General features: G+C 41.6%; 56 protein-coding genes and 3 riboswitches (1 of these 59 running past the window's edge). Of the genes, 51 read left to right on the plus strand and 5 right to left on the minus strand.

The genetic code is table 11. The annotated features are described in order from the left end of the window. Positions 1-320: 320 nt before the first annotated feature. The 20 genes from FFM67_RS05955 to FFM67_RS06050 all read left to right on the plus strand — a co-directional run bounded on the left by FFM67_RS05955 (position 321) and on the right by FFM67_RS06050 (position 20,712). Positions 321-2,186 (plus strand): BglG family transcription antiterminator, encoded by a 1,866-nt coding sequence (locus tag FFM67_RS05955; protein ID WP_137613665.1) that lies wholly within the window; start codon positions 321-323, stop codon positions 2,184-2,186. Further along, positions 2,176-3,216, plus strand: a complete 1,041-nt coding sequence (gene ypdE, locus FFM67_RS05960; RefSeq protein ID WP_137613666.1) for an aminopeptidase — start codon at positions 2,176-2,178, stop codon at positions 3,214-3,216. The genes FFM67_RS05955 and ypdE overlap by 11 nt, the downstream gene beginning before the upstream one ends. A gap of 15 nt (positions 3,217-3,231) precedes the next feature. After that, entirely contained in the window at positions 3,232-3,537 is a 306-nt protein-coding gene (locus FFM67_RS05965; RefSeq protein ID WP_137613667.1) for a PTS sugar transporter subunit IIA, read from the plus strand. A gap of 33 nt (positions 3,538-3,570) precedes the next feature. Beyond that, positions 3,571-3,912 carry a PTS sugar transporter subunit IIB gene (locus FFM67_RS05970; protein ID WP_137613668.1) on the plus strand — a complete coding sequence of 114 codons (342 nt, stop codon included), beginning with the start codon at positions 3,571-3,573 and terminating at the stop codon, positions 3,910-3,912. 21 nt (positions 3,913-3,933) lie between these two features. Further along, positions 3,934-5,259, plus strand: coding sequence for a PTS sugar transporter subunit IIC (locus FFM67_RS05975; protein WP_137613669.1), 1,326 nt, complete (start codon positions 3,934-3,936; stop codon positions 5,257-5,259). 13 nt (positions 5,260-5,272) lie between these two features. Then, a complete protein-coding gene (locus tag FFM67_RS05980; protein ID WP_137613670.1) occupies positions 5,273-6,340 on the plus strand; it encodes a M24 family metallopeptidase in 1,068 nt (355 codons plus the stop codon). After that, positions 6,333-7,544, plus strand: coding sequence for a MalY/PatB family protein (locus FFM67_RS05985; protein ID WP_137613671.1), 1,212 nt, complete (start codon positions 6,333-6,335; stop codon positions 7,542-7,544). Before FFM67_RS05980 ends, FFM67_RS05985 begins: the two co-directional genes overlap by 8 nt. 216 nt (positions 7,545-7,760) lie before the next feature. Continuing rightward, the gene (locus tag FFM67_RS05990; protein ID WP_137613672.1) at positions 7,761-8,855 is read left to right on the plus strand and encodes a YncE family protein; all 1,095 of its coding nucleotides are present in this window, start codon (positions 7,761-7,763) and stop codon (positions 8,853-8,855) included. An 89-nt stretch (positions 8,856-8,944) separates the two neighbouring features. Next, a complete protein-coding gene (locus FFM67_RS05995; RefSeq protein ID WP_137613673.1) occupies positions 8,945-9,928 on the plus strand; it encodes a LacI family DNA-binding transcriptional regulator in 984 nt (327 codons plus the stop codon). A gap of 182 nt (positions 9,929-10,110) precedes the next feature. Next, positions 10,111-10,851: a sugar phosphate isomerase/epimerase family protein gene (locus FFM67_RS06000; RefSeq protein WP_137613674.1), complete on the plus strand. Its 741-nt coding sequence runs from the start codon at positions 10,111-10,113 to the stop codon at positions 10,849-10,851. A 33-nt stretch (positions 10,852-10,884) separates the two neighbouring features. After that, positions 10,885-11,130: a hypothetical protein gene (locus tag FFM67_RS06005; protein ID WP_137613675.1), complete on the plus strand. Its 246-nt coding sequence runs from the start codon at positions 10,885-10,887 to the stop codon at positions 11,128-11,130. A 13-nt stretch (positions 11,131-11,143) separates the two neighbouring features. Next, complete coding sequence (locus FFM67_RS06010; RefSeq protein WP_137613676.1) at positions 11,144-12,415, plus strand: gluconate:proton symporter; 1,272 nt, start codon at positions 11,144-11,146, stop codon at positions 12,413-12,415. Between the two features lie 19 nt (positions 12,416-12,434). Continuing rightward, complete coding sequence (locus tag FFM67_RS06015) at positions 12,435-13,394, plus strand: sugar kinase (RefSeq protein WP_137613677.1); 960 nt, start codon at positions 12,435-12,437, stop codon at positions 13,392-13,394. Then, a complete protein-coding gene (locus tag FFM67_RS06020) occupies positions 13,394-14,029 on the plus strand; it encodes an orotidine 5'-phosphate decarboxylase / HUMPS family protein (protein ID WP_137613678.1) in 636 nt (211 codons plus the stop codon). Before FFM67_RS06015 ends, FFM67_RS06020 begins: the two co-directional genes overlap by 1 nt. Further along, the gene (hxlB, locus tag FFM67_RS06025; protein WP_137613679.1) at positions 14,016-14,558 is read left to right on the plus strand and encodes a 6-phospho-3-hexuloisomerase; all 543 of its coding nucleotides are present in this window, start codon (positions 14,016-14,018) and stop codon (positions 14,556-14,558) included. The genes FFM67_RS06020 and hxlB overlap by 14 nt, the downstream gene beginning before the upstream one ends. Positions 14,559-14,567: 9 nt before the next feature. Beyond that, positions 14,568-15,206, plus strand: a complete 639-nt coding sequence (locus FFM67_RS06030; protein ID WP_137613680.1) for a bifunctional 2-keto-4-hydroxyglutarate aldolase/2-keto-3-deoxy-6-phosphogluconate aldolase — start codon at positions 14,568-14,570, stop codon at positions 15,204-15,206. A gap of 202 nt (positions 15,207-15,408) precedes the next feature. Further along, complete coding sequence (locus FFM67_RS06035) at positions 15,409-17,022, plus strand: PTS transporter subunit EIIC (RefSeq protein ID WP_137613681.1); 1,614 nt, start codon at positions 15,409-15,411, stop codon at positions 17,020-17,022. Positions 17,023-17,024: 2 nt separating this feature from the next. Next, the gene (locus FFM67_RS06040) at positions 17,025-18,356 is read left to right on the plus strand and encodes a 6-phospho-alpha-glucosidase (RefSeq protein ID WP_137613682.1); all 1,332 of its coding nucleotides are present in this window, start codon (positions 17,025-17,027) and stop codon (positions 18,354-18,356) included. Between the two features lie 77 nt (positions 18,357-18,433). Then, on the plus strand, positions 18,434-19,333 hold the full coding sequence (gene gnd, locus FFM67_RS06045; RefSeq protein ID WP_137613683.1) for a phosphogluconate dehydrogenase (NAD(+)-dependent, decarboxylating): 900 nt from the start codon (positions 18,434-18,436) through the stop codon (positions 19,331-19,333). Further along, positions 19,330-20,712, plus strand: a complete 1,383-nt coding sequence (locus FFM67_RS06050) for a gluconokinase (protein WP_137613684.1) — start codon at positions 19,330-19,332, stop codon at positions 20,710-20,712. The genes gnd and FFM67_RS06050 overlap by 4 nt, the downstream gene beginning before the upstream one ends. Here FFM67_RS06050 and FFM67_RS06055 read toward each other — a convergent pair. After that, positions 20,700-21,434: a MurR/RpiR family transcriptional regulator gene (locus FFM67_RS06055; RefSeq protein WP_137613685.1), complete on the minus strand. Its 735-nt coding sequence runs from the start codon at positions 21,432-21,434 to the stop codon at positions 20,700-20,702. The two genes, FFM67_RS06050 and FFM67_RS06055, sit on opposite strands and share 13 nt — an antisense overlap. A 124-nt stretch (positions 21,435-21,558) precedes the next feature. Between FFM67_RS06055 and FFM67_RS06060 the strand changes: the two genes are divergently transcribed. From FFM67_RS06060 to FFM67_RS06070, 3 genes are all read left to right on the plus strand, one after another. Next, positions 21,559-22,023 carry a PTS sugar transporter subunit IIA gene (locus tag FFM67_RS06060; RefSeq protein WP_137613686.1) on the plus strand — a complete coding sequence of 155 codons (465 nt, stop codon included), beginning with the start codon at positions 21,559-21,561 and terminating at the stop codon, positions 22,021-22,023. A gap of 238 nt (positions 22,024-22,261) precedes the next feature. Then, positions 22,262-23,101 (plus strand): sialate O-acetylesterase, encoded by an 840-nt coding sequence (locus FFM67_RS06065; RefSeq protein WP_137613687.1) that lies wholly within the window; start codon positions 22,262-22,264, stop codon positions 23,099-23,101. Continuing rightward, positions 23,098-23,619 (plus strand): PadR family transcriptional regulator, encoded by a 522-nt coding sequence (locus FFM67_RS06070; protein WP_137613688.1) that lies wholly within the window; start codon positions 23,098-23,100, stop codon positions 23,617-23,619. The genes FFM67_RS06065 and FFM67_RS06070 overlap by 4 nt, the downstream gene beginning before the upstream one ends. Before the next feature lie 59 nt (positions 23,620-23,678). Here the strand turns inward: FFM67_RS06070 and FFM67_RS06075 are convergent, their stop codons facing one another. Further along, positions 23,679-24,356: a DUF1003 domain-containing protein gene (locus FFM67_RS06075; RefSeq protein ID WP_137613782.1), complete on the minus strand. Its 678-nt coding sequence runs from the start codon at positions 24,354-24,356 to the stop codon at positions 23,679-23,681. Positions 24,357-24,475: 119 nt separating this feature from the next. Beyond that, complete coding sequence (locus FFM67_RS06080; RefSeq protein WP_137613689.1) at positions 24,476-25,177, minus strand: SDR family NAD(P)-dependent oxidoreductase; 702 nt, start codon at positions 25,175-25,177, stop codon at positions 24,476-24,478. Positions 25,178-25,330: 153 nt separating this feature from the next. Between FFM67_RS06080 and FFM67_RS06085 the strand changes: the two genes are divergently transcribed. The 16 genes from FFM67_RS06085 to dnaJ all read left to right on the plus strand — a co-directional run bounded on the left by FFM67_RS06085 (position 25,331) and on the right by dnaJ (position 42,020). After that, positions 25,331-25,741, plus strand: coding sequence for a MarR family winged helix-turn-helix transcriptional regulator (locus FFM67_RS06085; protein ID WP_137613690.1), 411 nt, complete (start codon positions 25,331-25,333; stop codon positions 25,739-25,741). Between the two features lie 211 nt (positions 25,742-25,952). After that, positions 25,953-26,336, plus strand: a complete 384-nt coding sequence (locus tag FFM67_RS06090; protein WP_137613691.1) for a hypothetical protein — start codon at positions 25,953-25,955, stop codon at positions 26,334-26,336. A gap of 254 nt (positions 26,337-26,590) precedes the next feature. After that, positions 26,591-26,692: riboswitch (glycine riboswitch) on the plus strand. A gap of 3 nt (positions 26,693-26,695) precedes the next feature. After that, positions 26,696-26,765, plus strand: a riboswitch (glycine riboswitch). Positions 26,766-26,879: 114 nt separating this feature from the next. After that, on the plus strand, positions 26,880-27,284 hold the full coding sequence (locus FFM67_RS06095) for a GrdX family protein (RefSeq protein WP_170177996.1): 405 nt from the start codon (positions 26,880-26,882) through the stop codon (positions 27,282-27,284). Positions 27,285-27,303: 19 nt separating this feature from the next. Then, complete coding sequence (locus FFM67_RS06100) at positions 27,304-28,590, plus strand: glycine/sarcosine/betaine reductase component B subunit (RefSeq protein WP_137613692.1); 1,287 nt, start codon at positions 27,304-27,306, stop codon at positions 28,588-28,590. A 25-nt stretch (positions 28,591-28,615) separates the two neighbouring features. Then, positions 28,616-29,089, plus strand: a complete 474-nt coding sequence (grdA, locus tag FFM67_RS06105) for a glycine/sarcosine/betaine reductase complex selenoprotein A (RefSeq protein WP_137613693.1) — start codon at positions 28,616-28,618, stop codon at positions 29,087-29,089. 93 nt (positions 29,090-29,182) lie between these two features. Beyond that, the gene (gene grdB / locus FFM67_RS06110; RefSeq protein ID WP_137613694.1) at positions 29,183-30,484 is read left to right on the plus strand and encodes a glycine reductase complex selenoprotein B; all 1,302 of its coding nucleotides are present in this window, start codon (positions 29,183-29,185) and stop codon (positions 30,482-30,484) included. Positions 30,485-30,542: 58 nt separating this feature from the next. Continuing rightward, entirely contained in the window at positions 30,543-31,511 is a 969-nt protein-coding gene (locus tag FFM67_RS06115) for an NAD(P)/FAD-dependent oxidoreductase (protein ID WP_137613695.1), read from the plus strand. Further along, entirely contained in the window at positions 31,508-31,831 is a 324-nt protein-coding gene (gene trxA, locus FFM67_RS06120; protein ID WP_137613696.1) for a thioredoxin TrxA, read from the plus strand. The genes FFM67_RS06115 and trxA overlap by 4 nt, the downstream gene beginning before the upstream one ends. 12 nt (positions 31,832-31,843) lie before the next feature. Beyond that, complete coding sequence (gene grdC / locus FFM67_RS06125) at positions 31,844-33,379, plus strand: glycine/sarcosine/betaine reductase complex component C subunit beta (protein ID WP_137613697.1); 1,536 nt, start codon at positions 31,844-31,846, stop codon at positions 33,377-33,379. A gap of 11 nt (positions 33,380-33,390) precedes the next feature. After that, the gene (gene grdD / locus FFM67_RS06130; protein ID WP_137613698.1) at positions 33,391-34,548 is read left to right on the plus strand and encodes a glycine/sarcosine/betaine reductase complex component C subunit alpha; all 1,158 of its coding nucleotides are present in this window, start codon (positions 33,391-33,393) and stop codon (positions 34,546-34,548) included. Between the two features lie 331 nt (positions 34,549-34,879). Further along, the gene (locus tag FFM67_RS06135; protein WP_170177997.1) at positions 34,880-35,764 is read left to right on the plus strand and encodes an LPXTG cell wall anchor domain-containing protein; all 885 of its coding nucleotides are present in this window, start codon (positions 34,880-34,882) and stop codon (positions 35,762-35,764) included. 177 nt (positions 35,765-35,941) lie between these two features. Next, entirely contained in the window at positions 35,942-37,090 is a 1,149-nt protein-coding gene (gene hemW, locus FFM67_RS06140; protein WP_137613700.1) for a radical SAM family heme chaperone HemW, read from the plus strand. 121 nt (positions 37,091-37,211) lie between these two features. After that, positions 37,212-38,252 (plus strand): heat-inducible transcriptional repressor HrcA, encoded by a 1,041-nt coding sequence (hrcA, locus tag FFM67_RS06145; RefSeq protein ID WP_137613701.1) that lies wholly within the window; start codon positions 37,212-37,214, stop codon positions 38,250-38,252. 32 nt (positions 38,253-38,284) lie between these two features. Then, positions 38,285-38,836 carry a nucleotide exchange factor GrpE gene (grpE, locus tag FFM67_RS06150; protein ID WP_137613702.1) on the plus strand — a complete coding sequence of 184 codons (552 nt, stop codon included), beginning with the start codon at positions 38,285-38,287 and terminating at the stop codon, positions 38,834-38,836. A gap of 44 nt (positions 38,837-38,880) precedes the next feature. Next, positions 38,881-40,710 carry a molecular chaperone DnaK gene (gene dnaK, locus FFM67_RS06155; protein WP_137613703.1) on the plus strand — a complete coding sequence of 610 codons (1,830 nt, stop codon included), beginning with the start codon at positions 38,881-38,883 and terminating at the stop codon, positions 40,708-40,710. A gap of 149 nt (positions 40,711-40,859) precedes the next feature. Continuing rightward, positions 40,860-42,020, plus strand: coding sequence for a molecular chaperone DnaJ (gene dnaJ, locus FFM67_RS06160; RefSeq protein WP_137613704.1), 1,161 nt, complete (start codon positions 40,860-40,862; stop codon positions 42,018-42,020). Between the two features lie 442 nt (positions 42,021-42,462). Here the strand turns inward: dnaJ and mprF are convergent, their stop codons facing one another. After that, positions 42,463-45,042 carry a bifunctional lysylphosphatidylglycerol flippase/synthetase MprF gene (gene mprF, locus FFM67_RS06170; protein ID WP_137613705.1) on the minus strand — a complete coding sequence of 860 codons (2,580 nt, stop codon included), beginning with the start codon at positions 45,040-45,042 and terminating at the stop codon, positions 42,463-42,465. After that, positions 45,042-45,773, minus strand: coding sequence for an alpha/beta fold hydrolase (locus FFM67_RS06175; RefSeq protein ID WP_137613706.1), 732 nt, complete (start codon positions 45,771-45,773; stop codon positions 45,042-45,044). Before FFM67_RS06175 ends, mprF begins: the two co-directional genes overlap by 1 nt. 183 nt (positions 45,774-45,956) lie before the next feature. On the opposite strand from FFM67_RS06175, the gene FFM67_RS06180 reads away from it, so the two are divergent. From FFM67_RS06180 to FFM67_RS06235, 12 genes are all read left to right on the plus strand, one after another. Further along, positions 45,957-46,592 (plus strand): lysozyme family protein, encoded by a 636-nt coding sequence (locus FFM67_RS06180; protein WP_137613707.1) that lies wholly within the window; start codon positions 45,957-45,959, stop codon positions 46,590-46,592. A 148-nt stretch (positions 46,593-46,740) separates the two neighbouring features. Beyond that, the gene (gene dnaG, locus FFM67_RS06185; RefSeq protein WP_137613708.1) at positions 46,741-48,561 is read left to right on the plus strand and encodes a DNA primase; all 1,821 of its coding nucleotides are present in this window, start codon (positions 46,741-46,743) and stop codon (positions 48,559-48,561) included. Between the two features lie 22 nt (positions 48,562-48,583). Further along, positions 48,584-49,693 (plus strand): RNA polymerase sigma factor RpoD, encoded by a 1,110-nt coding sequence (rpoD, locus tag FFM67_RS06190; RefSeq protein ID WP_071861166.1) that lies wholly within the window; start codon positions 48,584-48,586, stop codon positions 49,691-49,693. 258 nt (positions 49,694-49,951) lie between these two features. Continuing rightward, entirely contained in the window at positions 49,952-51,814 is a 1,863-nt protein-coding gene (locus tag FFM67_RS06195) for a cell division site-positioning protein MapZ family protein (RefSeq protein WP_137613709.1), read from the plus strand. A gap of 203 nt (positions 51,815-52,017) precedes the next feature. Next, positions 52,018-52,875, plus strand: a complete 858-nt coding sequence (locus FFM67_RS06200) for a CvfB family protein (protein WP_137613710.1) — start codon at positions 52,018-52,020, stop codon at positions 52,873-52,875. Between the two features lie 112 nt (positions 52,876-52,987). Further along, on the plus strand, positions 52,988-53,443 hold the full coding sequence (gene fur, locus FFM67_RS06205) for a ferric iron uptake transcriptional regulator (protein WP_137613711.1): 456 nt from the start codon (positions 52,988-52,990) through the stop codon (positions 53,441-53,443). 113 nt (positions 53,444-53,556) lie between these two features. Next, complete coding sequence (xerD, locus tag FFM67_RS06210) at positions 53,557-54,447, plus strand: site-specific tyrosine recombinase XerD (protein ID WP_137613712.1); 891 nt, start codon at positions 53,557-53,559, stop codon at positions 54,445-54,447. 55 nt (positions 54,448-54,502) lie between these two features. Next, a complete protein-coding gene (locus FFM67_RS06215; RefSeq protein WP_137613784.1) occupies positions 54,503-54,883 on the plus strand; it encodes a GNAT family N-acetyltransferase in 381 nt (126 codons plus the stop codon). After that, positions 54,870-55,616, plus strand: a complete 747-nt coding sequence (locus tag FFM67_RS06220) for a segregation/condensation protein A (RefSeq protein WP_137613713.1) — start codon at positions 54,870-54,872, stop codon at positions 55,614-55,616. The genes FFM67_RS06215 and FFM67_RS06220 overlap by 14 nt, the downstream gene beginning before the upstream one ends. Beyond that, positions 55,613-56,194 (plus strand): SMC-Scp complex subunit ScpB, encoded by a 582-nt coding sequence (scpB, locus tag FFM67_RS06225; RefSeq protein ID WP_137613714.1) that lies wholly within the window; start codon positions 55,613-55,615, stop codon positions 56,192-56,194. The genes FFM67_RS06220 and scpB overlap by 4 nt, the downstream gene beginning before the upstream one ends. Then, positions 56,194-56,913 carry a pseudouridine synthase gene (locus FFM67_RS06230; protein WP_137613715.1) on the plus strand — a complete coding sequence of 240 codons (720 nt, stop codon included), beginning with the start codon at positions 56,194-56,196 and terminating at the stop codon, positions 56,911-56,913. Before scpB ends, FFM67_RS06230 begins: the two co-directional genes overlap by 1 nt. Positions 56,914-56,976: 63 nt before the next feature. Then, a riboswitch (FMN riboswitch) is annotated at positions 56,977-57,094 on the plus strand. Between the two features lie 118 nt (positions 57,095-57,212). Then, a protein-coding gene (locus FFM67_RS06235; RefSeq protein WP_137613716.1) for an ECF transporter S component crosses the window boundary here: on the plus strand, positions 57,213-57,671 show its 5' portion. 135 nt of this gene lie beyond the right edge of the window; 459 of the gene's 594 nt are visible here — the first part of the coding sequence; its start codon is at positions 57,213-57,215; its stop codon lies beyond the right edge, outside the window.

Below are 57,671 nucleotides of genomic sequence, written 5' to 3' on the forward strand. Positions count from 1 at the left end.
AGGATACATTAGAGTCAATGATTTAACTGTAATTAACGGAATGGATTTTCCATTTACACATAATTCTTGACGCTACCTCCAATTCGGCAAAGAATAAAATTTGTGTCTTTAACCGATAAACTATTTTTTTAGTTAATATATCAAATTTATCATTTTACTTGAGAGATTTTTGCTTACTTGTTACACTTTTTAAAATGCGCAGATCGGTAAAAAGATACGTTTTGCACAGTCGAATGGAAAAAGTTCAACTTTTCTATCGGAAAAGTCTTTCCTATACTAAACGTGTAAATGATTGCGCTTGCAAAAAAGGAGAGGTGAGGATGAGAGAGGTACAGGTATTAACCGCATTAAAAGAATATGGCTATTTAAAAGTAGATCAGTTAGCTAAAATAGTCGGTGTTTCCTCCCGAACAATCCGCAATGATCTGCAAGAGTTATCTGCTTTACAACAGGGCTTTACGATTGAAAAATCGGTCAAGTTGGGGTGTCGATTAATTATTTCGGATGAGCGACTTTTCTCAGAATACTTAGCTAGCTTTTCTGAGTCGACCATTGAAATGCAAAAGGATCGCATCGAATCTTTGTTGAGTTTGCTTTTAATTGATGAAAACTATCAGACAGTCAACCAACTAAGCGGGGAGCTGCTAGTCAGTGGAAGTCAGATAAAAAAAGATCTTTCAAAGCTTGAACTCTACCTAAAGGGGAGCGCGTTAGTATTGGAACGCAAAGCCCACTATGGAATTCGGATCATCAGTGAAGTAAAAAATCGGCTCTTATTGTTATTGGATTGTTACCAAAGAGGAAACAATAAATTATTAGAAAAACTGGAAGCGGTCTTCGATTTTGAGAAACAAAAACAAGTGAAGGACAATCTCTATCAGTTGATTAATGATCATGAGTGGGAAATCGATTATGGAGAGCTTCGACGTTTAGAAGAAGAAATATTCTTATTGCTCTTAATCAGAGGAAAGAAGCCCCAAGTAAAACCGCTAAGCTCATTTTTATCCAAAGTGCTTCAAGGGACAGATTTGGCTGTTCCTGTTCAAAAAGAGATCTATGAGTTTTTTGAAGCCAGCCTATTAGCGAAGACTAGAAAACTGGAAATTTTAAGCAACAAACAGTTACTTAAGGAAGAAATCAGCGAGTTTTTCGTAGAAATGGATCAGCAGCAAAGAACTCATTTTTCAACCGATCAAGAATTTATTGATTTGGTTTATCTCCATGTTGCTGCTTTGATCGAGCGTTCTCGTAAAGAGGTAAACTTTCAAAATCCTTATTTGGAAGATATCAGCAAGGATTATCCAGTGATTTTTAATTTTGCGGTACTGTTTTCAAAATGGTTAGAGGAAAAATTTCAATTAACTATCGCTCCAGATGAGATTGGGTATTTGGCAACACATATGACGGTTCCGTATCATAAATGGCAACAAAGTCTGATTGAAAATATTTATCGCATCGCCGTGGTTTGTTCTTCAGGCGGAGGGATGGCTTATCTGGTTGAAATGAAATTACGCAGGATTTTTCCACGAGCAAAGATTCAGACTTTCTCCATGTTTGAAATCGAAAAAATTCAAACCTACTATCCAGACTTGATTTTTTCAATTATTGAATTAACGATTGAAGTAGATTGTCCAGTGATCTTGATGAGCGAGATTCAAAGCGAGCTTGATTATTTAGAAGTCAGTGAAAATCTTAGTCTATTGAAAAGCGATGAAACGTTTTCGATTGAGCGGGCTTTTTTCGAATTGTTTTCCGAATCACTTTTTAGGATTGAAACGGGGCGGACTTATTCGGAGAGCTTGATTGATTTGGCTGAGCAAGTAGAAGAACAAGTGGGCTTTCCAGGATACACAGATTCTTTAATGGAAAGAGAAAATTATTTGTCAACGATCTATCAAAATGGGATCGCAATTCCTCATCCCTTGATGATGTCAGGCAGTGAAAATCGTGTGGCGGTCTGCCTATTACCTCAAGGGGCAATAGGATCAAAACGAGAGGTGAAAATTATTTTTATGGTTTCGTTAAAGTCCGAGCAACTGGATGTTCACCAAATTATTTCTAAAGAATTGAGCAAGTTGATGAATCATCCTATAGCGCTTAACGCACTAGCTGAAAGCAAGGATTACAATGAATTTTACTATACATTAAAACGGGTATTAGGAAGAAGGAAGCAGAGTGAACATTGAGTTTTTGAAAAATTTATCGAATGCAGACGGGATTGCTAGCAATGAAAAGGAAGTTCGACAAGCCATTCTTACTGAACTAGCAGATCTTCCTTACGAAAGGCAGACGGATGGTTTAGGTAGTTTGATTTTTAGTAAAAAGGGAAAAAGTCCCAAGAGCATCATGGTCTGTGGGCACATGGATGAAGTGGGTTTCATGGTTCGCAGTATCAGTTCTCTCGGCTTAATTCATTTAATGGTAGTTGGTGGTGTGAAACCAATTGCACAACATTTGCAAAAAATTAGGATTACAACATTTGATGGTAAAAAAATCAGTGGTGTCATCAATGGTGAATTTCACGATGGAAAAACGGAGAATCTTTATTGCGACGTCGGTGCGACAACCGCTGAAGAAGTTGCTGGATTAGGGATCGAAGTTGGCAACATGGCCTGTTATGCAACAGAGTTTGAAGCATTTGCTGTTAAAGATATTTATGCTGGAAAAGCGTTTGATGATCGCTTGGCTTGTTTTGTAATGGGGGAACTGATGAAGCGCTTTGCGAAAGTGGAATTGCCACTGACTGTTCATTTTGCGAATACAAGCAGTGAGGAAGTTGGAATACGGGGTGCGAAAACAGCGGTTCAAGCAATCAACCCGGATATAGTTTTTGTCATTGACGTGGCGACTTTCAGTACCGAATTTGTTCGTGACCATACCAACCAACGGCAAATCGGCAAAGGCCCTATTTTAACTCATTTTGATCGAACTTTAGCACCAAATTTGGAAATGGTCCGTTATGTCAAAGAAACAGCGAAGCGTCAAACCATTCCGCTGCAATTAGATATGTTCAATTCAGGAGGAACTGATGGGGGCGAAGCACATAAAGTGAACGAAGGAAAACCAACCGTTGTAACTATTTTGCCAGTTCGTTACGGTCATTGCGCTTACTCGATTGTCAATGTGCAAGATGTCCAACAAATGGTGGACCTATATGAAGAATTAATCAAAGGTTTCACGGAAGAAACGTATCACCGTATGGTGGATTTTATTTAAAGGAGACAGGAAGACATGACAAAAGAAGAACAAGAAATTGTCCAGCTAATTTCAATCGCTGGTGAAAGTAAGGCGAAGGCTTTCGAAGCTTTAAAATGTGTTAAAACCAAGGATTTTGATTTGGCCAAGGGGTTGATCGAAGAATCCCGCAATCTTGATTTGGAAGCGCATAATATTCAGACGGAATTGATTACCCGTGAATTAAATGAAGAGGTGGAGTCCTCAAATGTTGGATTACTAATGGTTCATGCTCAAGATCACTATATGACTAGCCAATTGGCGCGCGATTTGATCGAAACACTGATTTCAGTGTTGCAATAATAAAAAATATAAACAACAAAGGGGAAAAAGAATATGAAAATTTTACTGTGCTGTGCTGGAGGCTTCTCTACAAATATGTTGATGCAAAATATGCGGAAGGTGGTTCAACAAAGTACCAAGCTGAATGATGCGGACTTTGATTTTACAGCGATTCCGGCGGATTCAATTGAAAGCCAAATTGATGGCTGGGACATCGTTTTAGTCGGCCCACAAATTACTCATAAAATTGATTTTATCAAATCAATTTTAGATCCAAGAGAGATTCCTTATGCAGTAATTGACAAAGATGTTTATGGACAAATGGATGGTGCCACAGTGATGAAACTCGCTTTGGTTACTTATAAGAAACATCAGCTGGCAAAACAAACTGTGTAATCAGAGAGAAGGAGGAATATTATGTTCGCAAAATTTGAGGCTTTTATGAACCGTTTCTTCGTCCCGCTGGCTCACAAAGTGGATAACCAACGACATTTGAGTGCCATCAAGGCTGGGATGGTCGCCATGACACCATTCACTATTTTAGGAAGTTTCTTTGCTATTTTGCCTGCATTGCCGAATATGCTGGGAGAGTCCAATGCATTTAGTCAATTTATTTTAAGTAATTCCGAACTTTTTAATTTACCTGTTACTTTGTCGACAGGTTTGATTGGATTGTATGCTTGCGCCGCGATTTCATTTAATTTAGGAAATCATTACAAATTGTATATCCCAGGTGCGGTAACGTTATCTCTTTTTGGATTTTTATTTATGACAGCGACATTTGATAAAAATGGGTTGTTGGACATTACCAATCTAGGGGCTAAAGGTCTATTTACAGCTATGTTTGTGGCCTTGATTACGGTAGAATTATACAATTTCTGTAAACAGCACAATATGACAATTCGGATGCCAGAAGGGGTTCCAGATTTTGTCTCTAAATCTTTTGAATTGATTCCAGTGACGTTATTAGTGGGGGGTACCTTTATCGTTGGGCGATTTGTTTTGATGCAAACCGCTGGAGAATTACCGCCAACGATTTTAACCCGTTTCTTGTCACCGCTAGTTGGTTCAATGGACAATCCTTGGTCAGTCTTGGCGCTGAATTTCTGTATTTGTCTGATCTTCTTCTTTGGGATTCATTCCTCTGTTTTCAGTCCAATCACACGACCGATCATGGTAGCCTTTATCGCAGAAAATATTTCCGCTTTCCAAGCGGGGCAACCAATTCCACATTTTTATACGGCGGGAGCATCAAGTGCTTTCTTTGGATTTACTGGTTGCGGAATCTCGATTGGCTGTGTGGTTGCCTGTCTAATCTCGAAATCAAAACGGTACCGTCAAATCGGAAAAGTTTCGTTGTTTCCAGCCTTGTTTGGAATTAATGAGCCGATTTTATTTGGAGCGCCGATCATTTTAAATCCATTGATGTTCATTCCTCACGTATTTGGTGGAGCGATTATTGGAACGTTACCCATGTTCTTCATGCATTGGGGCTGGTTAAATAAACCAATCTTTGATCCACCCTATGTAGGTGTCTTCCTAGAAGGCTTCCTAACAAATGGTGATTGGCGGACAATCTTAGTTAATGGGTTGCAATTGGTTCTGGCAGTCGCAATCTATGTGCCATTTTTCAAAATTATGGAACGCAATGAATTGAAAGATGAAGTGGAGAAAAAAGAACAGAAGAATATCTTCAATCAAGGCGACACAGATATCTTGGATGGTTTAGATCTAGACTTCTAGAGGAGTGTTACAGATGAGAATTGAACTAATTCAGCAGCTTTTGACGGAGTCGGGTAAAGACGCAATCATTATCAAAAATCGTGAAAACAAAAAATATTTTGGTTCGTTAGGGGGGAGTGGCATCTATTTAGTTGTCACACCTTCCTCGCGGGTACAATTTTTTGATGGTCGCTATCGACAAGAGATAAAGGATTTAACCGAGGGTTTTGATAATGTTGAGGTACCACAAGGCAGTTATTTACCTAAAATTTTCGAGTGGTTGCATCAACAGAAGCTTACTCAACTTGTGATTGAACCAAATGGGTTGTCGATTCAGGAATATCGCGATTTTTCTAAGGAGTTTGAGGTTGAGATTTGGTCAAGCCAGCTTCAAGAAATTCGGGCAATAAAATCCGAACACGAGATTTGCTTGATTAAACAAGCGTGTGTCTTAACGGATGAGATTTTTGCGGAATTATTGCCGGAAATCAAAATCGGAATGCAAGAGAATGAATTGGGGGCACTCATTCATTATCTTTCGTTGAAAAAAGGCGCTACAGCGATGGCCTTCGATCCAATCGTAGCTAGCGGTCCTCGCAGCGCGTTGCCTCATGGACGACCAACCCAGCGGACGTTTGAATCTGGGGATTTTATCACGATTGATTTTGGGATAGTTTTGGCTGATTACCAATCGGACATGACCCGAACCGTTTGCCTAGGGGAAGCAAAGTCAGAATTAATGACGATTTATCAAGTGGTAAGAAAAGCGCAGCAAGCGGCGTCAGATTTCATTCGTGAAGGAGTAACGGGTCAAGCGGTTGACGCGGTTGCACGAAGGATTATTACTGAAGCAGGTTATGGTGATTATTTTAGTCATGGCTTAGGTCATGGAATTGGGATGGGTGGCGATGGACCTATTCTAAATCCTAAGAGTCAAATGGTCTTGAAAGAAAATATGGTTATGAGTGTCGAACCAGGGATTTATTTGCCAGGAATCGGCGGTGTTCGAATCGAGGATGATGTTGTCATCCAAAACGGCGTCGGTGTCGCTCTAAACCACACCACCAAAGAATTATTGAACGTGGGTGAATCTTATGTATGAGTTGGATAAAGTCATTGATCGAAAACAAGGAAATGCTCGCAAGTGGAGCAATCAGGTTTTGAAAGAAAAATTTGGGTTGAATGCAGATGCAATTCCGATGGATTTAGCAGACATTGATTTTGAAGTTGCACCAGCGATCCAAACCGCCTTAATGAAGCGGGCTAGTATTGGTGATTATAGTTATTCTTATGTATCCGATGATTTTTACGATGCGGTAATTGATTGGAATCAACGGCGGTATGATATGTATGTTGAGAAAGAGTGGATTAAGCTGACCTTTGGGACGGTCTCAACGTTGCATTATATCGTCCAAGCCTATACTGAACCGGGAGAGGGTGTTTTAATCAATACACCTGCTTATGATCCATTTGCCGAAGCGGTCGAGCATAATGAACGAAAATTATTTTGCAGTTCATTGATTAATCAGGAGAATCGTTACTACCTTGATTTTGAGGATATGGAACGTCGCATGCAGGAAAATGAGATTAAACTGCTTATTTTCTGCAGTCCACAAAATCCTTCTGGACGTATCTGGACCAAGGATGAATTGTTTCGTTTAGCGGAATTGTGTATACGCTATGATGTTCTTTTGGTGTGTGACGAAATCCACCGTGACATCGTTTATAAAGGTCAGACATTTACTTCAATCTGGAATGCGCATCCCGAGATTGCTCAACATAGTATTTTGTGTCTTTCACCCAATAAAGGATTTAATCTAGGGGGATTGAAAACTTCCTATGTGGTGATTCCGAATTCAGAAATTAGAGAAACGCTTTTGGATCAACTTCAAAAAAATTCCATTACTTCTCCTCATGTTTTCGCTGTCCCTGCAATCGTAGCGGCATACAATGAGAGTGAAGCGTGGCTGGATGAAATGATTGACTACGTGGAAGAAAATATGCAAATCATTTACGAGTTCTTTGCAGAAATTCCAGAGGCTAAAGTGATGCCGGCGGAATCTTCCTTTTTAGCTTGGATTGATGTACATGACTGGTTTAAAGATGAAGTGGAAATGCAAGAATTTTTCCGGCGGGCGAATTTAACAATGGTTGTTGGCAGCTATTTTGTTCAAGATGGTGAAGGCTTCGTCCGTTTCAGTATCGGTATGCCGCGAAGCTTATTGCTGGAGGCGCTGAGACGGATCAAGAAAGAGTATCTCAGAAGTATGGAGTGTACTCACCTAAAAATAACTTCTACTAACTAGCTATGACTCTTAGTTGCGGTTTAGAAGACAGAACTGTGTGATATAGGGCTTTTCTGTGCATGCTTGAATACTGAAGTAAACGGTTCAAATTGACTTTAACGAGTTCTCTATCACAGAGGGCCGTTTTTTATTTTACCGCATCGCTTTAATTGTTGTTCTGATCGATATCTGCTATGTTTTAGTAGAGAGCTGTTGGTACTTGTGGAGGTGTTCAAGTTGTATCGAAAATGGGTGGTTGGTGGTCTAGTTGTTTTAGGTCTTTTATGTTCTTCTCCTATGTCTGTGGCGGCATCGGATTATGGATTGACGGATGCGCAGCAGAAAAAAATCGTGGCGTCTTATGACCGATTTTATCATGCAGCGTTTGCTGATAAAGCGGATGTTGAGGATTTTGGGATGTATAAGATACCGGGATTGAACGAAACAGAGACACTTAGTCTGGCAACTGGAAAAATAGTGAAGAGCCAAACGATGACGCCGCAAGGTATTGCCTTAACGGATAAGTATGTGTTGATCTCAGCCTATAGTCATGATCACCAGAATCATTCGGTCATTTATATGTTGGATCGGCAGACGCATCGTTATTTAAAAACAGTGGTTTTGCCTGAGCATCCGCATCTTGGTGGGATTGCTTATGATCCAAAGCATCAGCGTGTCTGGGTAACAACAGATGGACTTTATGCCGGCTTAGCCTCGATTGATTTAAAAGTGATGGAAGACTATCAGTTGGAAGATCAACGAGTAGTGGCTTATCATCAGCAAATTTCTTTGAACAATATCGCTCGTGCTTCTGCTTTAACGTATACTTCTGGTGTATTAGTAGTAGGCTATTTCACTTTGAACGAATATGGGCGCATGAGTACGTACCGTTTAAATGTTCAAGGGGAGCTGACGACTACCTCACAGGAGAAGGTCTCCAACTTTGATGCAGGTCAACAAAATAAGGAAACGCAGCTGCCAGTAGCGCCTCCGCAATTTGCTCGCTCCATTGGTGCTTGGAAAACGTTGGCGATGGTTCAAGGGATTGCCTTTTATAAAGATTATTTATTGATGTCCCAATCTTGGGGCCCAGAACGTTCAGGAAAGGTTTATTTTTTTAACTTAGATAAAGTTGATCGCTATTTCTCGATCAAAGATGCGGAATTCAAGGTTGATACACCGCCTTATATCGAACAAATAACCGTCAGCGAGGATCAGCTCTTTACCCTTTTTGAAGGGGCCGCATTGCCTTATCGAAGAAGAAATCCTGTTCTAGTGGATCATACGATCCAATTAAGGATGGATGATTTATTGGAAAAGACGGAGGAATAAGTTGTGAAAAAAAGCAGCCATTTACTCGGCTGCTTTTCAATTGTCGGAAAGTTCGATACAATAATAAAAAAACAGTTGGAGAAGACAAAATGAAAAAAATTACCATCAAAGAAGTCGCTGAAGAAGCGGGTGTTTCTAAAACAACTATTTCGCGTTTTCTGAATAACAATTACGGAAATATGTCGAAGGAAACGAAGGCTCGGATTGCTGATGTGATTGAGCGCTTGGACTATCGGCCAAGTAAGCAGGCACAAGCATTAAAATCTAAGCACAGCTATCTGATCGGTGTGGTGGTAGCCGATATTTCAAATATGTACTCTTCGTTACTTTTAAAAGGGATCGGATCGGTACTGGAAAAAAGCGGCTACCAAATGATTATTATGGATGCGGCGAATTCAGTTAGCCTAGAAAAAGAATTGTTGCAAAAATTGATTGATCAACGTGTGGAAGGGATCATTTTACAGCCGTCATCGCGGCAATCGAGTAATTATGAGTTTATCGCCGAACACAATATTCCGTTGCTTTTAGTGGATCGGCAAACAGAACCTGAACGTTGGTCATCCGTAATCACTAATAATATCTCTGCCACCAAAGAAGTGCTCGAAAAGGCCTTGGAAAAAGGGTATGAACAGGTTTTTGTCGTTAGTGAGCCGGTCAAGGATGTCAGCACTCGGGAAGATCGCTATCGAACGGTGCAGGAGACGGTCCTTCATTCGCAAAAGGAGTGTCACTTAATCGAAGTCAACGATGAAGACGAATTGACTGAAAAAATCGAAGAGGTCTTGAAACTGCCAAACAAAAAATTATTGTTTGCATCTAACGGCCGAGTGTTAATGGAGTGTTTAACAATTCTGATTCATAAAAATATTTCTATTCCAGAAGAAATTGGAATCACCGGTTTTGATGATTGGAATTTGACGGAGTTAGTGGGCCCGGGTATTACCAGTGTGGAGCAGCCATCGAGAAAAATTGGAAAAAGAGCGGCAACGCATTTGCTGGAATTGATAACAGGTAAACAACAGGTGAGTGAAATTATTGTGCCATCTGCCATTCGTTGGCGTAAATCGGTATAATACTCGTTATTTTTAAAATAAATTTTATAGAGTAGTCTCGTTTGGAAACCGATTTCTAAACGAGGCTACTCTTTTTTGTAATCGAAGGAACGTTTTTTAATTATGAAACCGTTGACATTTTTTGTTAACCGGTTTACTCTATGTGTATAGAAACCGGTTAACTAATTGGGAGGATGGGCTTTATGAAAGATAATCGTTTAGTGCTTAATTTTTTAGTTTTTGCTGAAAAAATAGAAAATGGTGCGTTACAAAGTGAGCTGTTACCCGAAATCGCCGCATTAGGTTTTCAAGCTGTTGAAATACGTCGTGAATATTTTAAAGATTTAACTAAAGAGATACCCGTTATAAAATCAGAAGCAGAACGTTTGAAGCTTGAATTGTTTTATAGTGTTCCAGATGAAGTTTACGTAGCTGGAAAGATTAATCCAAAATTAGAAGACTATTTATCAGAAGCGCAACAAATGGGGGTAAAACATATTAAATGGAACATCGGTGCATTTGAAGGGAATTTGCATGAGGACGAATTGAAAGCGCTTATCGAAAGTGGTGTAGCCATTACAGTTGAAAATGATCAAACTCAAACGTCAGGAACGATCACTGCTATTGAAACATATATGAAAGCGGTTGAAGCAGCAGGCTTAGCTATCGGCTATGTCTATGACTTAGGAAACTGGCGTTTCGTTGGTGAAGACGAAATGAAAGCTGCCGAGAAATTGACAGATTATGTTCAATATATTCATATGAAGGACGTCGGTTATGAAAATGGTCAACCCAAAGCAGCAGGTTTGGATCATGGGGAAATTAATTGGCGGAAGGTGTTGACGATCCTACCAAAGAATCGTCCAATCGCGATTGAATACCCAACTGTTTCCGATGCAGAAATTTTAGCAGCAAAAAAACTTTTAGAAGAAGTAATTGATTAATCATTTGCGGACAATAGACTAGGAGGAATCGTGATGACAGAGCAACATACGAGAATTGACGCTGAAAAATTTGCGTATCATTTTATGGAAACGATTTATCGTCCTGAGATTGATACAGAAAATATGGAGGGCGCGGCAAAAGAAGCATTGGCTGCTTACTTGACAGCTTATTATATGATTCAAAAATTCAATCATTTAGAAAGTGATTTTTTTGTAGAGGATCATAAAAAGCCAATGTCAAACTATCAACGGATTCTAAGTGAATTAAATAAATATTAGGAGGCGCTATATTATGGGGGGCGCAATAACAGGTATTTTATTAGCAGTAACCTTTATTATCTTCGTTATCTACGCCATGAAGGGTGGAAATTTAACAGTTGGATTCTTCGTAATGGCTGTCTTATGGACCGCAATTGGTTTGGTCCCTTTTAACACAGCGGTGAAAGAAATTTTTACTGAACCAGTTTTAAATTATGGAAAAACAGCCGCCTATATTATTTTCGGATCTTGGTTTGGTCGAGTATTAGTCGATACTGGGATCGCTGGGAGTATCAGCCGCCGAACAGAAAAGGTTGGTAAGAAAAGCCCAGTTCTGGCAACGATCTTAATTGCTTTTGTAATCGCTTTAATTTTTGCTAGCTCATATGGTGTGGGTTCTGCGATTGCAGTTGGAGTGATTCTTTTTCCAATCATGTTTTCGATTGGTGTGCCTAGAAACATCGCGGTATCTGTCTTTACGATTGCCATCGGGGCTGCGATGTATGTAAATAATGTACTCTTTGTTCAATTCCAAGTCTTTTTTCCAAAAGTAGCTTGGGGTCCGCATTATCAACGCTTCGGCTTTGTGGCAATGGGCATTCAAATGGTGATTTTAATCCTCTTCATTTTATTCAATGCGAAGAAAATTCGTAACGGTACGCCTGAAATTATTGAAAGTGATTCGGAAACGGAAATTGTGGAAGTTCCGATGTGGACATATCTGTTGCCAGTGATGCCGGTGGCGTTGAGTATTTTTGCTAAGTGGGATGCCGTTCCAGCATTATTGCTTTCAACGATCGTTGCATTTGCGGCAACGGGTAACATGAAAAAATACTCAAAATTTGTCACCATGATGAATGAAACAGCGAAGCATGCGATTAGTGATATTGCTGGCTTGTTAATTATGTTATTCGTATTAACCATGTTCCAATCAGCCGCTGTTCATGCGATGTCAGGCTTTACCAGTGTCTTCCAACAAGTAATTCCAGATAACAAATTAGCACTGATTATTATTGTCGCGATCATTGCACCCCTATCTTATTTCCGCGGGCCATTGATGCTCTATGGTGCCGGTGCTGCCACAGCTGCGATTTTAGTGGGAACTGGGATGTTTGATCAATATTTCTTATATGGATTACTCGTAGTGCCATCCATGATGGGGGTTTCCGCGTGTATTACACAATCATGGAATTTATGGTCTGTTCAATATGCAGGCTTGGATACGAAAACATTTTTACTTACCGGCCTACCATGGGCTTGGGGTGCAACAGTCTTAAACTTAATTGCAGCCTATATTTTATTATAAAAGAAAAGAGGAAATTAAGATGAGTGAATTTTTAACGATTGGTGAACCGATTGCGCTATTTGGATCAGAGGAAGTCGATAAATCATTGAAGGACGCACGTCATTTTCAAAAATTTTTAGCAGGAGCAGAGGTCAATGTTGCTGTCGGCGTCGCTCGGTTAGGTCATAGTAGTGACTATATTACGCAAGTCGGAAAAGATCCATTTGGCGAATTTATTATTGACCGCTTGCACGAAAATGAAATCGGCACCGATTATATCTCAGAAACTTCAGACTTTTGGACAGCTTTCCAACTAAAGGATAGAGTCAGCGACGGAGATCCAAGCATCTTTTATTTCCGTAAAGGTTCGGCTGCTGCGCATTTTGAAAAGGATGTTTTAGATAAAATTGATTTTTCTGATGTAAAAATGGCGCATCTATCCGGTATTTTTCCGGCAATTTCGAAAGAAGCACAAACGGCTTTCCGTTATTTGATCCAATTACTGGAGGAACATAAGATTCGTACAACGTTTGATCCGAATTTACGCCCACAATTATGGGACAGCGAAGCTGAGATGGTAGCAACAATCAACGACCTTGCCTCTCATGCAGAGATTGTATTGCCAGGCATCAATGAAGGTGAAATTTTGATGGGCAGCCGCGAACCAGAAGCAATTGCTGATTTCTATTTGAATAACGGTGAAGCAACACAAACAGTCATTGTTAAACTTGGAACAGAAGGGGCTTATGTGAAGCAAAAGGATGGCACAAGCTTTACCGTTCCTGGTTTTAAAGTCGCAAAAGTAGTGGATACCGTGGGTGCAGGAGATGGCTTTGCGGTGGGTTTGGTGACTGCCTTGATTGAAGGTGAAGACTTGAAAGACGCGGTAATTCGTGCGAATGCAATTGGGGCAATGGCCGTACAATCACCTGGCGATAACGATGGCTATCCAACACCAACCGAACTTGAAGCATTTTTAAAAAATCAGAAGGTGAAATAATGAAATTACAAACAGCGATCGACCGGGTATCATTAGAAGATGCTGCCCGATTGGCGAAAGAATTAGATGGGAAAACCGATATCTTAGAGATGGGGACCTCATTAGTGAAAGATTATGGAAATGAGGCCATTCGCAGACTGCGAGGAGAATTATCACAAACCCGTTTATTAGTCGATAGTAAAACGATTGATGAAGGCGCTTATGAATTTAATCAAGCCTTTCATCATGGCGGAGATATCGTCACGGTAATGGGGGCGGCCTCGCATGCCACCCTTCAAGCGTGCTATGAAGTAGCACAAAAAGAAAACAAGACCATGATGATCGACCTGTTAGAAGTTAGTGATGAAAAGATTGCCGCTATCAGTGATTTTCCTGAAGGAATCTACGCATTACATCATTCGATTGATCGTGAAGACAAGTTGGATGCAGTTGGCAGTGTGGCGGCCTTTCATCAAAAATTTCCAACGATCAAACGGTTGGCGGTCGCTGGCGGGATCGATTTGTCACAAGTTAAGAAATTAGCTGCACAGGATTTGCTTGAAGTGGTGATCGTTGGCTCAAAAATCGCTAAAGCAGCCGATCCCGTGGCAGCAGTAAAAGAGTTTATGGAGGCGATTCATAATGGAAACAATTAAAACGATCATGACAGAAATTAATCAAGTTATGGACTTGGTAGATGAAAAGCAATTGGATCAAGCATTGCCAGTATTTCAAAAAAATAAACGCATTTTCGTAATCGGTGCAGGGCGTAGCGGGTTCCAAGCAAAAGGCTTTGCGATGCGCTTGATGCACATTGGTTATACGGATTATGTGATGGGGGAAACGATCACGCCGTCGATTCAAAAAGGCGATACGTGGGTAGCAATCTCAGGTTCCGGTACAACCAAAGGAATCGTAAATGATACCAAAGCCGCTAAAAAATTGGGATTGGATATCGTCGCATTAACGAGTGATCCTGAATCTCCGTTGGCACAATTGGCCGATCAAGTAATCATCGTTCCCGGTGCAACGAAAACCGGTGCAGGCATCAAATCAGTTCAGTTGTTATCCACGCTTTTTGATCAAACCGTGCATATCACTCTTGACGCTTTAACGTTAAAACTAGCGAAACGTGATCAAACCTCTAACGAAGAGGCACTACATGAACACGTGAATGTAGAGTAGGCGATCAAAATGAAAAAAAATAAAATTCTTGCTCGGTTAGAAGCCGCTGGCGTGGTGGCGGTTATTCGAGAAAACAATACGGAAAGTGCATTGAAAGCTGCCCAAGCGGTAGTTGAAGGAGGCATTCACGGCCTTGAAGTGACTTTCTCGGTTCCAAATGCCGATCAAGTGATTGCCAAGTTAAAGGAAATCTATCAAGCTGAACAAGCGGTAGTGGTTGGAGCGGGGACCGTTTTAGATGCCGTGACCGCTCGGTTGGCGATTATGGCTGGGGCGGAATTTGTCGTTAGCCCTAGTTTTGATCAAGCAACGGCCGAACTATGCAACATATACCAAGTTCCCTATCTTCCCGGCTGTATGACTATCACGGAGATGCAGCGGGCAATGATGAGTGGGGCGGAAGTCGTCAAACTTTTCCCAGCGAATAATTTTGATCCACAATTTATTAAGTCCGTTCAAGCACCTTTGCCTCAGATCAATCTGATGCCTACGGGTGGGATCAATCTAGCTAATTTATCGGATTGGAAGAAAGCGGGCGCTGTAATGGTTGGTGTTGGGGGTAATTTATTTAAGGGAGTCGCCGATCAAGAGTATGAAAAAGTCACTGAGACAGCCAGAGAATACATGGTGAAGTGGCGAGAGGAATAGGAAGAATACTAGAAATAGAGACTGTGCCAAAGTCAGAGCTGGCACAGTCTCTATTTCGTTTTAAAAGCGCTGTGACGGCGGATTGTTTGGGGATGAAACCTGTTTCAAATTGTGAAACAGGTTGAGTTGTAAGCGGTAACTCTATATTTTTTTATTTCGTGACCGTATACTGAACACATCATAAAAGAAGGAGAGAAGAAAGATGAAAGCGAAAATCATGGATAGCATGCAAAAATTTTCAAAAGCGATGTTTGTTCCCGTTTTGATCTTGCCGATCGCCGGGATTTTGATTGCGATTGGAAATATCTTTACGAATTCGCGGCTGATTGAAATGTTTGGCTTTTTAGATAATCCGATCACGATGGGTTTTGGAAGCATTTTATCAGCAGCTTTGTTGCCGGTTTTAACCAACCTCGGAGTGATTTTCTGTGTGGGGATTGCCTTAGGACTTGCGAATAGGAAAAAGGCTGAGGCAGCATTTACGGCATTATTAGGCTATTTAGTTTTCTTATACGCAATGAATAAGTTTATGGAGCTAAGGGGGATGCTCGTGGCTCCGGATCAATTACAAGGCTCTGGACAAGCACTGGTCTTAGGTGTTCAAGTTCTTGATATGGGGGTTTTCTTAGGAATCATCTTAGGATTAGTTGTTGCGTTGATCCACAATCGGTTTATCGATACGACCTTTAACAATGCCTTCCAAGTTTATGGTGGCGCAAGATTTGTCTTTATTGTTTTGATTCCTGTATTAGTATTGGCAGCAATTATTTTGTCGTTTGTCTGGCCAATCGTTCAGCAAGGGATCGATGGTTTAGGCGGCGTGATTCAAAAGACTGGCAATTTCGGAATTTTCTTATACGGTTCTCTAGAGCGTCTGTTGATCCCAACTGGCTTGCATCATTTGATTTATACACCGTTTTTATACACTTCTCTCGGAGGTGTGGCAGAGGTCGGCGGCCAAGTATTTGAAGGCGCACGGAATATTTACTTTGCTGAAATCGCTGATCCGACTGTCCGAATTTTATCTCAGAGTGTCATTTGGGACGCGCGAGGGATCTCCAAAATGTTTGGTTTAATTGGTGCTTGCTTAGCAATGTATCAGACAGCCAAACCAGAGAATAAGTTCAAGGTTAAAGCCATCTTGATTCCAGCAGTAGTCACTTCGTTTGTTGCGGGAGTTACAGAGCCGATCGAATTTTCGTTTATGTTCGTGGCACCGGCACTATTCGTGATTCATTCCGCATTAAGTGGACTTAGTATGGTAGTGTTAAATATTTTTGGCTCAAGAGCAATTGGGCCAAACGGCTTTATCGATTTCCTGCTGTACAATATCCCGTTAGGAACAGAGAAAACTCGCTCGCCGATCTATTTATTAGTAGGAGTCGCGTTCTTCTTTATTTATTATTTCGTGTTCCGATTCTTAATCGTCAAATTCAACTTTAAGACAGTCGGAAGAGAAGATGACGATCAAGAAACGAAGCTGTATTCTAAAAAGGAATACAACGATAAAAAAGCTCAAGCTCCTGCAGATGGCGCAATGGCGGTGAATACTTCGGATGATCAAGTTTCAGGCGTGATTGTGGAAGGCTTAGGCGGGGCAGAAAATATTAAAACGATTGATAATTGTTATACTCGTTTACGCCTGAAATTGGCCGATCCAGCGTTAGTCAACGAAGGATTATTAAAAGATCAAACGCAAGCCAAAGGGGTCATTAGTAACGGGGAGAATGTCCATGTGGTCTATGGCTTGACCGTTCCCCAAGTACGAGAACGATTAGAAAAATATTTAGGTAGAGATAGTGGAGGAGACGAATAGTTATGAAGAAATTTTCAGTAGTCATTGCCGGTGGTGGAAGTACCTTTACCCCTGGTATCGTCATGATGATGTTAGACAACTTAGAGCGTTTTCCTTTGAAAACATTGAAATTGTATGACAACGATGGCGATCGCCAGGGAATACTGGGTGAAGCATTAGAAATTTTACTAAAGGAACAAGCGCCCGATATTGAGTTTTTATATACGACAGATCCAGAAACAGCGTTTAGTGATGTTGATTTTTGTATGGCTCATATTCGTGTCGGCAAGTATGCCATGCGCGAAAAAGACGAGAAGGTTCCACTACGCCATGGGGTATTTGGGCAGGAAACTTGCGGTCCTGGTGGGATTGCTTATGGGATGCGCAGCATCACAGGAATGTTAGAGATTATCGATTATATGGAAAAATACTCGCCAGATTGCTGGATGTTGAATTATTCCAATCCGGCCGCAATCGTAGCAGAAGCTTGTCGTGTGTTACGTCCAGATTCAAAAGTCTTGAATATTTGTGATATGCCTGTCGGGACGTTGCGGCGAATGTCGCAAATCGTTGGAAAAAAACCAGAAGAATTGGAAGTTCGCTATTTCGGTTTAAATCACTTTGGCTGGTGGACTAGTGTCAAAGATCGCGAAGGGCATGAATACATTGAGCAAATTCGTGATTATGTTTCTGAACACGGCTATTTAACGCAAATCGAAGTGGATACGCAACATACGGATCCAAGCTGGCAAGAAACCCATAAAAAGGCGAAAGATATTTTAGCAGTAACTCCAGAGTATCTACCGAATACGTATTTAAAATATTATTTATATCCAGACTATGTTTTTGAACATATGAAAGATCATCCCGAGTTTACCCGGGCAAATGAAGTTATGGCAGGGCGCGAAAAACACGTTTTCGATCATGCCCGTCAAATCATTGAGAATGGTTCAGCCAAAGGAATCGCATTTGATATCGATGCTCATGCAACTTTTATTGTAGATCTGGCTCGGGCAATTGCCTTTAATACCCATGAGCGGATGGTCATGATCGTAGAGAACAATGGAGCAATTGCTAACTTTCCTGATGATGCGATGGTAGAAGTTCCATGTATTGTAGGAACAGACGGTCCGGAAGCGTTGGCACAAGGACAAATTCCAGCCTTCCAACAAGCGTTGATGTTCCAACAAGTCACAGTGGAAAAATTAGTGGTTGAGGCTTATGTGGAGAACAGCTACCAAAAAATGTGGCAAGCGTTAACTTTATCTAAAACAGTTCCTAGCGCACAGGTGGCAAAGGAATTATTGGACGATTTGATTAGTGAAAATGGCGAGGCTTGGCCAGAATTACATTAGAAAAATGGATTGTAGCACAGTGGATGAAATAAACTGATGCTGCAATCTCTTTTTCTAAAGACAGTAGGAGGAATCAGATGGAAATTGCAATGGTTGGCTTAGGTAAAATGGGAATGGGAATCGCAGAAAATTTGTTGAGTCATCAGCATCAAGTTCGCGGATTCGATGTTGATCTCAAGCTTGCGGAAAAATTAACTGATTTGGGTGGAACCTTTTATTCTGATCTGACAGAGTTATTGGTAGCGGGTTCACAGCAAAAGATCGTATGGTTGATGCTGCCAGCTGGAAAATTAACCAATGATATGGTGAGACAAATTGCCCAACAGCTTCATGAAAGAGATATCGTAATCGATGCAGGAAATTCACATTATCAAGACAGTGTAGCGAATTATTCTTTCTGCCAAGCACGCGGCATCGATTTTATTGATGTGGGAACTTCTGGCGGGGTGGCTGGAGCAAGAACAGGGGCTTGCATGATGGTAGGTGGATCTATCCAAGTCTTTGATCAGCTGCAATCATTATTTTCAGATATCTGTGTAGAAAAAGGATACATGTATTGTGGCGAAGCTGGTAGTGGCCATTATCTAAAGATGGTCCACAATGGGATTGAATATGGGATGATGCAAGCGATTGCCGAGGGCTTTAATTTACTGCATCACAGCCCCTACGATTATGAAATGGCGGAAGTTGCACAAGTGTTCAATCATGGATCGGTTATCCGCTCATGGCTGATGGCATTAATGGGGAATTTATATCAAGAAGAATTAGATCTAACAGCGATCGCCGGGGTCATCCCATCATCAGGGGAAGGAAAATGGACAGTAGAGGAAGCTTTACGCTTAAAAGTCAATCTACCAGTCATTACCCAATCACTTATGACGCGCTTTGCTTCAGAGGATTGTGATAAGATAAGTGAGAAACTTGTCGCATTATTGCGCAATCAGTTTGGCGGACACGCCTTTGTAAAGGATGAATGATCTTGTCAGTATTTTTAGGAATCGATGTTGGGACTACCGCAATTAAACTAGGCGTTATTGAAAAAAATAAGTTGCTATATACGAATGACCACCCAGTAGAAACATCTGGCGATGAAATCGTCAAATACCAGGATGCAAACCAGGTGCTGGCTGTATTGCAAGAGGGACTCATGACGATCCCTCTTGAGTTGCGGCGACGAATCACGAAACTTGGTATCAGTACGGCGATGCATAGTTTGATGCCAGAGGACGATAGCGGCCAAATTTTTCTCTGGTCGGATCTTCAGGCAGCGGGAGTAATCGAGCAATTTAAGCAAGTTGAAAAGGCAACAGCCAAGCATTTTTATCAGCTGACGGGGACGCCGATCCATGCCATGTCGCCCTTTGCGAAATTATTGTATTTTCAAAAAGCTAAAAAATACCCGGCAGAGCTTCATTGGTCCGGCTTAAAAGAAATATTAATGAAGTACTTTACCGGAGAAACAGTGATCGACTATAGTACGGCTTCCGCTACTGGGCTATTTGATTTACGTAAAAAACAATGGAGTCAAGAAATTTTGAGCTATTTGGGGATGCGTGAGGATCAATTAGCCCATTTGGCAGACACAAATCAGACTTTCACGCTACTGCCAAGTATCGCAGAATTGTTCGGCTTTTCTTCGGAGCTACAGGTGGTCATTGGGGCAAGTGACGGAACGTTAGCGGCCTATGCTAGTTATTATGCTACCGGGCGCAGAGCCAGTTTGACCATCGGTACGAGTGGCGCTGTTCGACAAATTACTACGGACAATCAATTAGACGACGACAAGCAAAATTTCTGCTATTACTTAAATGGCGAGCTGAAGGTTAGTGGCGCGCCTTCAAATAATGGTGGGATTGTCCTTGCTTGGGCAGCTCAGCAGTTGTCTTTAGATCCACTTGATTTTTATGCGTCAATCCCAAACGTATTAGTAGAAACCGAGATAGGGAGCAGAGGACTGCGTTTTTGGCCCTATTTGAATGGGGAACGGGCACCTTATTGGGACAATGAGATCAAAGGTGGATTTTATGATTTGACCTTGCAACATACCAGAAGTGAGCTTTTACGAAGTGTACTTGAAGGTGTACTTTTAAACATTCGCCGCTTAGTTCAATTAGTCGCTAAAAATGAAGACTTGTCCGTCAGTGGCGGATTTTTTCAAACTCCCGCATTGGCCCAACTAGCAGCGACGGTTTTTGGCACTCCCTGCTATTATGCCCCTGAAAATGAGCCGATTTTTGGCTTATATTATTTGTTGGAACAACCGGAACTGGTGAAGAAAGAACAACAGCAAGTCTTTTTACCTGGTCCCCTTCAACAAGCAGCGTACAAACATTTAGCGGAGCATTATTTTGATTGATTTTTATGCGTAAATTCTTGAACAATATATTCCATTAGCAGTAATAGTTTCCCAAAAAAGCTATTATAAGTAACATTTTGACTATCAACCGGACGTTCATCGGCGACTTCAAAAATAATACTGGCAGCTTCAGTCGCTCGGGAGTGGCTGTTGCCGGTGAATAAGATAGTTGGGATTTGGTGTTCTTTAGAAAAGTGCATCTTTTCAATCACTTTTTGAGTCTCACCGGATTTTGAAATGACGATCAACATACTGATATTATTAGCGTTATTATTGATGATGCCCGCGGAATCAGCAGCATTTACAAATAAGGTTTTGATCCCATTCACCAATAATTTTTTGTAAAGGTATTCAGCAATGATACTGGAAAAACCAGTCGCATAAATCGTGATAAATTTTTCCTGATTGTCTTGATAGATTTTTTTCATCGTCTGGATAGACGGCGCTATTTTTTCAGTAGGAATCGAAATATCCACTGTGGCTTCTACCAATTGATTTTGCGGCTGGTATTGATTCTTGAGAAAATAAAATAACTCTAAATAACCAGAAAAATCTAATTTTTGTGCCAATCGCACGATGGTTGCTGGAGAAGTATAGAGTGTTCCGGCAATCTTTCTTAAAGAAACCCCTTCCAGTTCATTAATATGTGTGACTAAATAAGTTAAGATCGTCTGATCATTATCAGATAGTCGTTTTCCCTTAGTTACTAGTTCTAAATCCATTTATACACCCCATATAAAAATAATAAAGCTTTCGTATGCATTATACACTATGAATAGGTAAAAAAAGGCACTCCCTTTTCACGAAGGAAAATGTAACGCATCTTGCAATAGAAAGGAAAAAAATATGTTTGGTCTATTTAATAAAAAGCTTGAGCTTCATGCGCCTGTCTCTGGGAATGTTATTGAAATAACAGAGGTTAATGATCCTGTCTTTAGTCAGAAGATGATGGGGGAAGGTTTCGCGATTAAACCAACTAACGGAGAAATCAACTCACCTATCAATGGTCGGGTAAAATCCATCTTTCCTACCTTACACGCGGTAGCCCTTGAAACGACAGGGGGACAAGAAATGTTACTTCATATTGGTATTGATACCGTTGAATTACAAGGTGAAGGATTTCAGTCTAGTCTAACAGAAGGACAAAAGATCAAAATTGGTGATCCTTTAGTCCAGGTTGATTTGGCCGTACTTGCAGAAAAAGGAAAAGATAATGTCATCGTTGTTGTTTTACCAGAATTAAAGGACAAGCAGGTAATCGTTCAGACTGGTGAAAAACAAAGCGGTGAGGTCGCAGCCATTTTAAGATAAAACTTTGAGAAACAGCCTTTCAAATGAAAGGCTGTTTTTGCGAGTCGGGCTTTTCGCAGTAAGGTAGTGTGAAAAATAAAATAAGAGTGTTCACAGCAAGTGATCAACCCGTTTCGTCCAATCGCCTGCGTGGTGAAGAAAAACAAACAGGTTAAAAAGGTAAGCAAGATTCTAAAAAATTGACACCATAGTCTAATTAGACTAAGATAGAAAAATAATTGAAATTGAGGTGGAGACTATGAAATCAATCTTACTGATTGGTCAATCTAATATGGCAGGCCGTGGCTACTTAACCGACGTTCCGTCCATTTATAATGAACGAATCGAGATGCTGCGCAATGGACGGTGGCAAATGATGGCCGAGCCGATTCATTTTGATCGTGAAGTGGCTGGAGTGGGACCGGCGGTATCTTTTGCCAGTGCATGGACTCAAGCGCACCCCACAGAAAAAATTGGTTTGATTCCTTGTGCTGAGGGGGGGAGCGCCATTGATGAATGGAGAGTGGATCAACCATTAACCCGTCATGCACTGACAGAAGCTAAGTTTGCGATGGAATCCAGCGAATTGATTGGAATTTTATGGCATCAGGGGGAAAATGATAGTTTAAATGGACGTTACAAAGAGTATGAAGAAAAACTAACGCAGGTTTTTGAGCACTTTCGCCAGGAATTGGCTTTGCCGGAATTGCCAATCGTCGTCGGACAGCTACCTGATTTTCTAGGTAAGCAAGGTTTTGGTCTAAGTGCAACGGAATTTAAAGAAATTAATCGAGAAATGGCTAAAGTGGTGGCTAAGCTGGATCAATGCTATCTAGTCAGCGCAGAGAAGCTGACAGCGAATCCGGACGGCATCCACATTGACGCAAAGTCACAGCGACAATTTGGCCTTCGTTATTATGAAGCTTTTGCCAATCAGAAAAATGTGCTTAATCCTTTGCCCGATGAAGAAGACCGTTTGGCTGAGATTTATGGGCGGGAAACGACGAAAAATGAAAAGATTTATTTGTTGAGCCGTGATTTTGCATTAGGAAAGATCGATTTTCAGCAATTTATGGAACGCTTTGGAGCCGTACAATGATCCCATTGCTTATTTTAGGTCTGTTGAAGGAACAGCCAGCTTCTTATGGCTACGAATTATTGGCGAAGATGGAAGCCAACTATTTTGAGTATTTTGTTCGGTTTACTAAGGGATCATTTTACTATAATATCCAACAGCTCGAAGCTAAAGGACTGATCGAGCGTGTTTTCTCAGAGCCTCAGAAAGAGGAAAAAGAAAAGAATCGTTATACTTTGACTACCGCCGGGGAAAAAGAATTTAAGCGCCTATTTCTTCGTTATGGTAAAAAAAATGAGCCTATCACTTTTCCATTTTATACGCCGTTATTATTTGAGGATCAAGTGGCGCCAGAGCAGATGGTTCAGTTATTAGAGAGTCAGATAGCTCAGACACAAGAAAAAATACGTTTGATTGAAGTCGCGCTGGCAAATCCCGCAGAGCAACTACGACCTAATTTTCTCAAAATGATGGAGAATTCTAGGCAGCATCACCAAGTTAATTTGGCGTGGTTTCAAGAGCAATTAGCAGAATACAAATAACCGATGCGGGTCAGTCACTAGGATTCTAGTGACTGACCCGCATCGACTTTTAGTTTTTCTTATTCATCTTCAATCTTTTTTTGATCTATCAGTTCTTGTAGCAGTTCGATTTGAACTTGTTGCAACTCGACTAAGTGCTGCCATTTCGTTGCCATTAAATAGTCGATTTTTTCGTGGAGCAAGTGGATCTCAACTTCAGATTTGACGTTGACTTCATAATCATTATCCGCTTCCACCCGGTCCCGATCGGCTTGCCGATTTTGGCTCATTAAAATGATTGGTGCTTGGATTGCGGCTAAACAGGAAAGGGCCAGATTCAATAAAATAAAAGGATATTTGTCGAATGGATCGAAAAATAGCGGCAATGTATTCAAGACAATCCAAGCAAAAAGTGTTAACAAAAAGATAATGATAAAGGTCCAACTGCCACCAAACTTCGCGATGCCATCGGCGACTTTTTGACCAAAGGTTTCTTTGGTTTTTAGCGCATCGTTGACATTTTTGATTTGGACTTGCTCCTTACGGATTTTATGTTTCAACTCGTGATCAAATTGCTTTGATGTCGATATTTCTTTTTGAATCTGCTGATTAAGGTATTGAAATCGAAAATTCAATAAACGGCTATAGGAAATTGTGTCTGCCGCCGTCAACTCTTTATCCTTCGTTAAGATGAACTCTCGTAAATTTTTATCTAGTTCTGAAAGCGTAAAGTGTTGCTTGTCTTGATTGTCTGTCATAGGAATCACCCGTTTTTCTTTTAATGATAGCACGGGGACCAACCATTTTCCTAAAACTTGTCTTTTCTCTATCTTCAGTCTACTAAGAAAGAAAACAGCCTAAGGGATCGCCGGAATGATTACCACGGAATGATGCCATCGCGGTTGAAGAAGCCACCAGTCGGTCCTTTTTTATCGATCGTCGCTAATTTGACGATGGCATCGGAGCCTTGTTCCATTGTTTGCATACCGTTGCTGAAATTTTCTCCGGTCTTGGTTGGTCCGGGATCAACCGCATTGATCTTCATACTGGGCAGACTTTTCGCATACTGAACAGTCAGCATCGAAACCGCGGCTTTTGATGAGCTGTAGGCCAAAGCATTGACCTTTGATTCGATCTTATCTGGGTTCAATACTTGACCGAATGAACCAAGTCCGCTGCTGACGTTGACGATTACTGGGAGTTCTGACTGTTCTAACAGCGGTAGAAAAGCATGCGTCACGGAGACCAAACCGAAAACATTTGTGTCGTAAACGTTGCGCATGATCGCCGCGTCGATCTCTGCTGGCTTGCCGTAGCCGCCTGGAATACCCGCATTATTGATTAGGATATCGATCCGCCCTTCCTGTTTTTTGATCGTTTCAGCAGCCTGCTCGATTGAGTCCTCATCGGTGACATCCAAGGCAACGTAGGAAACAGCTAATTCCTTTGCGGCTGCGGCAGCTTTTGCTGCTTGGCGAGAGGTGATGTAGACATGATAGCCCATTTTTTTTAAACGACTGGCAGCGGTGTAGCCTAAACCAGTACTGCCGCCGGTAATTAACACGATTCGTTCTTTCATGATCCATTCCAACTTTCTTAATTAAAATAAAAACTTGTATTTACAACTTTGATTGGAGCATACGCCTGATTTTTTTATTTGTCAATAAAATAGTTGTGTTTAAAAGTATTTTTATTTTTTCTGTGCTAATATAATGATAAAGGGGTGGAACCAGTGAAAACAAATGAAGACAATCTCTCCGAAAATATTTATCAAGCAAACTTGGTTCAGCAAGAATTCATCGAGACACGTTTGAAAAAAATCGGTCTCACATCTCACCAAGCCCGCACGCTAAATTATATTTCTCATTATCCCGGTGTGATCCAGAAAAAAATTGCTCATTATTTAGGCAAACAAGATGCCACCATAACGAACATTTTGAAAACGTTGGAAAAAAAAGACTACATCTACCGTGAGATCCCTAAAAACAATGAGCGTCAGAAAAATTTATTTTTGACCGAAAAAGGCGAGGAATCCATCAAACAAATTCGTAGGATTTTTCAAGATCTTGAAGCGCAGTTGACGCAGAAGCTTGAAGCGGAAGAACAACTATTGCTAAAAAGACTATTGAAGAAGATCCAATAAACTCGACCTGGTGCGCCTTGTGCTCGCCAGATTTTTTTGTTTATATTCAACGACTAAAATAAGAAAAAATGGATTAAAAATTAATAGAAGTAACGTTAAGTTCCTATTGACTGTTTGTGAAGTGCTGAAAGACACTCAAAGTCCGATTGACAAGCCGATTTTTATTCGTTTATAGTGCAAGTGTCATCTTTAGTCAGAAGGAGGAGCAAACATGGTAGTCCAGCCTTTTTCAGCTCAGCAATTATTTAAGTTAAAGCGCAGAACGCTGGAAAAACGTCTGACTGATTATTATGAAGAGACCCAAGATACGAAGACATTGCTTAAACTATTGATTGCCCTTCAAATTCGTGACGCGCTGGGAAATGAAGATTTCTCTCAAGTTTTGCGGCCACTTGTTCGTCAGCTTTTTTTAAAGACAACTGCTACGCGCGTGCTGCGCCATTGTTATTGCCATTTTGAGGGCTATTTTTCTGCAAAAGAATGGCAGACGGTGTTAGCTCGCTTGTTTCCAATAAAAATATATTTAACCAAGCTGATCTCAAAATTTCGTTCCATTTTTAAACCAGAAACTTTGATCGGTTTGACTGATTCATGACAATTGATAGAAGTGAATCAAGCAACAGTCAACTGTTTGTTTTCAGGCATAGGGGTAGTCTATTTGTTGTGGAGTTTATTATTATTTTGAAAGAGTAGTTATTTTATGGCTCCTTCTATTTGTGAACAAAGGATTTCCTTTTGGGGAATAAAGCCATTTGAATGATTACAGTTGTTTTTATTAAATAGTTCAAAAGTTGGGTTGCATTTCCCTGACAGAATTGTTACATTTAATCATAGAAAACGCTTACAAAAAAGAAACTTGCGGGAGAGAGCAGTGATTGCCACCGAAGGTATAAGCTATGGACATGCTGGTTTCATAGTGAACATCTCAGGTAAATGGACCGCAAGCGGAAGCAACTCTGGAGAGCAGAAATGCGCCGAAGGAGCAACCTTTGAAAAAGGGGAATCTCTCAGGCTAGTGACAGAGGACAACGGCACAAGGTGTTGTTGTCCTCTTTTTTATGCTGTGGTACGTAAATACTTTTTTGCAAAGCCAGTCGCAAAATACATGTGAATTATTGAACAATAAGGAGGGGAACCAATGATTATCGTGACGAATAATCCAATGGTCAAAGAACAGATCAATCAGCAAAAAGTCATTGATTTCGTGGAAGGCTCTTACGGTGATGTCTTGAACTATGTCAAGCAGCGAGTAATTGATGAACGTCTGTATTTGTTATCCCATCCACTAAGCGGAAGTATCAAGCCTAATGAGACCTATTATAAAACAATTTTTTTAACGGAGACCAACTCTCAGTCCATCGACCTAGAGAGTTTAGAATATATGGAATCAGCGATAACCGTCTACGAGAAATTTATAAAAAATAAGCAGCGACCTAACTGGTCCTTAGGGGTGTTGCAAGATTTTGCTTTCGTAGATTTTTATATCGCCCAAAGTACGTTGGACCGAATAGGAGGTGACACGTGTTCGACTACTTGCTATTAAATAGAACTGAGGTGAGTCAATGAAACTCGAGATTGGCAATATTGAAATTAAAGATGTGGTTTTTAGTGAAGATGAAAAAATTGAGCAGGGCCGATTATCAATCAATCCCGCAAAGATCAAAGCTATTGTTTTAGAGGATGATCGATTATCTGACTGTGAGATTGAGATCGCCAAACCCGGCGACAGTCTCAGGATCACACCGGTTAAAGATGTGATTGAACCAAGATGTAAAGTAGATTCTGCCACGGGTATTTTCCCAGGAGTCATCAACAAAGTCGATGTCGTAGGTAGCGGCCGAACCCATGTCTTAAAAGGCTGCGCGGTTATGACGGTGGGGAAAATCGTCGGTTTCCAAGAAGGAATCGTCGACATGCAAGGACCTGGCGCGGAGCTCACGCCTTTTTCACAACTAATCGAAATTTGTTTAGTCTTGAAACCACAAGAAGGACTTGATCCCCACCAGTATGAAGAGGCCGCACGATTTGCTGGATTAAAAACGGCGGATTATCTCGGTAAGCTAGGTGAAAAAATTGAGCCCAACCAGCTTGAAACATTTGAAACACTGCCGTTGTTAGAGCAGATCCAACAATATCCGGATTTGCCAAAGGTTGGCTACGTTTATATGTTGCAAACGCAAGGACTGCTTCATGATACGTATGTCTACGGAACGGATGCGAAACACATCGTGCCAACGATCCTTTATCCGACAGAGGTGATGGATGGCGCAATTATCAGCGGTAATTGTGTGTCGGCCTGTGATAAAAATACCACGTATCACCATTTGAATAATCCAGTGATCGCGGATTTATATCAGCAGCACGGAAAAGAAATTAATTTCTTAGGTTTGATTGTAACCAATGAGACAGTTTATCTAAAGGATAAACATCGTTCTAGTGATTTTGTTGCGAAGCTAAGTGAATATTTAGGCTTAGATGGTGTGATCATTTCTCAGGAAGGGTTTGGCAATCCAGATACAGACTTGATCATGAATTGTAAAAAGGTCGAAGAAAAAGGCATTAAGACAGTCATTGTAACAGATGAATATGCAGGTAGAGATGGTGCTAGTCAGTCCTTAGCAGACGCCGACAAATTGGCAACGGCCGTAGTGACTGGCGGGAACGCAAATGAAACGATCCAGCTACCAAAAATGGATCGCTTAATCGGACAATTAGATTATGTCGATGTTATCGCAGGCGGCTTTGACGGCAGCTTGAAGGAAGATGGCACGATTGAAGTTGAAATCCAGGCAATTACCGGTGCAACGAATGAATTAGGTTTTAACAAAATGTCTGCTAAAGGCGTTTAAAAAGATAAATAGGGAGGAAATACTAATGACTTTAGATTTAAAAAATAAAAAAGTCTTAGTGATCGGCGACCGTGACGGAATCCCCGGACAAGCAATCGAAGCTTGTATCGAGGGAACCGGGTCAGAAGTAATATTCTCATCCACAGAATGTTTCGTCTGAACGGCCGCTGGTGCAATGGACTTGGAAAATCAACGTAGAGTTAATGAAGCAGTAGAAAACTTCGGCCCAGAGAACGTAGTTGTTCTGATTGGCGCAGCTGAAGGAGAAGCAGCAGGGTTAGCTGCCGAAACTGTGACGAACGGAGACCCTACGTATGCCGGTCCATTGACCAATAAACGGCTAGGATTAGCTGTATACCACGCAGTAGAGCCAGAATTTAAAGAAATTGTCGACCCAGATGTTTTTGAAGAGCAAATTGGCATGATGGAAATGGTTTTAGATGTTGATGACATCATTGAAGAAGTTTCAGAAATGAGGAATCAATACGCCAAGTATTAATTAAAATAGCGGAGCAAACGTCTTCAGTGTGCGACCAATAAGTCAAAAAAACTTGTTTGTAAAGCTAGACATCAACCAGTAAAGGAGCGTCTTATGACTAAATTTAAAGTTGTTCACTATATCAACCAGTTTTATGCTGGGATTGGTGGTGAAGAAAAGGCGGACATCCAACCATTCTCAAAGGCCGAAGTAGTAGGACCAGGTCTTGCTTTTATGAATTCATTTGGCGAAGAGGCAGAGATCGTCGGCACCGTTGTGTGCGGTGACAGTTTCTTTAACGAGAACTTGGATAGTGCCAAAAAAGAGGTGCTTGAACGCATCAAACAATTTGAACCAGATATCGTGGTGGCGGGCCCAGCCTTCAACGCCGGCAGATATGGCATCGCTTGCGGAGAAGTCGCGCAGGCGGTAATGACGGAGCTTGATATTCCAGCGGTAACGGGGATGTATGAAGAAAATCCCGGTGTTGAAATGTACAAGAAGGCAGCCTATATCACACCGACAAGAAATAGTGCGGCCGGTATGCGTAAAGCGGTGCCGGTAATGGCACGTCTTACGTTGAAATTGTTGAAAGGCGAAGCCGTTTCACCAGCTGCGGACAATTACTTTGTTCGATATCGCAAAAATTTTCAGGATGAAAAACGTGGCTCGGAACGAGCGGTAGAGATGCTGATTCACAAGGTGAAAAACGAGGAATTCGTGACTGAATTTCCGATGCCTGAGTTTGATAATGTGGCACCAGCCACGGCGATCAAGGATCTAACCAAAACGAAGATCGCGTTGGTGACTTCTGGTGGAATTGTTCCCAAAGGCAATCCAGATCGAATTGAATCGAGTAGCGCGTCGAAGTATGGCATGTATTCTATTGAAAATGTTGATACATTGACAGCGGATTCTTATGAGACGGCTCACGGCGGGTACGACCCTGTTTATGCAAACCAAGATCCAAACCGTGTATTGCCATTAGATATTGTTAGAGCAATGGAAAAAGAAGGGATGATCGGGAGTCTGCACAATTATTTCTATACGACCGTCGGCAATGGTACGGCTGTTGCCAACGCGAAGAAATATGCAGCTGAAATTGCGCAAAAATTATTAGCAGATGGTGTTGAAGCAGTTATTTTGACTTCCACCTGAGGAACCTGTACACGTTGCGGTGCAACGATGGTGAAAGAAATTGAAAAAACAGGTCTGCCTGTGGTTCATATTTGCACAGTAGTTCCAATCTCGCAAACAGTCGGCGCGAATCGGATCGTTCCAGCGGTCGCGATTCCTCATCCATTAGGAAATCCAAGTCTAAGTTTGGCCGAAGAGCAAAAACTTCGGCGGGGCATCGTTGAAAAAGCTCTAATGGCGATGACAACCGCAGTGGAGGAGCAAACCGTATTTGAATAATGCCGAACTGCCTGAGTGGCTTCACTCAGGCAGTTCATAGAGAGAAAGGAGCAAAGCAATGTACGATGTGATCATTATTGGTGGCGGACCAGCCGGCTTGACGGCAGCTATTTACAATGCCAGAGCCCGTTTGAAGGTGCTACTTTTAGAGAAAACGAAGCTAGGAGGGCAGATTGTATCCACTCATGAAATCGCCAATTTTCCAGGATCAATCAAGCTGTCAGAAGAAGAAACCTCAGGACCAGAACTAATCAAACGGATGACAGATCAAGCTGTGCAATTTGGCGCAGAAATTCAGTTGCGAAAAGAAGTTACTGAGTTAGAGTTAGAAGGCCAAGTTAAAAAAATTATTTGTAAAGATGGTAGCGTTTACGAGTCTCGCGCGGTGATTTGTGCCAACGGAGCTTTTCCTAGAGCGATCGGCTGTGAAGGAGAACAGGAACTAGCAGGAAAAGGCGTTTCTTATTGTGCGACTTGCGATGGCGCTTTTTTTGAGGATATGGAGGTTTTCGTGATCGGTGGCGGGAATTCGGCGGTGGAAGAAGCGATGTTTATTACTACCTTTGCCCGCAAAGTCACGATTATTCAAAATTTAAGTGAATTGACTGCGGATGCGATCGCGATTGAGCAAGTGAGAGCCAATGACAAGATCGATTATATTTTTGATTCTGTCGTGGAGCATATCGAAGGAGACGGCATGGTAGAGGCCATGACGATTCGCAATATAAAAACAGATAGACTGACACGTTTCGAAGCGGATAAAGAAGATGGGTTGTTTGGTATTTTTGTCTTTATTGGAAATGTCCCTAGTACTAAGCTCTATGAAGGGAAAATACCATTGAATGAATATGGCTATATGATCACTGACGAAGCGATGGCGACACAAATAGAGGGCGTGTTTGCGGCGGGGGATATGCGGCCGAAAGTGCTGCGACAAGTGGTTACAGCTACCGGTGATGGGGCGATCGCTGCCTTCTCAGCCCAAAAATACGTCGAGAAAATCAAAAGGGAGGTACTAGCAAGATGATCGAATTAACTGTTGATAATTTTGGATCAGAAGTAGTAGAACAAGACACGCCGGTGTTGGTGGACTGGTGGGGAGAGACTTGTGAAAATTGCTTAGCTTTGATGCCAGCTGTTGAAGAATTATATGAACAATACGGCGATCAAATCCGGTTCACGAAATTTAATACGTCACAGAAAAAAGTTCGGCGTTTCTGTATCCAACATAAAGTCTTAGGACTTCCGGTGATTTCAATTTACCAGAATGGCGAAAAAATTGATGAAGTAGCAAAGGATGATTGTACCAAAGAAACCATCGAAGAAATGATCCAGAAATATGTTTAAGGCGGGATACAGATGAATTATTCGACTTTACGAGGGGCAAGTTATGTATTGATCCACACACCAGATATGATCGAGCATAATGGAACGACCCAAACGATGGAAAAAATCACTACGCCAGACAGTCCGTATTTAGCCAGTCTTTACGAGCATCTTCGCAGCTATGAAGAGGTGGTGAATTATGCGCCAAACCAGACCTTCATCGGTAATTTAGGTTATGAAGCGTTAAAGGAGATTCCTCAGCCATGGATTAGTGAAACATATACCGGCAAGCGAGAAGGAAAATTCGGCGAGATTATGCCGGAATTGGAATTTTATGGGTTATTACAGCTGGTTGATGTGTTTGAACTGGTCCATTTGGAAGCACAGTTTGCGGAGAAAGTTCGTGCATCGTTAAATGAGCACCCCTTATTTAAAGCTGACACGGCAAAAATCAAAGAAGGCAAAGACGTGACGTGGCTCCAGCAAGAACTTGATGAAAACAACGGAGAAGGCCTATATTATGAACGCCAATTAGTTGGCTGTGTCAGTCCTGCCCATCAGATTGATGTGAATTTAAATGCGCACGTGATGCTAGAAAATCTCGTCGTTAAAGCCAGTGGGGTATTGGCTTTGCGGCAATTGATCGCCAAGCAGGGAATCGATCCTAAAGAAATTGATTATGTGATCGAATGCAGCGAAGAAGCTTGTGGGGATATGAACCAGCGAGGCGGGGGCAATTTTGCGAAATCGATTGCTGAATTATGTGGTTGTGAACACGCGACAGGTTCGGATATTCGCAGTTTTTGTGCCGGACCGACCCATGCCTTGATCACGGCGGCTTCCTTGGTGGCGGCAGGCACGCATAAAAATGTCGTTTTAGTTGCCGGTGGAGCGACAGCAAAATTAGGAATGAACGGCAAGTCCCATGTTGGAAAAGGCTTGCCGATTTTAGAAGATGTACTAGGCGGCTTTGCGGCGCTGATCAGTGAAAACGACGGAATTCATCCAATTTTACGTCACGATCTGACCGGTAAGCATGAGGTTGGTAGTGGTTCGAGTCCACAAGCCGTGACTACTGCTTTAATCGGGAGCATCTTAGAAAAAGCGCACTTGACGATTAAAGACGTGGATGTTTATTCAGTTGAAATGCAAAATCCTGATATCACCAAACCTGCGGGCGCTGGTGATGTTCCATTGGCGAACCTTAAAATGATCGGCGCAATCGGGGTGCTACGTAAGGACATCGAGAAAAAAGATCTAAAAGCCTTTGTCGATGAAAAAGCCTTAGTTGGCTGGGCCCCGACACAAGGGCATATTCCTAGTGGCATTCCTTATCTCGGCTTTGCAACAGAAGATTTAGTAATTGGCGATAAAAAACGAGCGATGATCGTTGGCAAAGGCTCACTTTTCTTAGGGCGAATGACGAATTTGTTTGACGGAGTCTCAATCTTGATTGAAAAAAATAGCGGAAAAGTTACCGAGGAGAACCAACAGGATTTAGAAGCATTAGTCAAACGAGAAGTAGCGCAGGCGTTGAGAAGTTTCGCTGCCAATCTTTCAGTAGAATAGAGGTGAAACCAATGTCTGATCAAGTAAAACAAACCGTAAAAAAAGTATTTGAGGAGCTAGCCATCAGCCTGGAAGCCGGGCGAATGGAAGCAGGAATGAAGATTGGTTTAACGATTGATGGCAGTGAATTGGGCTTGGATGTAATGAAACAGGCCGCATATGCGATAAAGCAAAAGAAGCTCTTTGATTTAGTGTTAATTGGCAGCGATGTCGACTGGGCCGAGGATTTTATTCATTATTCTACGACGGATTGCCAAAAAGAATCCGCTGAGTTGATGGAGGAACTGCTGGATAACGGTGAGATCCAAGGCTGTGTGACCTTGCATTATAATTTTCCAATTGGTGTTTCGACGGTCGGAAAAGTGCTCACCCCAGCGTTAGGTCGAGAGCTCTTTATTGCCACAACGACGGGAACGACTAGTGGTGTTCGCACTGAGGCGATGGTTTTAAACGCTATCAATGGGATTATTGCAGCGAAAGCCTGTGGTATCGAAAAACCGACTGTGGGCGTTTTAAATGTTGAAGGAGCTAAAACTGTTGAGCGAACTTTGACGACGTTGCAGGAGAATGGGTATGGGATAACCTTCGGAGAGAGTCAACGAGCAGATGGCGGCATTGTATTGCGGGGCAATGATTTACTATTAGGTAGCGTAGATGTCGTCGTTTGTGATAGCTTGACCGGAAATATTTTGATGAAGTTTTTTTCTGCGTACACTAGCGGAGGAAACTACGAGATCTCTGGTTCCGGCTATGGTCCGGGAATTGGTCGTAAGTATGACCGCAATATTTGTATTATCTCACGAGCAAGTGGCGCCCCGGTAATCGCTAACGCATTGGAATACGCCTACGAATTAGCACGAGGCAAACTGGGGGCCATCAGTCAACAAGAATATCAAAAAGCAGATCAAGCGGGGCTTAAAAAACTATGCGATAACTTGACTGAACCATCAAAAAAAGAAACACAAGAAATTGGATCACCACCAAAGGAAGTCGTCACCAGTGAGATAACCGGGATCGAGATCATGGAATTGGAGGAGGCAGTGAAAGTTTTGTGGGCAGCCAATATTTATGCCGAAAGTGGAATGGGGTGTACGGGACCAATCGTTTTGGTCAACCCTAAACAGTTAACTGCCGCACAGAATGAATTAAAAAATATGAATTATCTCTAAATAAGACGGACGGCTTTCTAGAAGGCTGTCTGTTTTTATAATTCTCTTTATTTTCTACACGCAATAGGATGGTAAAGCATAATCATTTTGATGTCAGTAATGAAAAGTTGAACTTTCAATCGTAGGTCGTAGGTTGTCAATGCTAAACTTTTTTAACTGAATAACGTGCAGGTAGAGTATGATTTATTGACGATGTCCCTGACCCTTTTTTGTGCAGTTGGGTTTTCTGTTGGCAAAACTTTTAAATTCTTTTTTAGACAAATCGGTCAATCTGTTTATTAACCTTTTTTGCTTTTCTTCGCTATAATGGTCGATGAAGGGAATGAATAGAATGACCAAGAGAAAAGCGTTTATTGCCGTGCTCGTTGCTTTTTCAGCGGGGCTTATTTTTTCTCCAGCTGTTAGTGCGGCTGAGACGAATGAGGCAACGGTGACTTCGATCCCAACAACGGCAACAACAGAAAGCAGTAGCCAGAAATTACCTCAGACAGATAGCATCGCCGCGCAATTGAAAGCGGCGACTGAACAATATGAAGCACGCAAACAGCAGATTGCTCAGGATTTGGCAGATGCTCAGCAGCGTCGGGGAAAACGTCAGCAAGACTTGCACAATGATTTTGAAGAGTTCCAAAATCAATTAAGTCAAAACCACGCGGATTTTCAGCAGCATGTATCTGAGGTAAATGGTCGTTTACAAACGGATCATGAAACGATCGAAAGTACATGGTCGCAAGCGCAAGAGCAACTTGACCAAGCTCGTGCAGACTTTAATAAGAAAATCGCCGATGCGAAGGAACTGCAAGCGCAGCTTCAAGCAGACAAAACGACAATCGATCAAAACATTTCACAAGTCAAAACCAGTGCACAGGCTATACAAAAGCAAGCTGTCGCAGGATCGGAAGCGGCAAAAGCCACCGGGGTAGATTTGGAAAATCGAGCAAATGATGTCGCTGGAGCAGTAAACCGGATCAAAGCGGTCGTTGATTCAGCAGGAGAGGACCTTAAAACGACTGAGGGCGCATCAAATCAAACGACTCAGCAGCCTCAAATAACTAAGATGGCTACCGAAAGTGTTGAGCCAACACAAAAACAAAATGCTCAGACATCTAGGGAATATCCTAAAACTAACGACTCGAAAAATCAGATTCTTTCTTTAATAGGGTTAGGAATAGTTGGGGGTCTAGGGTTGTTAATTCTTCGCAGACAGCGAGGATAGCTCTTGAAGTTCCCAAAGGCTGGAAGCTAATAGCTCCAGCCTTTTTTTTATTCTTTTGTTATGTCAATAGTTAAGATTATTTTTTGAAGGTTGATATCAAGCTGAGAAAGATTGTTAGCAGAAAAATCTATGTTAAAATACCCCTTGAACGCATACTGCACTAGAAAGAGGAATTACATGACACAATCTACATCAGCTTATATTCACATTCCATTCTGTGAACACATCTGTTACTATTGCGACTTTAATAAAGTTTTTATTGAGGGGCAACCAGTCGATGATTATATAGAAGCATTATTAAAAGAAGCTCGGCTCGCACTGCTAAAAAATCCAGTCGAAGAAATGGCGACGGTTTATGTCGGCGGGGGTACGCCAACTTCTCTGAGCGCATCGCAATTGGATCGACTCTTAAGTGGACTACGGGAAATTTTGCCTTTTGATCAAGGCGAGTTCACGGTTGAAGCGAATCCTGGGGATCTTTCAGCGGACAAATTAACGGTTATGAAAAATTATGGGGTCAATCGTTTGTCCATGGGCGTGCAAACTTTTGATGATCGGTTGCTAAAAAAAATTGGACGAAAGCATACGGCACAAGATGTTTATGATACAATCCACTTATTAGAGGAAAAGGATTTTCGCAATGTGACGATTGATTTAATTTATGCGCTTCCTGGTCAAAGTTTAGAAAGTTTTCGTGATACGGTCGCAAAAGCATTAGCATTAGACCTGCCCCATTATGCGTTGTATTCGTTGATTTTAGAAAATCAAACAATGTTTATGAATTGGGTACGCCGAGGGAAAATGCAGCTGCCGGAGCAAGAGATCGAAGCTCAAATGTATTCGGAAACGATCGAAGCGATGGAAAAAGCCGGTAGAAAGCAATATGAAATTAGTAACTTTGCGACACCCGGCTTTGAAAGCAAGCACAATCTCGTTTACTGGAACAATCAAAATTATTTTGGTTTAGGTGCGGGTGCCAGCGGCTATCTAGGAAATCGGCGCTATAAAAATCGTGGCCCAATCCAGCATTATTTAAAAGCGTTAGCAGAGGACCAGTTACCGCTACTGGAGGAAGAAGTATTGACCCGTAAAGAACAGATTGAAGAAGAGCTTTTTCTCGGCTTAAGAAAAATTTTAGGAGTAGAAAAACGTGTTTTCGCTGAACGTTTTGGTCAGAGTTTAACAGAAGTTTATGGCCCAGTGATTGAGCAATTAAAGGCGCAAAATCTCTTAGTGGAGAGCGAGACAAGGGTTCATTTGACCAAGCAAGGATTGTTTCGAGGCAATGATGTTTTCCAAGAATTTTTACTGAACAAAAACGATTAGCACTCTTATGTCAAGAGTGCTAATTTTTTGTATTTATTCCTTGACATCTTTAGCAGATGTGGTATATTAATAATCGAGTTAGCACTTAAAAAGAAAGAGTGCTAACTAAAGGATGAGAAGAATGTTAACAGAAAGACAAAAACTGATTCTCAGCTTGATCATCCAAGACTTTACCAACACGGGGCAACCGGTTGGGTCAAAAAGGTTAATGGAAGAAGGCGTAAAAGCAAGTTCCGCGACTATCCGCAATGATATGAAGGCTCTGGAGGAGCTTGGTCTGCTGGAGAAGACTCATTCTTCATCTGGACGAATTCCTTCAATTTCTGGTTATCGGTATTATGTGGATCATTTACTAACGCCAGCGAAGGTGAGCAATCAAGAAGTAGATCAGATTCGCAGTTCGCTAAAAAAAGATATTCATGAGATTGATGATATCATTCAGCAATCTGCTAAAATGCTTTCTCAAGTTACGAGCTATACAGCGTTTTCCCTCGGTCCTGAAATGAAGGATCGAACGTTGACCGGCTTTCGAATTGTGCCCTTGAATGATCGGCAGATTTTGGCGATCATCGTGACGGACAAAGGAAATGTGGAGAGCCAAGTGTTTCGCATTCCGGAAAATGTTGCCAGTCAAGACTTAGAGAAGATGGTCCAGATCATTAATGATCGTTTAGTCGGACAGCCTTTAGTGAGCGTCTATCAGAAATTAAGAACAGAGATTCCTATGATCCTGCATCGCTATTTTCAAACCACTGAAGGGATCAGTCATTTGTTTGACGTCATTTTGAGCGATGCGTTTGAAGACAAGGTCTTTGTTAGTGGTCGGATGAATATTTTGAATTTTAATCCAGAACAGGACTTAAACCAAGTAAAATCAATGTACTCTTTAATGCAGAATTCCGATGAATTGACGCAGCTTTTATTGCCGTCAGACAACAACATCCATGTTCGGATCGGCGCGGAACTCGGCAACGATTTGTTTGATCATTTAAGTATGATCCAGGCGAATTATGAAATTCGCGGGCATGGCCGAGGAACGATCGCATTGTTAGGGCCAACATCGATGCCTTATTCAAAGGTCTTTGGTTTATTGGAAGTGTTTCGTTATGAGTTAACAAATGCATTGAATGATTATTATCGTTCGCTGGATTTGTATCATTAATAGGAGTTCTAAAAAGAAAGGAAGTACGCGTGGTGGCAAAAGAAAAAAAACACGAAGCGGAAGAAGAATTAGAAGAGGTTGAAACGACTGAAGCTGATGCGACTGAAGCAGAAGAAATCGACATCCCGGAACTTTCGGAAGTTGAAGCATTGACAGAGCAATTTAACGAGATGGAAGATAAGTTCCTGAGAGCTCGCGCTGAGATCGCGAACATGTCGAACCGTAACAAAAATGAACGCGAACAGCTTGTTCGTTACCGTTCACAAGATTTAGGCAAGAAGTTGTTGCCGGCGATCGATAATTTAGAAAGAGCTTTAGCAACCGAAGTAACTGACGATCAAGGAGCCAGCCTAAAAAAAGGGGTTGAGATGGTGCTTGAAAGTCTATCCGTTGCATTGAAAGAAGAAGGCATCACAGAAATCAAGGCAGAAGGGGAAGCCTTCGATCCTAATCTACACCAAGCGGTTCAAACCGTTCCCGTAGATGATGATCATAAGGCGGACACGATCGTCACTGTCTTACAAAAAGGCTATCAACTACATGACCGTGTATTGCGTCCCGCAATGGTCGTTGTAGCTCAATAATAAATCAATCTAAAATTAATAAAAGAAAAAGGAGATTTTCAACTATGAGTAAAATTATTGGTATTGACTTAGGAACAACAAACTCAGCAGTCGCTGTCTTAGAAGGCGGAGAAGCTAAAATCATTACAAACCCAGAAGGCAATCGTACAACACCCTCTGTCGTTTCATTTAAAAACGGTGAAATCCAAGTCGGAGAAGTTGCAAAGCGTCAAGCAGTAACCAATCCTAACACGATTTCTTCAATCAAACGCCACATGGGCGAAGCGGGCTACAAAGTGGATGTTGAAGGCAAATCTTACACACCACAAGAAATCTCAGCAATGGTTTTACAATATATCAAAGGCTTCGCTGAAGATTATCTAGGCGAAAAAGTAGAAAAAGCAGTCATCACTGTTCCTGCTTACTTCAATGACTCACAACGTCAAGCAACTAAAGACGCTGGTAAAATCGCTGGCTTAGAAGTGGAACGGATCGTCAACGAACCAACTGCCGCAGCTTTGGCATATGGTTTAGACAAAACAGATAAAGACGAAAAAATCTTAGTATTTGACCTTGGTGGTGGTACTTTCGACGTATCAATCCTTGAATTAGGAGACGGCGTATTCGACGTATTATCTACTGCTGGTGATAATAGTCTAGGTGGAGATGACTTTGATAACAAGATTATCGATTTCCTAGTTGCAGACTTTAAACAAGCAAACGGCATTGATCTTTCTAAAGACAAAATGGCGATGCAACGTTTGAAAGACGCTGCTGAAAAAGCGAAAAAAGATTTATCAGGTGTCAGCTCAACTCAAATCAGCTTACCATTTATCACAGCCGGCGATGCTGGTCCATTGCACTTAGAAACAACGCTATCTCGTGCGAAATTCGATGAAATCACAGCTGACTTAGTAGAACGTACGAAGAACCCTGTTCGTCAAGCGTTGAAAGATGCTGGTTTATCACAATCTGATATTGACGAAGTTATTTTAGTCGGTGGTTCAACCCGTATTCCTGCAGTTGTTGAAGCCGTCCGTAAAGAAACAAACAAAGAACCAAACAAATCTGTTAACCCTGACGAAGTAGTAGCGATGGGTGCTGCGATCCAAGGTGGCGTTATCACTGGTGACGTGAAAGATGTTGTCTTACTAGACGTAACCCCATTATCATTAGGGATCGAAACAATGGGTGGCGTGTTCACTAAATTAATTGACCGTAACACAACCATTCCTACAACGAAATCACAAGTATTCTCAACAGCGGCTGACAACCAACCTGCAGTAGACATCCATGTGTTGCAAGGTGAACGTCCAATGGCTGCTGATAACAAAACATTAGGTCGCTTCCAATTAACAGATATTCCAGCTGCACCTCGTGGTATCCCTCAAATCGAAGTTTCATTCGATATTGATAAGAACGGGATCGTAAACGTATCTGCGAAAGACCTAGGGACACAAAAAGAACAAAAAATCACGATCAAATCTTCATCTGGTTTATCAGACGACGAAATCGATCGCATGGTGAAAGACGCTGAAGCAAACTCTGAAGCGGATAAAGCACGTAAAGAAGAAGTAGACTTACGAAATGACGTGGATGCTTTACTATTCTCTGTTGATAAGACATTGAAAGAATTAGAAGGCAAAGTAGACGCCGACGAAGTCAAAAAAGCAGAAGATGCTCGCGATGAATTGAAAGCAGCAGTCGAAGCCAACGATATCGAACAAATGAAAGAAAAACGTGATGCGTTAAACGAAATCGTTCAAAACTTGACGGTTAAACTTTACGAACAAGCGGCTCAACAACAAGCGGATGCTGATCCAAACGCAGCACAAGGCGGCGCAGATGATGTCGTAGATGCTGATTTTGAAGAAGTTAACGATGACGACAAATAATTGATTCGTTGCTAAAGGCCAAAGTCATCACTTTGGCCTTTTTTCTTTCAAGGACAATCGTTCCTTTAGAAAAAATCTAAGAAGAGTATCGTATCGATTTTTTGTGTGATACAATACTAACGATTCTATGAAATTATGGAGGGAAGCCAATGGCTACAAAACGAGATTATTACGAAGTCCTTGGAGTACAAAAAGGCGCTTCGGATGATGAAATAAAAAAGGCTTACCGCAAGCTTTCCAAACAATACCATCCAGATATCAATAAAGAACCTGACGCAGAAGAAAAGTTTAAAGAAATTTCTGAAGCCTATGAAATCCTAAGCGACGCACAAAAACGGGCGGCTTATGATCAATACGGTCATGCGGGAACCGATCCAAACTTTGGTGCTGGCGGAGCAGGTGGCTTTGGCGGTGCTGGTGGTTTTGGTGGAGCAGGCGGATTTGGGTTTGAAGATATTTTTGAATCTTTCTTTGGCGGCGGCGGTTCTCGTCAAGCCGATCCAAAAGCCCCAAGACAAGGTTCAGATCTACAATATTCCATTAACTTGGAATTTGAAGAAGCAATCTTTGGGGTTGAGAAGGATATCAAATACAACCGTGAAGAAACGTGTCATACGTGTCACGGAAATGGGGCGAAACCAGGAACCGAACCAGAAGTCTGTCACAAATGTCATGGCGCTGGAACAATCAATGTGGAACATCAAACGCCGCTTGGTCGTGTGATGAGCCGTCAAACTTGTGATGTTTGTCATGGTACAGGAAAAGAAATCAAAGATCCTTGTCCAACTTGTCATGGTACAGGTCATGAAAAACGCCCACATACAGTCAAGGTTAAAGTACCGGCTGGGGTAGAAGATGGACAACAAATGCGTTTAGCAGATCAAGGGGAAGCTGGCATCAACGGTGGCCCATACGGTGATCTTTATGTTGTCTTCAAGGTCAAAGAAAGTGATCTCTTCGATCGTGATGGCGCAGAAATCTATTACACGTTACCGTTAAGCTTTGTGCAGGCAGCGCTAGGGGATGAAATCAATATTCCAACCGTTCATGGTGATGTGAAATTGAAAGTCCCTGCTGGAACACAAACGGGTGCGAAGTTCAGATTGCGTGGTAAAGGTGCGCCAAGATTACGAGGCAATACCAACGGTGACCAACAAGTCACAGTAAGAATCATTACACCGAAAAACTTGAACGACAAGCAACGTGAAGCGCTACGAGCCTTTGCGGAAGCTGGCGGTCAAACGGTGAGTGAACAAAGAGAAGAAGGGTTCTTCGGAAAAATGAAGGATGCCTTTGGCGGGAAAAAATAATCTTAGTGGTTCAATCAATTCAGTGTTGATTGAACCACTTTTTTCGTTTACTTCTTAATTAAGAAGAGAATAAGAGTCGAAGGATGAGGTACATGGATAAGCTAAGCAAGTTATTTGATCGTATAGCGAGAGACATGTTGCATGATGTTATCGCTGGTGGGCTGACTGAACCCAATGGACTTCTTCGAACAGTAGATTTTAATTGAGTTTTGTAGATAACGGCAAGTTGTCTACAAAATTATTAGGTAAGCAAATTGTTGAAGATGCAATGATTCATCATCTACCGAAGTACCTGCCGCTCTATATTAAGGAGAGTGATTGGCGTCACGCGAGCGATTTTGAAACTGGACGTTCATGGACAAAGAGATTGTGGCAATGGATGCTATGATCTTTTTTTTGTTTCAAAAAGAGCAATCAAAAAGCAGCTTCTTTTCAGAAGCTGCTACTCTTTAAACAGGAATCGGCGAATGCCGCTGTATTTTTTTTCTTCTTGGATCGGCGCATTGTCGGTGATTAAAAGAGCAATCATAACGAAACCAATCCAGCTGTCACGAGAATAAAGGACATATTCCGGCAGCCACTCAGTCGCGTATTTGTCTTTGTATTCCTTCAAACCGCCGAAAGAGTAAAAACGGGAGCCAAAATTATAAACGAGATAAGCGATCCGTTCTTGGGTAAAACTTTTTCGTTGTGTACCAACATTGGCCAATGGGGCCATGCCTAGATCGAAATATTCCAAGCCTTCCTCATCCCGCATATATTGAAATAAGTTGATAAATAGGAAATCCATCGTCCCGCTAGGTGCTTTATCTGGATCGTGACGCATCAGATCGATCGTTCCTAATTTTTCGGTGTACGTCGGCATGAAGTTGGCAAAAGCGACGATCTCCGAATCACTATTTTTAATGACGGCGATGGGCGCTCGCTGTAAATAATCTTCTGTGAAGAAACCTAAGGAAAAACCTTTTTCTTTGCGGCCGTTCAACCATTTATCGGAAACAGTTTGTAAGCTTTGCATGGTTTCTGCTGAGAAAGGTGGCTTGATCACATCGAATTGATAGCCTTCTTTCAAGGCTTTGTTTACACTGGCGCGTTGGCCTTTCATCTTTTTCCCACTGGTGGTAAAAGTCGATAGATAAACATGGGCACGCTCGCCGAATTTGATGAAGTCATAGCCGAATTCGTGTAGGATCATCACCATTTCTTCGCTGTTTTCGTAAAAGACCGGCAAATAATTGTAGCGATCAACTTCATTAATCAGCGCTTCAGTGGCGGCCTCAAAGTCACTATTTTTTCCTGATGGATCACCCATGACTAAGATCTTATTATTAAAGGTCGATAGTTGGAAGAAGACCGTATCTTCTTCACCGTCGTTGTAATAAAAAACTTTCTTGTCCTTAAGGAAAACTAGTTGGCTATCAGGATTTCCTCCGTGATTCGTTAAAATATGTTGAACCCGCGCTTCATCCAAAGGGTCACCAATTTGAACCCGTTTATTTTTCAAGAAACGGACAAACAATAAAATAATAAAGGACACGATCAAGATAGCGACAAAGCCTACGATCCAAATTTGTTCGCTAGGGAATAAGAAAAACTCTGGTAAATGATGACGATGATGAATATTAGGACTGTTATAGACACCGATGATGATATAGAGGATCGCTAAGCCCCCCATGATCGCTCCGTCGATTGTCAACCATTCCGCAGAATAGACCAGCTGTTCTCGGAACAATTCATTTTTAGAAAAAATAACAAAAATCAGTAGCAAAGCTAAAAAGAAGCCAGTGGAAAGTCGGAATCCGGCTAATAAGGAATACAAGAAAGTCAGGGTCAAGACGATGATTGAGGGGATGTATACACGGCGTACCCGAGCAGCAACCCCGCGACCTGAGACAATCAATAAGAAACCTAACAAAATTGCTGGGAAAACAACGATTACTCGTGAGCGAATCGGATTCAGATGTTCTAAGAAAGGCATTTTGATAAAGGCTTCTGGAATTGTTGCGGATAGAACTAACATGATTCCAGTAAAATATAGAAAGAACGTTTCAAATTTGTGAACCAATTCTTTTAACAAACTAATTGGGATGCCGCTGTATCGCAGATTGATCGTGGATCCCAAATTTTTGAAGAAGAACACTAGTCCAATCGCGAAAGGCACCAGATAGTAAAAAAGTCGGAATAGCAACAACCAAGCGACAACTGTCTCACGTGGAGTGCCAAGAGCAGATAGGCCGATGATCATCATGAGATCAAAACTACCTAATTCTCCTGGGATCATCGAAACAATCCCAATCACAGTCGCGGCGATAAACAAAGGAACCGTATCGCGAATATTTACGTGGATCCCCATCAATAAACCAGTCGCGATAAAACTGAGAAGAACACCTGTCCACTCAAGAAAAGAGGTGGCGATTAGTTGTAAACGGTGTGAACTTTTCAAGTCGCCTAAGTATTCTCCCTTGCCAAAAAGACTCAGACAAAAGATGATAGGGAAATACAACCCACCGCCAACCAACCAGATCCAATATTGTCGCAGAAATTGATTGTGGTCATCAAAAATAACTAAGAAAAAGGAAATCAACGCGTAAATCGACAAGCCAGACATGGTGAATACAAGAATTTTTGATAAAGCCTGTAGCACTTTTTTTCCTGAGGTTTTTTTACCGTAAAATTCTGACCGTAGTCCAGCGCTGACGAAACCGCCGAAACCTACGATATTATTCAAGGTGTTGATCAGCCAGCTTGTTTCAAAGACAAAAAGCTTTTTAGGCTTTTGCTCTAGAATTTGATTCAACGTAAAGTCGTAGCCGATCATAGGAATAATTGAAACGAGGCCGATGAGTGCCATTAATAAAATATTGCCAACGCTGATTCGACTAAAAATTGTGGACAGTTGATCAATAGAAATCGTCTTTGCTACGTTGGAAAGTTCGAAAATAACGATCACGATAACGGAAATTAAAAAAATCGTTTTAAGCTTATTTAAATGAACTTTAAACCATTCGATGAACTTACCCATTAGATCACTCCTTCGTTGTCTAAAAGAAATTGTAAAACTTCTTGGTTGAATCGTTTAGGATTGCGTCGTGCAAACATATGCCCCTGACCAGAAACGATCGCAAAGCTTGCTCCTGGGATTGACCGGGCGATATACATCGAATGCTGGGTTTTAATCGAGTCATGCTTGCCTACAATAACTAGTGTTGGTGCTTTGATTTGATTCAAATCTTCCGTAGTCAAACCGATATCATGGAAAAGCAAACGCAAGATTGGCAAGAAGTTCCGCATACCGGTATCAATAAAGGCGCCGATCCAAACAATGGCATATTGGATATAACTTAATAAATGTGGGAGCACTCGCACGCCGCTTGGGACAGTATTTCCGGCATTTAAAATTAAGTGATCGACCTTTTCGGGATACCTTCGAGCGAAAACCATTGCTAAATTTGCGCCATCACTAAATCCCAGCAGATCAGCCTGCTGGATCTCTTCTTGGTCCATAATGGTTGCCAAGTCGTCTGCCATGACTTGGAAGCTCGTTTCTTTTTGCGTATTTGTAGACCGCCCGTGTCCACGGCTGTCTACAACGAAAACATTAAAATGTTTGCTAAAGCTGTTTAATTGTTTTGAAAAATATTTTCCACTGCCACCGTTGCCGTGGAGTAAGAATAGCGCCGGCCCTTGCCCGTATTTTTCATAGTATATTTCCGAGCCGTCACTCATATGTGCCGTTTTCTTTTCGTTTCTCACAAGATCACCTACCGATAACAAGTATACCGATTTTTCCGAATATTTCCCATTAATATAATCAAATGAAAAAATGAAAACTTTAGAATGATTAATTTAATATAAAACTGATCGATTTCTCTTTCAAAGTTTCAAGGTGTTCTTGTAGTATGGAGAAAGAAAAAAAGAGATGGTTGGGCAGATTTTATGTTGAGATTAATCGGGAAAACATTAAAAATAATCGTAATACTAGCAGTTTTCGTCATCCTTGTAGTTGGCGGGAGTTTTGCAGTACGAACATATAAACAGACAAAAGTCGTCAATAGCTATCGCCCGGAGGTTCAGAAATTGGCGGACCAGAAGGGTGTAGGAGCATACACGGATGTTATTTTAGGGATCATGTATACGGAGTCTAAAGGCAAAGGGATTGATCTGATGCAAAGTTCGGAAAGTGCATATGGCACTCGTGGAAAAATCAGTAGTCAACAAGAAAGCATTGAAAGTGGCGTGAAGCATTTTTCGGAAAGTTATCAACAAGCCAAAGCGGCGGGGTGCGACTTAAACACGGCGATTCAGGCTTATAATTATGGAACAAATTATATTCAATATGTTAAAGAACGCGGCGGTAAAAATACGGTAGAGCTGGCGGAAACTTATTCTCGGGATGTCTTATCACCAGGATATGGCAATAATCAGCAACAAATGTATCGCTACATGCAAGTCCAATCGGTCTTGTATAATGGCGGCTATCTTTACCAAAATGGCGGCAATATGTTTTACGCCGAAATGGTCCAAATGAACAAGCAATTTTTAACGCTTTTTCAACGGCTTCAAAAGGGATAAAAGTATAAGCGGAAAGCTTGTAATAATAAAGAAATATGCTAAAATGATAACTGTATAAGTTCGTCTAAAAAAATCGCGCTGATTAAAGAAAGAATTAGGGCGTTTTTTTACGGCTGTTATCATATTTTTTGGGAATTGGGGTGAGGTTTTGGCGCAAAGGATTCCCCAACAGGTGATCGACGAGGTTCGTGAAAAGACGAATATCGTTGAGGTGATTGGCCAATATGTCCAATTAAAAAAGTCTGGGAAGAATTATTTAGGTCTTTGTCCGTTTCACGAAGAGAAAACCCCGTCATTTTCAGTTGCCGAAGATAAACAGATTTTTCATTGCTTCGGTTGTGGCAAAGGTGGCAATGTGTACACCTTTTTGCAAGAGCTGGAAGGGATCAGTTTTCCTGAAGCGGTAAAGAAAGTTGCTGAATTGGAACAAATTCCTTTAGCTATTGAGATTTCTTCTGATCCCGTGACACAAACATCTAGTGGACAGCAGCAGTTGATTGCATTGCATGAGCATACGAGAGATTTGTATCACCACTTATTGATGAATACAAAAGTCGGCGAGGATGCCTTGGCTTATCTTCACGAACGAGGATTAAGCGACGACTTGATCCGCGAATTCAAGATCGGCTTTGCTCCAAACCAGCGTGAATTTCTTGTTCAAATTGCGCAGCAGGATAAAGTGTCAGTGGAGTTGATGGAACGCAGTGGGTTATTTATCCGACGGGATGACGGCAGCTTTAGTGATCGTTTTTATCAGCGAGTTATGTTTCCCTTGAATGATTTTAGAGGGAAAGTGATCGGTTTTTCCGGCCGGTGGTTAAAGATGGCAGAATTTTCAGGAGAAGATCAGCCAAAGTACCTGAATTCACCAGAGACTGAATTATTTAATAAACGCCAAGTTTTATTTAATTTTGACAAGGCTCGCAATGAGATTCGCAAGCAAGGTGAAGCGATTTTATTCGAAGGCTTCATGGATGTTTTAGCGGCTTGGCAAGCAGATATCAAAATTGGGTTGGCGTCAATGGGAACGAGCTTGACAGAGCAGCAGATTGCCGTAATCGAGCGGGTCACCGGTCAAGTCGTGATTGCCTACGACGGGGATACCCCTGGTCAGGCGGCAACAGATCGCGCATTGACTATCTTAGGTGCTCATAGTCGCTTACAACTTGCTACTGTGACCGTTCCTGAAAAACTTGATCCGGATGAATATTTACGAAAATATGGTGTGGCTGAGCTACAAAATTTATTGCGGCATGGTCGTCAAACTCCCTTTGCATTTAAAATGCATTATCGTAAAAAAGACTTGAATTTGGACAATGAAGCGGACCGCTTGAGTTATTTAGAGGCGGTGATGCAGGATTTGGCCAAGGTACAGTCGCCGGTGGAGCAGGATTTATATTTGGGACAGTTATCCAGCGAGTTTCATGTCACGCGGGATAGCTTGAAGCAGCAATTGCAAATGGTACGTCAGAGTATTCGTTCAGAACGACGCCAACAGCCGACCAATATCGCAGTTGTACCGTCTCTTCCAGGTAAAAGAATGTTGACTAAAGAAGAAAAGGCGGAGCGGATGCTATTGTATCGTAGTATGAATGAACCTTCGATTCGTGAGCAATTAGTGCAGGATGAGTTTCAATTTATCCACGATTCCTATCAGGAATTGCTTCTTTACTTAGATAGTTATATGATGGTTCATGGAAATTTCGTTTTAGCGGACTTCTTGAACTATTTAAAAGAAGATGCGATGAAGCAGTTAGCCATCGACATCTCTATGATAGCCATGTCAGAAGATAGCAACGAACGTGAGATCTATGACTTGACGCGGGTCATTTCCCAAGCTGGCATTGCTGAAGAAATCAAACAACGACAAAAAGAGCAGCTTGAGGCCAGAAAAAATGGGAACCAGCAACGAGAATTAGAATTGACCGTTCAAATTATCGAGTTGACGAAACGCTTGAAACAAGCCTAGAAGTGAAAGGGGCATTTATTTTATGGCAGATGTAAAAAACAACAAAGAGTACCAAAAAGCTTTAGCAGCCTTCATCAAGGAAAAGAAACCTTTGGGACAGGTGGTTTATGATGAACTAACCAATCGTATGGCGACTCCTTATGCGTTGAACGCTGAAGCGATGGATGCATTAATCCAAAAAGTCGAAGATGCTGGGATCAGTGTCGTTGATGAAAATGGTGAACCTTCAAAGGCTAGTTTAAAACAAAATGAAAAAACGGCGAAAGCCGCTCAAAAAGAAGATCTTTCCGCTCCAACGGGTGTGAAGATCAACGACCCGGTTCGGATGTACTTAAAAGAAATCGGACGCGTGTCGTTATTGACAGCGCAAGAAGAAGTTGAACTTGCTTTGTTAATCGAACAAGGTGACCAAGAAGCGAAGCAACGTTTAGCGGAAGCAAACTTGCGTTTAGTAGTAAGTATCGCGAAGCGTTATGTCGGTCGTGGAATGCAATTCCTTGATTTGATCCAAGAAGGAAATATGGGCTTAATGAAAGCCGTCGAAAAATTTGATTACCGCAAAGGATTCAAATTCTCGACTTACGCGACTTGGTGGATTCGTCAAGCCATCACTCGTGCGATCGCTGACCAAGCGCGGACGATTCGGATTCCAGTCCATATGGTTGAAACCATCAATAAATTGATTCGGGTACAACGTCAATTACTGCAAGACTTAGGTCGGGAACCGACACCGGAAGAAATCGGTGCGGAAATGGATCTGCCAACAGAAAAAGTTCGTGAAATCTTGAAAATCGCTCAAGAGCCTGTGTCATTAGAAACACCAATTGGTGAAGAAGATGATTCACACCTAGGTGATTTCATTGAAGACCAAGAAGCGACTAGTCCGGCTGAACATGCGGCTTCTGAAATGTTGAAAGAACAATTAGAAGATGTTTTGGATACGTTGACGGATCGTGAAGAAAATGTCTTGCGTTTGCGTTTTGGTTTAGATGACGGTCGGACTCGTACCTTGGAAGAAGTTGGTCGGGTCTTTGGGGTTACTCGTGAACGGATTCGTCAGATCGAAGCCAAAGCTTTACGAAAATTACGCCACCCATCACGCTCTAAACAATTGAAAGACTTTTTAGAATAAGTGAGCTGAACTCCTTGAGAATTTTCAAGGAGTTTTTTTTATCCAAAAGTTAGGGAATAAGGATGAGAGCATTCTGTTCGATTTCGAAAAAATGCGCCGTTTTATAGTCTTTCCAAATAGAATAAACAGGTAGAATAGAGATCATGCAAACTTTAAATAGAATTCATTATTTTTAATTAATTCAATCAAAAATTGCTTGGAACTTCCCTAAACATATGATAGATTAAGGCATAAGTTTTAAAAAAGGAGCCGATTTCATTGCAAAAATGCCCTAACTGTGGATTTGAACCAGTCGAAGGATATGCAACTTGTCCGAAGTGTGGCTTTTCATTACAGTTAAACGATCAAAAAGAGATTGAAGATAGAAACGATACCATCGAGTGGTCTGAGCTTGCCGATATGCCGATTGAATCCGTCCAAAAGATGTTTAAAGAAAATGAGGAGAAAATGAAGGAAGAAGAGAATAAAAAAAATTCTACTGAAGAAATGCCTGAAATGAATCCGATTTTGGCACGGTATATTCGTGAGCATAAGGAAGGCGTCATTGATGAAGAACCCGAAGAAAAACCATTAGAAACTGAAAATAAAACAGACGGTCCTAAGTCTGAAAGCACCCCGATAGATGAAACACCAACTGAGCCTGCTGAAAAATTGGCGGAGGTAGACGAAGCAACGTCAACTGAACCTGAGATAGAAGAAGCGGCACAAGCGATGTCTGACAATGAACCCGAATCAGAAAATCAAGCGACGGTACCTACTGTTGAAGCTGAAACAGTTGAAGCCTCACCGAAAGAAGAACTAAAAGAACAATCCTCAGACGAAAATGAAGGGTCAAAAGAAGAATCAGCAGAAAACTTGTCTGAATCAGTTGAAGCGACAATCGACTCCGACCTTAATTCAAACGAGTCAGAGGACGTTGAAGAAGCGGCCATTGCTCCTGAACCGTTAGTAGCTGCAACAGAAGCTGAAGAGGCAGAAGAGCCTGAGCAAGTGGCGGTTACTTCTGAGCCAATCAATGAAACTGAACCAGCCGTAGCTACAGAATCAGCAACCAAAGCATCGAAGCCGACGGGAGAAGGACCTAAAAAAAATCGCAAGAAGCTGTATATCACCTTAGCGGCGGTGGCGGTTTTAGGAATTGGCGGCGGTTATTATTATCATCATGAAAAAGAAGTCGAAGCGCAACGGATCGCTACAGTGAAAAAAGAAAACAAAGCGATCGATACGATTGAACGAGATCTCGCCAGCTTTTACACGGATGATCAGCAAACTTTCTTAGCAGCGGATAAGGTCAATGAAAATACCGATCAGTTAGCTGATGAGATAGCGCAATACAAAGGCCATAAGCGTTATGATACAGTCAATAAAGAATACGATGAATTGGTCACAAAGCAAAAGGCTCAACAATCGGTAAACCAATTATTCACGAGTGCAGCCATCGATGGGGATAAGCTTGCCGATAAGCCATTGTTAAAAGCGGCTGAACCAGTCGATTTAACCATCAATACTGGGGACACTCAGTTTAATACGTTAATGAATCAAGCTGTAGCAAATGCTAAAGATCAATATGCGAAGATTGAAACAGCGAAGCAAAAAGCAGATGCATTATTAAAAGACGGCAACGTGATCGCTTCAGTTAATCGCGAACAATACAATGCAGCTAATGACGCGGTGAAGGCTGTTGCCAATCAAGCATTGGTTCAAACGCAAAAGGATGAATTGACGAAAGTTGATCAAACTTTAAAAGAGAAAGAGAAAAAGGCAGCTGATGAAAAAGCAGCGGCCGAAAAAGCGGCGCAAGAAAAAGCCGAGCAGGAGAAGGCAGCGCAAAACCAAAAACCAAGTAGTAGCCAAGCTGGCGATACTAGCAGCGCTGCTTACGCTTGGGCTCCTGGTGTGAAGGAAAAAGTTATCCAAACCTGTATTTCTCGTGGGTACATTGTCGAAGGCGGCTATAGCCTAGAACCGGTTAAAGTTGAAAATGGTGAAGGCTATTACAACTTATATGCTACTTCAAATCGGGCATCTTTGACAAAAGGTTACACGGATGCTGATTTGCCGATGTACTTAGTCACAATCAACTGTAAAACTGGTTGGTTCAAAGGAAACGGCCCGAATTAAATTAATTTGAAAAAGTTGAGATAGAAGCGGTTATCAGCTTCAAATAGTTGAAGCCGCACTTCTAAAACAACGAGTATTCGTAGATAAAGGAGCTAGGAAAGTATTTTTTTCCCAGCTCCTTTATCAGTTTTATTGCTTCATGAAATAAATAGAGTAAAATGGTAGAAGAATAAATAAACAGACGAGCTGTTAGGAGAAAAAAGATGAATGAATTATTAGGTCAAGTTTTCACAGGACTAATTATTGATGAGAACGAAACAATGTATTTGGTGCAAAAAAACGGGGTTACTTTCCGGCTAGCAAAAACGGAGGAGGCTCCTCATGAAATCGGTGAATCTATTGAGGGCTTCGGCTACGTGAATCAAAAGAAAGAAGCGATCTTTACGACGGAGATTCCAAAAGTTCGGATCGGCCACTATGCCTTTGGCGAGGTGACGGATGTTCGTCGTGATTTAGGCGCCTTTGTTAATATTGGCTTACCAGATAAAGATATGGTGGTTTCTTTAGATGAGATGCCAAGTATGAAGGAATTATGGCCGAAAAAAGGCGACCGTCTGATGATCAGTCTACGAGTGGATGAGAAGGATCGGATGTGGGGTGTCTTAGCGGATGAAACAATTTTCCATTCTATGAGTCGAATGGGAAACAGCGAGATGCAAAATGAGAATAAAAAAGGAACGATTTATCGCTTAAAAGTCGCTGGCTCGTATTTGATTACTGAGGATTTCTACTTGGGCTTTGTTCATCCTTCAGAGCGTTATCAAGAACCACGCTTAGGAGAAGTTGTTGAGGCTCGGGTGATTGGTGTCCGGCCTGATGGTGTATTAAATATGTCATTGAAACCGCGAAGTTACGAAATGATCAATGACGATGCGGCGATGGTCTTGACGATGCTGCAACGCAATGCCACCCATACGTTACCATTTTGGGACAAGTCAGCTCCAGAAGAAATCAAGGAAACTTTTGGCATCAGTAAAGGCCAATTCAAACGGGCAATCGGTCATCTGCTGAAAGAAAAATTGATCGAACAATCAGAAGGCGAAATTCGTTTAAAAAGCTAATTGAGAATACCTTGCATTAATTAGATTGATAAACTATAATAATTCTAATAAAAGCAACAGCAAGGCATTGTTTTATTTGTAATTATTATAAAGTAGATTGAGGAGGGTTCTCGTGAACGCAATTCTAGCTTTACAAAAAACCAAAAAGCAACTTCATGATTCTGGCTTCAAATTAACCCCTCAGCGTGAAGCGACCGTTCTCGTTTTATTAGAAAATGAAAAGGATCATTTATCCGCCGAAGAAATTTATTTTTTAGTGAAAAGAAAAAGTCCTGAGATTGGGTTAGCGACTGTCTATCGGACATTGGAAATTTTGACAGAGCTGCATATCGTCAATAAAATTAGCTTTGATGATGGTTTGGCGCGTTATGATCTGCGTAAAGAAGGCGCAGAACATTTCCATCATCATTTACTTTGTTTGGAATGTGGCAACATCGAAGAAATCGAAGAAGATTTATTAGTTGAGGTGGAACGTGTAGTAGAATCACGGTTTCATTTTATCGTGAAGGATCACCGCTTGACTTTTCACGGGATCTGCCAAAGCTGCCAAGCAAAAAAAGAAGCGTAAAGTTTCGAAAAAAATTCGAATCAGTTATAATAGAATTGCTGAGTCCCTTGTCACGATACGTGCTATCATTTCAAGGGACTTTTTGGTATGATAAAGCGGAAAGTGGTGAAAAAATGGAAGAACAAATAACAGAATACTTGCATTTTTTATCGATCGAACGAGGACTTTCCGAAAATACTCGTACCAGTTATCAACGAGACCTGAAACAATATTTGGCCTTCTTGACTGAGCAAGGGATTACGGAATGGCAAGCAGTTGATCGATATCTTGTTGTGGCTTTCTTAGGAAATTTAACCGAAGCAGGGAAAGCTTCAACGACGATAACCCGAATGATCTCCAGCCTACGCCGGTTTCATCAATTTTTACGTCAAGAACGGTATACGGATCATGATCCGATGCAGCATATTGATAGTCCCAAAAAGGCTCAAAAACTGCCTCAGACGCTTTCTATCGCTGAAGTGGAACGTTTGATCGCAGCACCAGACACGACCACTGATTTAGGCATTCGCGACCGTGCCATTTTGGAAGTAATGTATGCGACAGGTTTGCGGGTCAGTGAATTAATCAGCCTGAAGTTGGGGGATATCCATTTAGAAATGGGCCTGCTGCAAACCGTTGGTAAAGGAGATAAAGAACGAATCGTTCCGTTAGGTGATTACGCGATCCATTGGTTGGAACGGTATCTTGCGGAAGTTCGGCCGTTAATGACGAAGAAAACACCGAATGAGCCGTATCTATTTGTCAACAATCATGGACATGGGTTGAGTCGTCAAGGGATTTGGAAAAACCTCAAGCAATATGTAATCAAGGCGGAAATTATAAAGGATGTTACACCTCATACACTGCGTCATAGCTTTGCGACCCACTTGCTTGAAAATGGGGCAGATCTGCGGACGGTTCAGGAGCTGTTGGGCCACGCGGATATTTCTACGACCCAGATCTATACGCATATTACGAAACGCCGAATGACGGAAGTCTACAAAGAATTTTTCCCAAGAGCTTAAAAAGAAACGACCGATTGAAAAAGGGATTTCTTAAAATGAATAAGGAGGAGAAATGATGCTAACGGATTATCGAAAAAATCAACGAAAGATCGCGATGGGTCTTTTAAGCTTCCATGCTAATTTAAAAGATCAGCAGCATTTACTAAAAGAGATTGATACTTATCAAGATGATGATCGTTATAATCTTTTTTGCTATTACGCTGAACAATCTGATAATGTCCAAGGTGTGATTGGAATCAGTCAGTTAGAAGATCAGGAAATTGTACTGCATGATATCAGCTTAAACCCTTCTTATCGCGGAGAAGGTGTGGGCTTTAAGATGATGGACGAGCTGCAACAGCTGTATCCTGATAAAAAAATCATTGGCACGCCGGCTACGTGTACTTTTTTAGCAAATTGGCAAGAGCGGGTACGGTCGAACGATGGAAACGATTAGTTTAAAATTAGATGTCTTCGAAGGTCCGCTGGATTTGTTGCTGCATTTGATTCAGCAATTGGAGATCGATATTTACGATATTCCGATTGCCGCTGTCACCGAACAGTATATGAATTTTATCCATACAATGAAAACACTGGAACTGGAAGTAGCAGGTGAATATATAGTAATGGCAGCTACGTTGATGTCAATCAAGAGTCAGATGCTACTGCCTAAGCAAGAATTGGATTTTGAATATGAGGAAGAGGAAGGCGAGGATCCTCGAGAAGCATTGGTTCAACAATTGCTAGAATACCGCAAATATAAATACGCAGCGTCTGTTTTATCTGAAAAGGAACAGGAGCGCAGTCTCTTTTATACGAAGGCACCAATGGATCTTTCTGATTATGAGGAAGAAATTTTACCGTTGCCTAAAAATCAGCTAAATACGATTGATCTTTTTTTGGCGCTCCACGATGTGTTGCAGCGTAAAAAAAAGGGTGCGCCGATTGAGACAACAGTCACTACAGAAACAATCACTGTTGACCAAAAAGTTGCAGAGATTAGCAGCCGTTTAGAAAAACTGTCAGAAGATGAAGGGCTGGCATTGGCGTCTTTTTTTGTGCAATACACTAAGGACGAAGTGATCACCACCTTTATGGCTTTATTAGAGTTAATGAAAAAAGGCCAAGCAACAGCAAAACAAGCGGAAACCTATGCGCCAATTTTGATATTTAAAGGAGCCGTTTTATGAATCAATTGAGTCAAATTGAAGCCATGCTTTTTGTGGTGGGGGAAGAAGGAATCGGACTGGAAGAATTAGCCTTCGCTTTAAAAAAATCGACGCCGGAAATTTACGAAACGGTTAGCGAATTGAAGGAGAATTATGAAAGCAACGAGGCTTCTGCACTGACTATTTTAGAAGTGGGCAATCATTTTGTTTTAACCACAAAAAAAGTTTTTGCACCGCTATTGAAGGATTTTGCTCGCTCACCTTTAGCTAATCGGCTGAGTCAAGCAGCGTTAGAAACCCTTTCAATCATTGCGTATAAACAGCCGGTGACTCGTTTAGAGATTGATGAGTTGCGAGGGGTGCAATCAAGTGGAGCCGTCCAAACGCTGGTGGCTCGTCAATTGATTGAAGAAAAAGGCCGAGTTGATGGTCCAGGTCGGGCGATATTATACGGAACAAGCACTTATTTTATGGATTATTTCGGCTTGAAGGACATGGAAGACTTACCGGACGTGCAAAAAATGGAAGAAGATTTAGCGGATGATGAAGAACCGCTTGATTTGTTTTATGATCGCTTTAAAGAAGAGGATGGACAATAATGGAAAGATTACAAAAAGTTATCGCCCACGCGGGCATCGCGTCAAGACGCAAGGCCGAAGATTACATTACCGGCGGAAGAGTCAAAGTCAATGGGGAAGTTGTTAAAGAATTAGGCACCAAAGTAGGTAAGAAAGACCTAGTGGAAGTTGACGGGGTGCCAATCTATCAAGAGGAACCTGTTTACTATTTATTTTATAAGCCTCGAGGTGTAATCTCGGCAGTCGCTGATGATAAAAATCGTAAAGTTGTTACGGATTATTTCGCAACAGTACCAGAACGCATCTATCCAGTCGGTCGTTTGGATTATGATACTTCAGGGATTTTACTTTTGACCAATGATGGCGATTTTTCTCAGCGTTTGGCCCATCCAAAACATCAAATTGATAAGGTTTATGTGGCAAAAGTTAAAGGCTTTGCTGAAAAAAGAACGTTATATCCGCTAACTAAAGGAGTCCGGATCGAAGGGAAAAAGACGGCGCCTGCTCGTTTTGAGATTCTCTCAACGGATAAAAAGGCCGAAACAAGTATCGTGGAACTGACTATCCATGAAGGTCGCAATCACCAGGTTAAAAATATGCTGGCGGCGGTGGGCTTACCTGTCCAAAAACTAAAGCGGGAGCGCTATGGAGACTTGACTTTACAAGGTTTGCGTCCAGGAGAATTCCGCCGTTTGAATACCAAAGAAATCAACACGTTGTTGAACCAATCGAAAGAATAAACGTATTTACTTGTTTTTTGATAGTAAACTTGTTATAGTTACGTTACAAAAAAATAATTTAAGGTTCGTCTTCAGGGGCAGGGTGAAAATCCCGACCGGCGGTATAGTCCGCGAACTGCGCAAGCAGCCGATTCGGTGTAATTCCGATACCGACAGTAGAGTCTGGATAAAGAAGATAGAGCTTATTTGAGTGAGTCTGTATTCAAGTAACTCTATGCTTTTTCTGAAGCATAGAGTTTTTTTGCGTGAAGCTTACTTAAATAGTTCGTTGAAGATGATTCCGAAACGGAGGAATTCAAATGAAGAACTTAAAGTTACAAAAAATGACGGCAGTCGCGGTGGCAGCAGCAATGGGATTGATTTTACAATTTATCGCTTTTCCAATCGTTCCGATGTTTCCATTCTTAAAGCTCGACTTTAGCGACATTCCAGTATTGATTAACATGTTTATTTTTGGTCCGGTGACGGGTATTGCGACGGCGTTTATTCGCTCATTATTGCACCTGACGATGACCGGCTTTTCTTTTGATAATATGATCGGTGATTTTGCTAGCTTCTTCGCCACTTCATTATACACACTGCCAATCTTCTTGTTGTTTAAAAAGAAGACAGCTTCGAAACGGGTTGTTGGCCTAGGATTAGGGATTTTAGCTATGACGCTCTTTATGAGTGTGGCGAACTATTTTGTGATTACGCCGCTCTATTTAAAAGCTTTTGGCCTTTCAGCTGGACAAATGCTAGGGATGGGCTTAGGACGC

It is taken from the genome of Enterococcus viikkiensis, assembly GCF_005405345.1.
GTDB classification, from domain to species: Bacteria; Bacillota; Bacilli; order Lactobacillales; family Enterococcaceae; genus Enterococcus_A; species Enterococcus_A viikkiensis.

What these genes read in the sequence shown, in the direction of transcription:
- mprF (WP_137613705.1), bottom strand. Translation starts at nt 45,042, where the DNA reads ATGGGTAAGTTCATCGAATGGTTTAAAGTTCATTTAAATAAGCTTAAA.
- FFM67_RS06090 (WP_137613691.1), top strand. Translation starts at nt 25,953, where the DNA reads ATGGTAGTCCAGCCTTTTTCAGCTCAGCAATTATTTAAGTTAAAGCGC.
- FFM67_RS06095 (WP_170177996.1), top strand. Translation starts at nt 26,880, where the DNA reads ATGATTATCGTGACGAATAATCCAATGGTCAAAGAACAGATCAATCAG.
- FFM67_RS05980 (WP_137613670.1), top strand. Translation starts at nt 5,273, where the DNA reads ATGAGAATTGAACTAATTCAGCAGCTTTTGACGGAGTCGGGTAAAGAC.
- trxA (WP_137613696.1), top strand. Translation starts at nt 31,508, where the DNA reads ATGATCGAATTAACTGTTGATAATTTTGGATCAGAAGTAGTAGAACAA.
- gnd (WP_137613683.1), top strand. Translation starts at nt 18,434, where the DNA reads ATGGAAATTGCAATGGTTGGCTTAGGTAAAATGGGAATGGGAATCGCA.
- FFM67_RS06230 (WP_137613715.1), top strand. Translation starts at nt 56,194, where the DNA reads ATGGAAAGATTACAAAAAGTTATCGCCCACGCGGGCATCGCGTCAAGA.
- FFM67_RS05985 (WP_137613671.1), top strand. Translation starts at nt 6,333, where the DNA reads ATGTATGAGTTGGATAAAGTCATTGATCGAAAACAAGGAAATGCTCGC.
- FFM67_RS06065 (WP_137613687.1), top strand. Translation starts at nt 22,262, where the DNA reads ATGAAATCAATCTTACTGATTGGTCAATCTAATATGGCAGGCCGTGGC.
- hemW (WP_137613700.1), top strand. Translation starts at nt 35,942, where the DNA reads ATGACACAATCTACATCAGCTTATATTCACATTCCATTCTGTGAACAC.
- hxlB (WP_137613679.1), top strand. Translation starts at nt 14,016, where the DNA reads ATGGAAACAATTAAAACGATCATGACAGAAATTAATCAAGTTATGGAC.
- FFM67_RS06070 (WP_137613688.1), top strand. Translation starts at nt 23,098, where the DNA reads ATGATCCCATTGCTTATTTTAGGTCTGTTGAAGGAACAGCCAGCTTCT.
- grdD (WP_137613698.1), top strand. Translation starts at nt 33,391, where the DNA reads ATGTCTGATCAAGTAAAACAAACCGTAAAAAAAGTATTTGAGGAGCTA.
- xerD (WP_137613712.1), top strand. Translation starts at nt 53,557, where the DNA reads ATGGAAGAACAAATAACAGAATACTTGCATTTTTTATCGATCGAACGA.
- FFM67_RS06080 (WP_137613689.1), bottom strand. Translation starts at nt 25,177, where the DNA reads ATGAAAGAACGAATCGTGTTAATTACCGGCGGCAGTACTGGTTTAGGC.
- FFM67_RS06035 (WP_137613681.1), top strand. Translation starts at nt 15,409, where the DNA reads ATGAAAGCGAAAATCATGGATAGCATGCAAAAATTTTCAAAAGCGATG.
- grdC (WP_137613697.1), top strand. Translation starts at nt 31,844, where the DNA reads ATGAATTATTCGACTTTACGAGGGGCAAGTTATGTATTGATCCACACA.
- FFM67_RS06215 (WP_137613784.1), top strand. Translation starts at nt 54,503, where the DNA reads ATGCTAACGGATTATCGAAAAAATCAACGAAAGATCGCGATGGGTCTT.
- FFM67_RS05970 (WP_137613668.1), top strand. Translation starts at nt 3,571, where the DNA reads ATGAAAATTTTACTGTGCTGTGCTGGAGGCTTCTCTACAAATATGTTG.
- hrcA (WP_137613701.1), top strand. Translation starts at nt 37,212, where the DNA reads ATGTTAACAGAAAGACAAAAACTGATTCTCAGCTTGATCATCCAAGAC.
- FFM67_RS05975 (WP_137613669.1), top strand. Translation starts at nt 3,934, where the DNA reads ATGTTCGCAAAATTTGAGGCTTTTATGAACCGTTTCTTCGTCCCGCTG.
- FFM67_RS06050 (WP_137613684.1), top strand. Translation starts at nt 19,330, where the DNA reads ATGATCTTGTCAGTATTTTTAGGAATCGATGTTGGGACTACCGCAATT.
- FFM67_RS06135 (WP_170177997.1), top strand. Translation starts at nt 34,880, where the DNA reads ATGACCAAGAGAAAAGCGTTTATTGCCGTGCTCGTTGCTTTTTCAGCG.
- FFM67_RS06015 (WP_137613677.1), top strand. Translation starts at nt 12,435, where the DNA reads ATGAGTGAATTTTTAACGATTGGTGAACCGATTGCGCTATTTGGATCA.
- FFM67_RS06075 (WP_137613782.1), bottom strand. Translation starts at nt 24,356, where the DNA reads ATGACAGACAATCAAGACAAGCAACACTTTACGCTTTCAGAACTAGAT.
- FFM67_RS06030 (WP_137613680.1), top strand. Translation starts at nt 14,568, where the DNA reads ATGAAAAAAAATAAAATTCTTGCTCGGTTAGAAGCCGCTGGCGTGGTG.
- FFM67_RS06000 (WP_137613674.1), top strand. Translation starts at nt 10,111, where the DNA reads ATGAAAGATAATCGTTTAGTGCTTAATTTTTTAGTTTTTGCTGAAAAA.
- rpoD (WP_071861166.1), top strand. Translation starts at nt 48,584, where the DNA reads ATGGCAGATGTAAAAAACAACAAAGAGTACCAAAAAGCTTTAGCAGCC.
- FFM67_RS06200 (WP_137613710.1), top strand. Translation starts at nt 52,018, where the DNA reads ATGAATGAATTATTAGGTCAAGTTTTCACAGGACTAATTATTGATGAG.
- FFM67_RS06010 (WP_137613676.1), top strand. Translation starts at nt 11,144, where the DNA reads ATGGGGGGCGCAATAACAGGTATTTTATTAGCAGTAACCTTTATTATC.
- FFM67_RS06060 (WP_137613686.1), top strand. Translation starts at nt 21,559, where the DNA reads ATGTTTGGTCTATTTAATAAAAAGCTTGAGCTTCATGCGCCTGTCTCT.
- FFM67_RS06180 (WP_137613707.1), top strand. Translation starts at nt 45,957, where the DNA reads ATGTTGAGATTAATCGGGAAAACATTAAAAATAATCGTAATACTAGCA.
- FFM67_RS06040 (WP_137613682.1), top strand. Translation starts at nt 17,025, where the DNA reads ATGAAGAAATTTTCAGTAGTCATTGCCGGTGGTGGAAGTACCTTTACC.
- FFM67_RS06005 (WP_137613675.1), top strand. Translation starts at nt 10,885, where the DNA reads ATGACAGAGCAACATACGAGAATTGACGCTGAAAAATTTGCGTATCAT.
- FFM67_RS06055 (WP_137613685.1), bottom strand. Translation starts at nt 21,434, where the DNA reads ATGGATTTAGAACTAGTAACTAAGGGAAAACGACTATCTGATAATGAT.
- FFM67_RS06100 (WP_137613692.1), top strand. Translation starts at nt 27,304, where the DNA reads ATGAAACTCGAGATTGGCAATATTGAAATTAAAGATGTGGTTTTTAGT.
- FFM67_RS05995 (WP_137613673.1), top strand. Translation starts at nt 8,945, where the DNA reads ATGAAAAAAATTACCATCAAAGAAGTCGCTGAAGAAGCGGGTGTTTCT.
- FFM67_RS06115 (WP_137613695.1), top strand. Translation starts at nt 30,543, where the DNA reads ATGTACGATGTGATCATTATTGGTGGCGGACCAGCCGGCTTGACGGCA.
- scpB (WP_137613714.1), top strand. Translation starts at nt 55,613, where the DNA reads ATGAATCAATTGAGTCAAATTGAAGCCATGCTTTTTGTGGTGGGGGAA.
- FFM67_RS06220 (WP_137613713.1), top strand. Translation starts at nt 54,870, where the DNA reads ATGGAAACGATTAGTTTAAAATTAGATGTCTTCGAAGGTCCGCTGGAT.
- dnaK (WP_137613703.1), top strand. Translation starts at nt 38,881, where the DNA reads ATGAGTAAAATTATTGGTATTGACTTAGGAACAACAAACTCAGCAGTC.
- FFM67_RS06020 (WP_137613678.1), top strand. Translation starts at nt 13,394, where the DNA reads ATGAAATTACAAACAGCGATCGACCGGGTATCATTAGAAGATGCTGCC.
- FFM67_RS05955 (WP_137613665.1), top strand. Translation starts at nt 321, where the DNA reads ATGAGAGAGGTACAGGTATTAACCGCATTAAAAGAATATGGCTATTTA.
- dnaJ (WP_137613704.1), top strand. Translation starts at nt 40,860, where the DNA reads ATGGCTACAAAACGAGATTATTACGAAGTCCTTGGAGTACAAAAAGGC.
- FFM67_RS05965 (WP_137613667.1), top strand. Translation starts at nt 3,232, where the DNA reads ATGACAAAAGAAGAACAAGAAATTGTCCAGCTAATTTCAATCGCTGGT.